Here is a 55,216-nt window from a genome sequence, read left to right on the forward strand (position 1 = left end):
GGGGGAGAGAGGAGCCGGTGCTATGCTGGCCCGGCACGAACAGGGCCAGCCGGGAAGCAGGACCAGCGGGGGGCCGCAAGCAGGGGAGGTGCGCGTTATCACGCAGGAAATCTGGGCGGACGTGCTGGGGTACGTCCGCAAAAACATCTCGGAAGTCGAGTACCACACCTGGTTCGCGCCGGTCAAGAATCTGGGGGTGCAGGACGGCGCGCTCGTGCTGGGCGTGCGCAATTCCTTCGCCCAGGAGTGGTTCCGCAAGCATTATCTCGAACTGCTCGAAGACGCACTGCGAAGTCTGGGAGCGCAGAATCCGCAGGTTAGTTTTCAGGTTTTGCCGGCGGTACAGGAGGCCATGATCCTGGCTCAGGACCCGCCGCCTCCACCCACGCCGCTGGGCCGCCCTTCCCCCTCCAACGCCAGCGCCCCGCCTGCCATGGCTCCTACCGAGAACCGCCAGACCCTCAACCCCAAGTACACCTTTGAGAACTTCGTGGTGGGGCCGAACAACAACCTCGCGCACGCGGCGGCGCTCGCGGTCGCCGAGTCCCCCGGCAAGGCGTACAACCCGCTCTTTATCTACGGAGACGTGGGCCTGGGCAAGACGCACCTGATGCACGCCGTGGGGCATTACATCGCCGAGCGGTTCCCCGGCAAGCGCATCGAGTACGTCTCCACCGAGTCCTTTACCAACGACCTGATCAACGCGATCCGCGACGACAAGATGACGCAATTCAGAAACCGCTACCGCTCGGTGGACCTGCTGCTTGTGGACGACATTCAGTTCCTCGCGGGCAAGGAGCGGACGCAAGAAGAGTTCTTCCATACCTTCAACGCCTTGTACGAGAACCACAAGCAGATCATCCTGAGTTCGGATCGTCCCCCCAAGGACATCCAGACGCTCGAAGGCCGCCTCCGCAGCCGCTTCGAGTGGGGGCTGATTACCGATATCCAGTCCCCCGAGTTCGAGACGCGGGTCGCAATCCTGAAGATGAACGCCGAGCACAACCGCATCGACATTCCTCAGGACGTACTGGAACTGATCGCCCGGCAGGTCACGAGCAACATCCGGGAGCTGGAGGGTGCGCTGATGCGGGTGGTGGCCTTCGCCAGCCTGAACAACGTGGCCTTCTCGCGCTCGGCAGCGTCCAAGGCGCTGAGCAACGTGTTCGCCTCGCAGGAAGTCAAGGTGGAAATGATCGACGTGCTGCGGGCCACGGCGGCGCAATACGGCATGTCCGCCGAGATGATTCGCGGATCAGGACGTGCCCGGGACGTGGTGGTGCCCCGGCAGGTGGCGATGTACCTGATCCGCGAATTGACCGCGCATTCACTGCCCGAGATCGGCCAGTTTTTCGGGCGAGACCACTCAACGGTGATGCACGCGGTGTCCAAAGTGACGGAAGCCTTGGGCAGAGATGCCGAGTTGGCAGCAGCCGTAGACGCCCTTCGTGATCAGCTCAAATATGTGGAAGGTGAGGAAAAAGATGCATAATCTCACTCTTTTTTCTCCCAACAGCAGAATAAGTTCCAAAAATCGTTCCAAATTGATGTGCAGAGTTTCACGATCTGTGGATAACCTTGTGGATAACCTCAAAAATCTGTGGATAACTCGTCATTTTCTGTGGATAACTTTGTGGATAACTCGGGGGGTTATCCACAGGCAAAATGCCCTGTGGATAAGTAGGGGAGTTATCCACAGGTTATCCACAGGTTTTGCCACTTATCCACAGGGGGATTGTGGATAACTTTTTGGCTCCTGGCGCAGCCTGAGGCCACTTATCCACAGTTTCCACAGGCCCTACTACTACTACTACTATCTTTTTTAAGTATTTAGATACAGGTAAAAGATAGGGACGAACCCGGAAAGTCCAGAAAGGGAAACATGAGAGCGCACGTCACCAAGAAAATTCTCAGCGAAGGGCTTGGTCTGCTCGAACGGGTTATTCCCAGCCGCAGCAGCAATCCCCTTCTCACCGCCCTGAAGGTGGAGGCCAGTGAGGCAGGACTGACCCTCAGCGGCACCAACCTCGAAATCGACCTGTCGTGCTTCGTACCTGCGGAGGTGCAGGAGCCCCAAAGCTTCGTCGTGCCGGCCCACCTGCTCGCGCAGATCGTCAAGAGCCTGGGCGGCGAACTCGTTGAGCTGGAACTGACTGGCAATGAATTGGCCGTTCGTGCCGGTGGGTCTGATTTCAAACTCCAGACCGGGGACCTGGAAGCTTATCCGCCGCTCTCGTTCCCGAGTCACGCCGACGTGAGCCTGGACGCCGCCGAACTTGCCCGTGCGCTGGGCAGCGTCCGTTACGCCGCGAGCAACGAAGCTTTTCAGGCCGTATTCCGGGGAATCAAGCTCGAACACCGCGCCGATTTCGCCCGCGTGGTGGCGTCCGACGGCTACCGGGTGGCGATCCGCGACTTTCCGGCGAGTGGCGACGGCAGGAACCTCATCGTGCCCGCCCGCAGCGCCGACGAACTGATCCGCGTGCTGCGCGAGGGCGAGGCCCGCTTCACCTACGGCGAGGGCACGCTGAGCGTGACCACCGAGCGCGTCCGCATGAACCTCAAGCTGCTGGAAGGCGATTTCCCCGATTACGAGCGCGTGATCCCCAAGGAGATCAAGCTCCAGGTCACGCTGCCCGCCACGGCGTTGAAGGAAGCCGTGAACCGCGTCGCCGTACTCGCCGACAAAAATGCCAACAACCGGGTGGAGTTCATGGTGTCGGGAGGCAAACTGCTGCTCGCCGCCGAGGGTGACTATGGGCGGGCGCAGGATACGTTGGACGTGGTGCAGGGAGGCAGCGAACCTGCCATCAGCCTCGCCTTCAACGCCCGGCACGTGCTTGACGCCCTCTCACCCATTGAGGGAGACGCCGAACTCCTTTTCTCGGGCTCCACCAGCCCCGCTATCTTCCGCGCGAGCGGGGGCGGGGGTTACATGGCCGTCATGGTCACGCTGCGGGTTTAAAGGGCCAGCCAGAGCCCGCACGGGGCATGCGTTGCTCATGGCAGATTCTGGCCTGGGCTTTCTCAGGCAGCAGGCCCTGAAATTGGGCATCTGGAGCTTGCGGCAGTGGCGGCCGGGCTGAACAGGTGGCACTGACCTGCCGGGGAGATGCTTATAGTGTCTGCGGTACACCTCAGCACCCGCCACCGCTGGAGGGCCGCCGAGGGTGAGTCAAGCCCACAAGATTGGTGAGGACGGCCGGTTCCCAGACGGGCCCGCCGAAAGCAGGGAGGCAAGCGCATGAACATCGAGAAAGTGATCGCCCGGGAAGTGCTGGACTCGCGTGGAAATCCTACGGTGGAGGCCGAGGTGCATCTCGACACCGGCTTCTCGGGCCGCGCCATCGTGCCCAGTGGGGCCAGCACCGGCACCCACGAGGCCCTGGAACTGCGCGACGGCGGAACCCGCTACCTCGGTAAGGGCGTGTTGAAGGCCGTTCAGAACGTGAACGAGGCCCTCGGTCCTGCCGTGGTGGGCCTGGACGCCTCCGAGCAGGCGAGCATCGACGCGGCGTTGATGGCCGTGGACGGCACCCCCAACAAGGGCAAGATGGGCGGCAACGCGATCCTGGCGGTCAGTTTGGCGACGGCCCGCGCGGCGGCCAGCGAACTGGGTCTGCCCCTGTACCGGTACCTCGGCGGCAGCAATGCCAAGACGCTGCCCGTACCCATGATGAACGTGATCAACGGTGGTGCCCACGCTGACAACTCCGTGGACTTTCAGGAATTCATGGTGATGCCCGTGGGTGCTCCCACCTTCCGCGAGGCGCTGCGTTACGGGGCCGAGACCTTTCACTCGCTGAAAAAGGTCCTCTCGGGCCGCGGCTACAACACCAACGTGGGCGACGAGGGCGGCTTCGCACCGGATCTCAAGAGCAACGAAGAAGCCCTCGAAGTGCTGCTCGAAGCCATTGAAAAGGCCGGCTACGAGGCGGGCAAGGACATCGTGATCGCCCTGGACCCCGCTGTCACCGAGCTTTACAAGGACGGCCAGTACCATCTGGAAAGCGAGGGCCGCACCCTGAGTACCGCCGAGATGGTGGACTTCTGGGCCGACTGGGCGAGCCGCTACCCGATCCTCAGCATTGAGGACGGCCTGGCCGAAGACGACTGGGACGGCTGGCGGATGCTGACCGAGCGTATCGGGGACAAGGTGCAGCTTGTGGGCGACGACCTGTTTGTGACCAATCCCGAGCGCCTCGCGCGCGGCATCGATACGGGCGTGGGCAACGCGATTCTGGTGAAGGTCAACCAGATCGGCAGCCTGACCGAATCGATGGACGCCATCGAACTCGCCAAGCGCAGCCGCTACGGCACGGTGATCAGCCACCGCTCAGGCGAGTCTGAGGACGCCTTTATCGCGGACCTCGCCGTTGCCACCAACGCCGGGCAGATTAAGACCGGCAGCGCCAGCCGCTCGGACCGCATCGCCAAGTACAACCAGCTGCTGCGAATCGAAGACCAGCTTGGCAGCCAGGCCGTGTACCTGGGGCGCAAGGCGCTGAGGTAAGGGGTCGCCAGCGGCCAGTCGCCAGTCACCAGATGAAAACCGGTTTGCTGGCGACTGGCCGCTGGCGACTTTTGGAAGGAGTTCCAAAAACATGAAACATTTTGACAGGTCAACCAAAATTGTCGCCACCATTGGCCCCGCGAGCCGTGATCCGCAGGTGTTGGAGAGGATGATCGACGCGGGGCTGAATGTGGTCCGCATGAACTTCAGTCACGGGGACCACGAGGACCACCGTCAGACCTACCAGATGGTGCGCGAAATCGCGGCCCGCAAGGGCGTGAGCATCGGTATCCTGCAAGACCTCCAGGGTCCCAAGATCCGGGTGGCCCGCTTTGTGGACGGCGCAGTCACGCTGGAGCGCGGACAGAAGTTCACCATCACCATGGACGACGTCGAGGGCACCGCCGAGCGTGTGGGCAGCACCTACAAGGGCCTCGCGCAGGACGTCCACCCCGGTATGATCCTGTTGCTGGACGACGGCAACATGAGCCTCAAGGTGGACCAGGTGCGCGGCAACGACGTGCACACCACCGTGGTGATCGGCGGCGTGCTGAAGAACAACAAGGGCATCAATGTGCCCGAGGCCGACCTCTCAGTGCCTGCGCTGTCCGAAAAGGACGTGCAAGACCTGCGTTTCGGAGCCGAGCTCGGCGTGGACTGGGTGGCCCTCTCGTTCGTGCGCTCGCGGGACGACCTGCTGCTCGCGCGGCATTACATGGCCCGCTTCGGCTCGCGCGCCAAGCTGATGGCGAAGATCGAGAAGCCGCAGGCCGTGGACCGCTTCGAAGACATCCTCAAGGAAGTGGACGGCATCATGGTGGCGCGAGGCGACCTGGGCGTCGAGATGCGCCCCGAGCAGGTGCCCACCATCCAGAAGCGTCTGATTCGCCTGTGCCGCGAGCAGGGCAAGCCCGTGATCACGGCCACCCAGATGCTCGAAAGCATGATCAACCTGCCTCGCCCCACCCGAGCCGAGGCGTCGGACGTGGCGAACGCCATCTACGACGGTACCGACGCCGTGATGCTCTCGGCCGAGTCGGCGGCGGGCCAGTACCCCGTCGAGTCCGTCGCCATGATGGACCGCATCGCCCGTGAGGCTGAGTCGAGCGAGCACTACGCCCTTGTGCAGCGCCAGGTGGTTGTGGACACCGAACTGGCGCAAGACGCCATCGCCTTCGCAGCGTGTTCCATCGGCGAGAAGCTCGAAGCCTCCGTCATCGTGACCTTCACGAGCACGGGGGGCGCTGCGGCGCGCATCGCCAAGAACCGTCCCGCGCTGGCCATTCTGGCCCTGACGCCCAACGAGCAGACGCGCAACCAGCTCGCCCTGTCTTGGGGCGTGGTACCCAAGCTCAGCGAGGACCCCTACGACACCGACGACATGGTGCGCATTGCCAACGATGAGCTGAAGAAGAGCGGCCTGGCAGACACCGGAGACCGTTACGTGATCACGGCGGGCGTCCCATTCGGCGTCCGCGGCACCACCAACATGCTCCGTGTCGAGCGGTTGCGTGAAGAGGACATGAGCGACAGGGTTTAAATCCTCACTCCCTCTTTATTCTAGCTTCGCCTCTCTACGTATAAAAGGAGGCGAAGCTTTTTTATCCACAGGGAGCGTGTTTTTCCACAGCCCAAATGTGGATAACTTTCTGCTCTCCGCGAAGCTCGGCCCTCCCACAACGACGCAGGAAGGGACCTCCCACAGCCGGGGTGCCTCAGACCTCCAGGATCAGCCGCACAAAGCGGTCCTTGCCCTTCTGGATGACCGTGCCACCCTCTTTGCCCAGGTCCTCGCGGCTCAGGCTGCCGTGCCCATCTGTGTAGGTCTCCCCATTGAGCTTCAGGCCCCGGTTCCCAATCAATTTCCGGGCCGCACCATTGCTGGGTTCCAAGCCAGTTAGCGCAACGAGGCGGGCGAGGCTCACGCGACCGTCCTCTCCGAGCTCGGAGACGGAAATGGTGGCGGTGGGGATGTTCTCCGGAATGCTGCCCTTCGCCACGGCCTTGAAGCGTTCCTCGGCGGCGTCCAGATCGGCCCCCGGGTGCAGCCAGCCCACCACCTCACGGGCGAGTTCCCGGTGGGCGGTTACGGGATGCCCGGCAAGAATCTCTGCGATGCGTTCCTGCGGCAGGTCCGTCAGCAGAGTAAAGTAGTTTTCCATCAGCGGATCAGGCACCTTCATCAGCTTGGCGAACATCAGGTGAGGCTCGTCGGTCAGGCCGATGTAGTTGTCCAGGCTCTTGGACATCTTTTCCACGCCGTCCAGGCCGACGAGGAGGGGCAGCGTCATGACCACCTGCGGCTCCTGATCGTAGTCGCGTTGCAGCGCGCGGCCCACCAGGTTGTTGAACAGCTGATCGGTGCCGCCGAGCTCCACGTCCGAGCGCAACGCCACGGAGTCGTAGCCCTGGGTCAGCGGGTAGAGCAGCTCGTGGACGCTGATGGGCGTGCCGCTTTCAAAGCGTTTCTTAAAGTCGTCGCGTTCCATGATGCGCGCCACGGTGTAGCGGCTGGCGAGGCGGATCACGTCGGCGTAGCCCATGGGCTCGAGCCACTCGCCGTTGAAGCGCAGTTCCAGGACCTCCGGATCGTCACGCAGGATCAACTTGCACTGGTCGAGGTAGCTCTGGGCATTGGCGCGGGTTTCTTCCAGCGTCAGTGGCGGGCGGGTCTTGCTCTTGCCGGTGGGGTCCCCGATGATGGCAGTGAAGTCCCCGATCAGCATGATGACCGTGTGGCCCAGGTCCTGAAACTGCCGCATCTTGCGTAGGATTACGGCATGCCCGAGGTGCAGGTCCGGGCGGGTCGGGTCCGCGCCGAGCTTCACGCGCAGGGGAGCGCCCCGCTCGATCTTGCGGCGCAGATCATCTTCGGAAACCAGATCGGCTACGCCACGTTTGAGGAGGGCGAGTTGTTCGTCGGTGGACAGGTTGCGGCGAATCTGATTCATGTCGTCTCCAAAAGGAAAGGCGGCGCACTCGCTCACTTGCAGGTGCGCCGCTTTTGGGGTTGGATTTCAGGCTGTGACTGACCCTCCCACCTCAGCGGCGGGGTTTATACGCACGTCGGGTCAGACGCCTCATGCCCGGCAGTGTAGCAAGTCGGCGGCAGATGAGAAGTGGTGGGGGCGTTGCGGAATATGCAACCCGGGGGAACAGGCAGGGGCGCGGGTCCGTTCAGGCAGGGAAAGTGCAGAGGGGCACACTGACCGTACCGCAGCTTTCCCACGAGAAACGCCGAATACAAGCCCCTTTCTCCCTCCAGGAGCCACCATGTTCAAAGTGACCTTGACTGCTTCCCTGCTCGCCCTCACGTTCGCCAGCGCCGCGCAGACGTATATCCAGCTGCTCAACCCGACCCAGAGCTACGTGACTGGTCGAGGGATGGTGAAGTTTCCCTTCTCGTATCAGCCTGTCGCGCCCGCGTCTGGCCCCGCCATGTACCGTGACCCCGTGGTGCAGGGCAATTTCGATCAGCTCAAGAGGCTGGCCGAGTCGAACGGATACAGCCGCTCATGCGTGAGCCGAGAACTGCACCTGATTTCGGGCGGAGGCCTCGGTGCCCTGAAGGCCTCCGAAATGCAGTGGGTGGGAACACTGCAAAAGGCGCAGGGCTACACCCTCCAGCGTCAGGTCAGCCTGCCCACCTACCGGGCCGAAGGGGAGACCATCAGCGGCACCGCGTACCTGCTGAAGGTGCCCGGGCTGAAAATGCTGGAAACCTACGCCTTTTACCGCTACCAGAAGGCGAACAAGAGCTGGGTGCTGGTTTGCGGCTCGGGAGAGTGAACGTGACCGGCGCAGAAGCTGCCCGGCACGCTAACTTGTCTCCGTGAGGACCCTGCACGAGCTCCGCGCCACCTTTCCCCGGGCCGGACGGCTGGACTGGATCGGGCTGCGGGAGGCGCGGCGCGCACCCGTGCAGCCCGTCCTTGAAGCTGAGGTGCATCCTCTCGTCGGGCTGATTGGGGACCACGGGCGGCGCGTGCTCCATCCGGCTTCCACCCGACTGCCGGGTTCGGGCAAGCGGCAGGTCACGCTGCTGCAGGCCGAACACCTGCCCGTGATCGCGGTGTTGACCGGGTTGGAGCGCGTGCGCCCGGAGGACCTTCGCCGCAACCTGCTGGTGAGCGGCGTACCCCTGCTGGCCCTCAAGGCAGCCCGCTTTCAGGTGGGTGAGGTGGTGCTGGAGGGCACGGGCGAATGCCACCCCTGCTCGCGGATGGAGGAGACGCTGGGCGAGGGGGGATACAACGCAGTGCGGGGTCACGGCGGTCTGACCGCGCGGGTACTGAGGGGCGGAGTGGTCCGGGTGGGTGACCCAGTGGTTTTCCTGGGAAACAGCTTCCTTGGAGAAGACCGTGGGGAGAACAGTGCCGACTCCAGCGCTTGACCCCCGCCTGGAAGCGGTGCTGAACCTGATTCGAGTCGAGACGCACGCCGACATCGGCTCAGACCACGCCCACCTCCCCATTCGCCTGATCCGGGAGGGGCGCGTCCGGCACTGCGTGGTGGTGGAACTTCACCCTGGTCCCCTCGCCCTGGCCCGGCACAACGTGAATCGCGCCCGACTGGAGGACCGAATTGATGTGCGGGAGGGCGACGGGCTCGGGCCTCTGCACCCAGGAGAGGTGGAGAGCGCCAGCGTGACCGGCATGGGCGCGGGGACCATCGCGGGTATCCTGCGCCGGGGTGGCGGGCGGGTGCCGCCGGCCCTGGTGCTGCAACCCAATGACTCGCCCCTGCCGCTGCGGAGCTGGGCGCGCGAGGCGGGTTACCATCTGCGGGCCGAGCGGCTGATTCCCGGGTACTGGCCCTATCCGGTGTTGCAGTTGGAGTCCTCACATGGCCCTGACCCGGCTTACGCAAACCTACCCCTCTCGGCGGCCCTGCGTTACGGGCCTCACCTGCTGAGGGAGGGCTCAGCCCTGCTTCGCCAGAAGATTTGGGCCGATGTGGTGCGCCTCACTCCCCTGGCTGCGCCGGGCCGCACGGCGCAGACTGAACTGGAGACGGCGCAGGAAGCCCTGACCCTGCTGGGCGCGCCATAAAACCAGAATAAAAAACCCGCCTTGTGCGGCGGTGGTAGAAAAAAGGTAACCCGGTATACAACGAAAGTCGACGAGACCCACTGGGATGCGGACGAAAGTCTGCATATTTGAGAGCGGACGAGAAGAGGTGGTGCAAGCTGGAGGAATGAAGCCATACGTGCCCCGCGGCGCGTTCATGCGCCACCTCGACGCCTTCCAACCCCTCTTTCGCGACCGACGCCTGTTCCAGGGTTTTTCAACCACGGTGCAGGGGATCCTTGCCTCAGGTGGTTTACGGCTGTCACAGATTGCCCGGTGTGCCCCTGGAACATAGAGCACGCCGAACGCCGGCTGCGTCGCCTGGTGCACAACCAGAATGCTCGATCGGACCTTCGTCCTGCTCGCCTGACGGAGGCGCTGACCGACATGGGTGCCCGCCGGATGGCGGGCAGCGACGAAGTCCTGGTGATTCTCGACGAGTCCGACCTCCGGAAGCCGCACAGCGAACACCTGGAGCATCTGGATCGGGTGCGCTCTTTACAGGGAACGCCCGTCCGCGGTTTTCATACCCTGTGTGCCTTGGGCATCGCCCCGAATGGAACGAGGGCCGTGCTGTATCAGACGAGCTTCAGCACCCTTGCACCAGGATTTCGCAGCAAGAACAGCGAGTACCGCGCCGCGGTACTCGCGGTCAAAGATGCGCTCGCACAGCAGGGGGTGACACGACTGGTCTGGGTCCTCGACCGAGGGTTTGACAGCATCGACCTGTTGCGGTTTCTCCACAAGCAAGGGCAGCTTTTTCTTGTTCGTGCCGCTCACCTGGACCGTAAGGTCCAAGCTGACATTGGACTTCCGGCCCTGCCCCTGGCGGAGCAACTTCACCGCGCTTCTCGCCTGACGACCCTCTCAACCGAGAGGGTCATGTTTGATCCAGCAAGCAAGCGCCGCGCCGCGTTGCTCAACGTCCACGTGCACGGCATGACCGTGCACGTTCCGGGTCCCTCACCTCTGATCTGTACCGCCCTCCGCCTGGAAGCCAAAGCCCTGCAGGGGCATGGCTGGGTCCTTCTCAGCAACCTGCCTCTTCCCGAGGATGACGTCGCTGCACGCGCACGTCTGGCGACGCGTCTGGTTCAGGCCTACCGTCAGCGTTGGGCTACCTTGGACGTCTTCGCTTGGACCAAAGGCGTGCTGAAGTGGGAAAGTGTTCGCCTGATGCACTTCGAAGGTCTGCGGGTGTTGGTGGGCTGTGCGTGGATCGTCGCTGCCTTCCTCTTCGAACTGGGGACCACCCTAAACGACCGACAACTCCGCCTGGTCGCTCATCTCGGAGGCTGGAGACAGCAAGAACAACACCGACCGGGGAAGCGGGTCCTCACCTGGGGCCTCGAACGCCTCGCCATCTTCGTGATGATGCGAGAACAACGTTCAGATCCAGCACGCAAAGATGAGGTTGACGCCCTCCTCGACAGCCTTTTCGCCCCTTGATCTTTTCGTCTGCATTTCAGTGCATAACGTTGACAGTGGCTGTATCCCGCGCTATTCTTTTTTCATCACCGCCTGAAGAGGCGGCTTTTTTATTTGTTACTTCAGCTCTAAACGCCCCTTTACCTGCGTCTCGTCTGTCTCGCCGCCACGGCAGGCAGGCTGAGCGCATGAGCGACGACACGCAAAAGACCGGCTACGATCCCGCCAACACCTCGCCCGCTGAGGGGCAGAGCCATCCTATTCCCGAGGCGGCGCGCGGCCAGGACCCGAACATTGATCCCGCCGATAAGGACCAGCCCGCCGAGGGGGGACGCGAGGAAGCCGAAGACGATACGGGCCGTGGCTGAAGAACAGCTCCTGAATGTGGCCCGCACCGACGAGGAGCGGGCCGAACTGCTGCGCTGGATGTACGCCACCCTGCGCCCAGAATACGGCGAGAAGCCCCTGGTGGCCCGGCGTGCGCCCATGCACGAGCTGATCAGCACCATCCTGTCGCAGCGCACCACCCATCAGGACGAGGAAGCCGCCTACCAAGAACTGCTGACCCTCGGAAGCTGGGACGAGATTATCGATGCTCCCACCGGGGCCGTGGCCCACGCCATCCGCCGCAGTAACTACCCGGAGAGCAAGGCCCCGCGCATTCAGGCCACGCTGAAGGCGGTCCGCGAGCAGCGGGGCGGGTACGATCTGGACTTTCTGGCCGGTCTTCCAGTGAAGGACGCGGTGAAGTGGCTGACAGACTTGCCCGGCGTGGGCATCAAGACCGCCTCGCTGGTGCTGCTGTTTAACTACGCCCGGCCCGTCTTTCCGGTGGACACCCACGTTCACCGCATCAACACCCGGGTAGGCACCATTCCCCGCATGGGCGAGCAGGCGGCTCACCGAGCGCTCCTCAAGCTGCTGCCGCCGGACCCGCCCTTTCTGTACGAGTTGCACGTCAATTTGCTGAGGCACGGCCAACGGGTTTGTATCTGGGGACGTCCGAAGTGCCCCGCCTGCGTGCTGCGCGAGCGCTGCGATGCCCACGTGATCTACGGGAACAACGTGCCCAGTTTTGGGGAAAAGCCCCCCAAGCCAGAGGGCAAAGTCCCCAAGGCTGGAGACCTGTTCAGCGCCGGGGGGGAGGGCTAGCCCTCCGCTCTTTGCCGCTGGGAGGCCTTCAGCCCCGCTCGCGTTCCCGCAGCACCACCTGCACCAGCCCAAGCGTGACCAGTTCGGTTTCTTCCGGGCGCACGGGACGCAGTTCCTCCACCGTGAAGCGGCGGGAAAAGACGCTGCGGCGCTTGCGAACGCGGAAGGCGGGCTGTCCGGCGGCGTCCGTTACGGTATAGGTGGGGTTGACGAGGTAATCAAAGCCCATGGCGACCACGTCGCCCACCAGCGGAACCGCGCCGATCACGCCCTCCAGCACACCCAGCCAGGGATGATCGTCGCGAATGGTGAACTCGGGGCGGCCATCCGGCCCCAGGAGCTCGTACCCCGCTGCCCAGAGGGTGCGCATCCCCTGCGCCTGGAGCGCGCCCACCTCGCTCTTATCAGCGCGCTGAATCAGGCGTCGGGCCTTCCAGTCGAGCGCCCCCGCCATCAGCCCCTGCGCGCGGATGCCGTGGGTCTGGTGCTTGCGGGCCTCGTCGGCAAACACGCGCACCTCGTCGCGGATGCTGAATTTCTTCTCCTTGACCACCGCAATAAGGTGGCCAGAGGCGTCAGTCACGCGCAGCTCGGTAAAGAGGCTGAACTTGAATTCGAGGCTAAGCGGAAAGGTGGCCTGCATAAAGGTGGGCTGCACACCTCCAGGTACGCCTTCAGGACGAGGGTGGTTCCCAGAGATCAAAGCGCGTACCCGCCGAGACGCCCGCACTCTGCGCCCAAAGTGCGGCGGACTGGGCCCTCCGCGCCTCCGGTTGCACGGTCTCCAAGCGCACAGCTCCCCGCCCGCACGCCACCCTCAGCCCCTCGCTGTCCACACCCAGCACCTCGCCGGGTTGACCCTGGCCCTCCGCTATACCCAGGCCGCCGAGCTTCAGGCGCGCACCGTTGAGGAAGGCCGTGGTCTGGGGCCAGGCCGCCACGCCCTGGAAACGGTTGACCACTGCCCCTGCGTCCTCCCCCCAGCGCACAAAGCCGTCCTCCTTGACGAGCATGGGCGCGTGGGTGGCTTTTGCCTCGTCCTGCGGCGTGGGGATTAGGTCCGGCAGGCGCGAGAGGGCCTCCACAATCAGCCGGGCAGCCTGGGTGCTCAGGGCGTCGGCGAGTTCTATGCTGGTCCATTCCGGGGCAATGGGCAGTTCCTCCTGAAGCAGAATTGGCCCCGTGTCCATGCCTTCGTCGGTCTGCATGATGGTCGTGCCCGTCACGGATTCGCCGCGAATGAGGGCCCACTGGATCGGTGCGGCTCCGCGGTACGCGGGCAGCAGGCTGGTGTGTGTATTCAGGAAGCCGAAGCGGGGTAGGGCGAGCAGCGGCGCGGGCAAGATTTTGCCGTAGGCGCAGGTAACGGCCACGTCCGCTCCGCTGTCACGCAGCTGCGCCTCGAACGTCCCGTTTCCCCGCAGCTTTTTCGGTTGGGCGAGCGGCAAACCCAGTTCGGCGGCGCGGGCAGCAACGGGCGGTGGCGTGAGCTTGAGGCCCCGGCCCACGGGCTTGTCGGGCTGCGCGACGACGAGCACCACTTCAAAGCGCTCCCGGATGGCCTCCAGCACGGGCAGGGCAAAAGTGGGCGAGCCGAAAAACGCGATGCGGGGAGCGCTCAACCCTGACGCTCCCGCCGCCGCTTCTCTGCCTGCGTGAGGTCATTCAGGTACTGCTTGGCCTTGCGCTGCATGCCCGCCAGCTCCTTGCGGTAGTCGTCGGTGACCTCAGCGGGCAAGCGGTCCAGGAAGAACACGCCGTCGAGGTGGTCCACCTCGTGTTGAAAGACGCGGGCGAGGTAGTCGTCGGCTTCCAGGGTACGCTCCTGGCCGTCGAGATCCATGTAGCGGACCTGCACCGCGCGGGACCGGGGCACGCCCTCCTCGTAGATGCCGGGGATGCTGAGGCAGCCTTCCTGATAGGTGCGGTCTTTTTTCTTGTCGATCACGGTGAGAGTAGGGTTGAGCATCGCGAAACTACGCAGCACGCGCGAGCGCAGCGGCTTCTCACCGCCCTCGTTCTCCTCCTCGTCGTCCTCGTATTCCACGGCCACGAACATGCGGACCGGTAGGCCCACCTGCGGCGCGGCCAGGCCAACACCGCGCGCCTCGAACATGGTTTCGAGCATGGTGTTCGCCACCTCGCGCAGCGGCTGTGGATCAAAGCCGGGCACGGCCAGGGTTTCGGTGGCTTGCACCGCCCGCGCCTTGCGGCGCAGCACGGGGTCGCCGTACAGGCGGATGGGATACACGCGTGGGGCCTCAGCCATATCCCTCCGTTTTACCAGAGGGACGCTTCCCCGGTGCAGACGTACGGCACCTTGGCGCGGGGGACAAGTCACGGTCAGGGCCTTCTCACACCTGGCCCACTGCCCTCATTTACGGTCAGATCATGCCCATACGCCTGACCCTGCTTCTGACCGCCGCCCTGCTGGGAACTGCCACTGCACAGACCAGCACCCAGGCCGACTCCAGCGCCCAGAACGCCGCTCCTGCCCAGACGGCCGAGGAAAACGCTGCCCAGACGCGCAGCCTCGCTGACAAGGCGCGCGCCACCTACCCGAAGGGCAGCGCCAGCATCGATCAGCCGCTGTGGAAGCAGGCCGCCGACGCTGCGGAGCGGGCCGTCAAGCAGGCCCCGAACAACCCGGAGTACCTGCGGCTGCGTGCCCAGATCTATACCGAAGTCGGCTTCTGGAAGCAGGCGGAACTGGGCTGGAACGCCTATTTCAAGGCCGGGCAGCCCAGCGAGGCCGAGCGGGGACAGGCGGCCTTCGTGCAGTACAACCTGGGGTACGCGGCCTACAAGCGCAACCTGATGGACCAGGCAGCGAAATTCTTCGCGGGCTGCACAGAGCTCGATCCAAGGAACGCGGACTGCGTGGGCTGGTCGGCCCGCACAGCACTGGAAGCTGGAAACTACGCCCAGGCGGACAAGCTCTACGGGCAGGCCCTGACCCTGAAGCCGAACGACAAGACGCTCGCGTACTTCCGGGACCTCTCAGGGCGGGCAGGGCGTTACGGTCCGGCCGCCACCCGCGCCTTCAGCCGCGCCTTCGAGGACCTGGACGCGGGACGCAAGGAAAAGGCGCTCGAAGGCTTTCAGGAAGCCGCCCACACCGCCGCCAACTTCGCCGAGGCGTGGCGGCAGGCCGGAAAGCTGGCGCTGGAACTGGGTAACGCCCAGGCTGCCGCCACCGCTTACCAGGGCGTGAGCACCCTGCCCGAGGCGAGCGCGGCGGACCGCTTCAACCTCGCCCTGGCGCAGGAGGGCGTGCAATACGGGCTCAACGCGGTGAAGACCTTCCGCGAGGCCTACGCCAAATACGCGGCGGGGCAGAAGGACGCCGCTGCTATCGGTTTTCAGGCGGCCGCCACCCAGAACCCCAAGTACGCCAAAGCCTGGGCGTGGCTGGGCCGCGTGCGCTACGAGGCGAAGGACTATCCGGGCGCAACCGAAGCCTACGGCCAGGCCGTGCAACTCGATCCAAACGACAAGTCGAGCGCGTACTACCTGAAGTTGGCGCAGCAGGGCAAGTAAAGGCTGAGGGCCGTCACAGCGCCTTCCACCGCCACGGGGCAGAGTGTACCCGCCCTGCTCCACCTCACGGTCGCGCGAGCAGCGCAGGCAGTGGCATCGGAAGGTCATGAACCAGTCGGGCGGGGTGGTGGAGAGAATCCGCACCTGCCCGGCTTCCTCCTTAAGCTGAAGACTGGAGAAGCAGGGAGGACGGGTAGAGGGTGCAGCGGCACTGTCCGCCGCGCCAGGCTGCCAGCGTTTGCAGGGCCTGCTCCAGATGCGTGCGGTTAGGTACCGCCGCGCCCGTGGCCTGCTCGCGTTCCAGGGGGTCCGCCCCCCTCCCCACCCTCGCGCTCAGGCAGGTGGTGCGCAAGGTCGCCGAGTTCTGCCGAATTGTGCAGGCGAATGACCTCGCCCGGCACGAAGCTGGCGCGTGAGGCGCCGCCGAAGAGCAGGCCTTCGAGGAGGCGTGATCTCCACGCCCTCTATCTTCGGCGTCGGCCATTCACTCCCGAGTCAGCCTGGGCCGCTAGGCTGACCGCATGTCCCGCTTCCTGCTGCTCGCCCTGCCCCTTGTCCTCGCTGCCTGCGGTTCGCGGCAGGTTCAGCCGCCCGAGAGTTATGACCTCAGCGGCACCGTCTCCGGAGACTGGGGGACGAATGCACGGCTGCGGCTGGCGCTGGTGGGCACAGGCCTACCGGGCGTGGTAACCAACGACGGCAACCAGAGCCAGAACCTCGTCGTTTCGGGCGCAAACGTCTGGAGCTTCGGTTTCGATCTGCCAAATGTTCCCGCAGCGGCTGGGGTGTATCAGGTGGTGGTCTTTGATGACGCCAACAACGACGCCAGTTTCAACGTGGGCGAACGCTTTGCGCGTAACCGCCAGTGGCTGATTTACAGCGCCCTGGGTGGCACCTTCCCCAGCGTCAAGGTGCCCGAGTTCCTGTCCGGTGCTGGCGAAGAACTGCTGCCCGAAATGCACGTGGAGCAAGGCTGGAACCTCTACGACCGCGCCCTGCCCCTGAGCGGCAGCAACCCCGGCCCAGCGGGCAGGGTGACGGGGTATGACCTGAGCCGGTAGGAGGCCTTGGCGCGTTGTCCTTGAGCCATCTGCTGCCAGAGGCTCAGGGACAACGGCCTACAGCTTCTCCTTAAAAAACGCCACCGAGCGTGCCAAGGCCGTATACAGGTTCCGACTGAGGTTGTGGTTGTCGCCGGGGTAGACGTAGCTCTGCGCAGGCTTGCCGGCTGCCTTCATACCCCGTACCAGAGATTCGTGAAAGGTCACGGGGACGTCCTCGTCCGCCGTGCCAATATGCAGCTGGAGGGGACCGCCCAGGTCTTTCAAGTAGCTGTTGGCGCTGAGGCGCTGCCAGAACTTGGGATTGCTGGCCGGGGTGCCGTATTTCTCCACCGCCTTCTTTCGCAGTTCGAGCACCCGCGCGGGAATGGAGGTGGGGGCCTTGTGCGGCCAGCGGTTCATCATGTCGTCGTAGTCGCCCACCACCCCCGCCCAGATGACGCCCGCCTTGATTTTCGGGTCGATCACCATCGCCCGCAGGGTCAGGAAGCCCCCCATGGAGTGGCCCCACATGCCGATGCGCGCCGGGTTGACGCGGGGATCAGCCCTTAGGCTCGCCAGCGCGTTCATCACGTCCGTCGTGTAGCCCGGCGCGTAGTAGCCTCCGAGCGCCTCACCTCCGCTGCTGCCGTGGCCCCGATAGTCGCTTTTCAGGGTCACGAAGGCTGCGCGGGCAAAGGCGTCTTGGTAGGCAACGTAGCGCTCGGTGGTGCGGTAGACCTCAGGCGGGATGTAGCCGTGGTTGAAGACGATGGCGGGCCAGCCCCCGTTGGGAGCCTTGCCATTCGGGACGGTCAGGAGGGCGTTGATCTTGAGGCCGTCGGAGAGGTAGTTCACGATATAGCGCTGGTAGTTGCTTCCCGCGCGGAGGGTCTGGAGGACGGTCAGGGAGCTGCCGGGATATGCCTTGGCCCGCGCTGCGGCGATGCTCATCTGGGCAGCGTCTACCTTTGCCAGTGCGGCGGCGGATTGGGCATGCGCCGGGCCCAGGAGCAGGGTGGAGAGGAGGAGGGCGAGGTGTTTCATGCCTCAGGCTAAGGAGGCTGGAGGTGGGGGACGGGGTGTTTGCCCACGATGGGGAGCAGCGCTGCAAAGGGCAGGGGCTTATTTCGCTGGAAGGCGGGTGTTTTTTACAGCGCGCAAAGCTTGATCCTGTTGTCTTTCTGCCTCGGCGACCGTCTCGCTGCGCGCGCCAACGTGACTGGGGGAGTCACCCGCTGAAGCCGTGGGATGGACGGGGCGGTGGCGTTCGGATGTTGGGAAGTTCGAGCCGGGTTTTTCCCCTCGTGGGACCCGCAGAGCTGCGGAGCAGAGGGGGCCTTGCGAACGCTCGGGGCGAGGGCACGTCCAAGCGACGCTCTTTGGCGCCGGTGTCCGAATGGCGCCGCGCGTGGAAGGGCACCCCTCACGGCTCCCTATTCTCCTCCATGCGCATTTCGGTTCGCCCGCGGGGTTCGGTCAAAAAGCAGTCCCCTTTTTGACACATGCTCTAAACCCAGTCGCCCGTACCCACCTCCCTGTCCCCTACAACCGCGCGTCTATCGGACCGCTCTCCAGCGCCAGTACGCCGAGCATGCATTCATGCACATGGGCCGTCGCCGCACCGTCCACGAAGCGGCTCAAGGCTTCCAGGCCCAGGTGGAATTCGCGGAGGGCCCGGGCACGTTTGGCGCTCAGGGCCCGGGCGCGCAAACGGGTGAGGTGCTCGGGGCGGGTGTACTCGGGGCCGTAGATGATCCGGAGGTACTCACGGCCCCGCACCTTCACAGCGGGCTGGAGGTTCCGGCGCTCGGCGTCAAGGAAGGCGAGCGGCTTGACCACCATGCCCTCCCCACCTCCGGCAGTGAGGGCTTCCCACCACGCCGCCGCTTCCGTCTCGCTCGTTTCGTCGCCCAGAGTCACGGAGCGGTGGGCGGTGCGGCCAAAAAGGGTCGGGTCTGCGTCCACGAGGGTTGTCAGCGTTTCCAAGTGCCACAGGTGGGTCTGGTCCGTATGCACCTTCCCTTCCGAAGCCAACAGGTGAAAGGGCAGAACCCGCACGTCTTTCGGCCCCTCCACCCGGCGCACGTAGGCGCGGTAGGCGTTGCGGTAGGCGGCGAGGTCTCCGGCGCGGTCGCGGGTGCGCGTGAGGAGTGCGGCCACGTCTACACCCCGTTCTGCAGCGGCAACCAGTGCGGCCACCTCGGCGGGCAGCACGGCATTGCCCGCTGCGCCCACCGCCGCGTACTGGTGCCGGATCAGCTCCTCGGCCTTCAGGCTCCAGGGCAGAATTTCCGCGTCCAGCACCAGCCAGCCGGTGTTCAGCCGGTCCCACAGTCCGGCTCCAGTGGCGGCGGCACGGGCCCGGGTCAGCACGTCTGCCTCCCACTCCGGCTTGAAGAAGGGGCGTCCGGTCCGGGTCATGATAGCCCCGGTTCCGCCCTCCACTCCAAAGCGGGTGCGGGCGGTGTCCTCATCCTTCGCCAGCACGAGCACCCCGCGGGAGCCCATGTGTTTTTCCTCGCAGACCACTTGCGTCACGCCCTGGCCCCGGAAATAGGTGAAGGCCTCGGCGGGATGTTCCAGCCGGTCCCCGCGCTCGCTCGTCTCCACGGGGCTCATGGTCGGGGGCAGATACACGGCCCAGCGGGGATCCACACCGAAGCGGGAGAAGGCTTCCACCGCCGCCGCGCGCTCGCGCTCCTTTACCAGAATTCCGCCGAAGGAGCGCGTCTCGATGCGGCCTTCCTTCAGGAAATCGGCCAGGTCCAGCGCCTTGCCGTCTACCTCCGGTTTGGCCGCCTGAAGGGGACGGGCAGGCACCGCGTATTGGGCGTGGGCGGGCACGCGCACGAGTTCCAGCTCCGGGTAGCGCAGGGCGGTCAGCGCGCCACCAAAGGCGCAGCCGGTGTCGATGTTGAGCGTCCGGTTGACCCAGCGGGGCTCGGCGACGGGTGTGTGACCGTAGATCACTGTGGCGGCACCCCGGTACTCGGCCGCCCAGTCCCGGCGCACGGGCAGGCCCAGCTCATCCTTGCTGCCGTCCACGTCGCCGTACAGGGCAAAGCTGCGCACCCGTCCTGACGAGCGGCCCTGGTAGCGCTCGGGCAGCCCCGCGTGCGCCACTACCACCTTTCCGCCGTCCAATACAAGGTGGCTGACCAGTCCCTCGATAAAGGCCCGGACCTCGCGCTTGAATTCCGGTCCGGCCTCCTCCAGCTGGGCCAGGGTGCCGTCCAGACCGTGCAGGGCCTTGACCGCCTTGCCGTCCAAGGCACGCTTGAGTTTTTCGTCGTGGTTGCCGGGCACGCACAGGGCTGCGCCCGCTCGGACCATATTCATCGCCAGCCGCAGCGCGCCCGCACTGTCGGGGCCCCGGTCCACCAGGTCTCCCACAAAGACGGCTGTGCGTCCCGGGGGAGGGGTGGCGGCGTCGCCCTCCACCGTGTACCCCAGCCGGGTCAGCAACGCGCGCAGTTCAGGCAGGCAGCCGTGAACGTCGCCGATGAAGTCAAATGGGCCGGTCAGTTCCTTGCGGTTGGTATAGAGGGGCACCCGCGTGACCTGCGCCCCGTCCACCTCCTCCTGCGAGCGCAGGACCCAGACGTGCCGGAAGCCCTCCTTCTGCATTCCCCGCAGGGTTCGGCGCAACTCGCCCATCTGCCGCCCAATCACCTCGGGCCGGAAGTCGCGGTCATCCCGGGCGGCATGACGGGCTTCCAGCACAGGCCGCGGCAGGTCCAGGACCACAGCCACGGGCAGCACGTCGTATTGACGGGCGAGGTCCACCAGCCGTCGCCGGTCATCGGGGCGCACGCTCGTCGCGTCAATCAGGGTCAGGCGTCCACGTGCCAGCCGCTTGCCCGCCACGTAAAAGAGGCTGTCGAAGGCGTCCCCGGTGGCGTCCAGGCTATTCTCGTCTTCGCTGACGAGGGCGCGGAAGAAGTCGCTGCTCAGCACCTCGGTGGGCAGGAAGTGCCGTGCGGCGAAGGTGCTCTTGCCCGCCGACGACGCGCCGACGAGGGCGACGAGGGCGAGTTCGGGAAGGCGGATACTGGTCGGGGGACTGGTCATGGATGGGGCCTCAGGAGCTGATGCTCGCACACAGGGGGTAGGGGCGACATGGGCAGATTGGCGGGGTGTTCCCCCCGCAGCCCTCCCCCACAACTGCCCTCTACACTGCCTGAATGAACCGCACAGACCGTCTGCTCGCGCTGGTGCTGGAACTGCGGGGGCGCGGGTGGGTGCGCGCTGAGGATCTGGCGCGGACCTTTGAAATCAGCGTGCGGACCGTATACCGCGACGTGCTGGCCCTGAGTGAGGCGGGCGTACCGGTGATCAGCGTGCCCGGGCAGGGCTACCGCCTGATGGAGGGCTACTTTCTGCCCCCTCTGCACTTCACTCCGCAGGAAGCGGTCATGTTGACCCTGGGGGCCGACGCGGTGGCCCGGGCCTTTGACGTTGAGTACGCGGGCGCGGCGGCCCAGGCGGCCAAGAAACTCCTCGCGGCTCTGCCAGACGAGCGCAGGGCAGATGTGGAGCGGGTGCGGGAGCATCTGCGCGTCGTGCCTCCGGGGAGCGGGCGGAAGGCCGAGACGCTGCGCCTCCTGCGCGGCGCGGTGCTGGACAACCGAATCGTCACTTTCGTGTACCGCAAGCCGGGGGGTGGACCGGATGCCCGGCAGGTGTATCCCCTGGGCCTCGTCCACCTGTACGGCGTGTGGCTGCTCGTGGCGTTCGATCCTGCGCAGGCCGCCCAGCGCCATTTCCGGCTGGACCGGATGGAGGACGCGCGCGCCTTGCCGCAGACTTTCACGCGGGACCCGGAGTGGCGCGTCGAGTACCGCCCGGAACGCGAGGAGCGGAACGTAACGGTCCGGCTCCGTTTCCCGGCCGAGCGGGCGCGAACGGTGCGGGAGCGGCCCCACCTCTTCCAGACGGAAGAAGCACACACCCCACACGGCTACGAGGTGACCCTGCGTGTGCGGGACACCCGGGCTGTGCTGTCCTGGGTCCTGTCCTGGGGTGGGGACGCAGAGGTGCTGGAACCTGAAGACCTCCGCGAGCAGGTGTGGGCCGAGGCGCGCCGGATGCTCAGTCGCGCCTGAGCCTGACGCTCCTGACCCCGGGTGGTCACGGGAAGGGCAAAGACGGGAGGCATGAAAACCATCCTGGCTTTCGTTCCGCTGCGTACGCCCGGTTCCGCTGCCGCCCGCGCCTCTTTCACTGAGGTGCCGGACGCCGGGATCACCGAGGAGCGCCCCGGTGCGAACGCCTTCGTGCAGGGCAGCGGGGCCGGGCTCGCCCTCCGCACAGACGGGGGCCTGACCCCACCTGTGGGGACCGGCGTCGCGGAACTCCCGGCGGAACTCCCGCACGATATGCCCTTCGGCCGTACCTTCACGGTTCGCACCCCCGGTGGGCACCGGCTCGGGATCTACGGGGCTCAGCCGGGAGGGCTCCTGACATAGGGGTGTCACTGGCGCCCTGCAGACTGATTTCAGGAGGCCCACCATGAACGCCCATCTTGGTGTCGTCGTGCTGCACACCCTTGACCTCAGCGGCCACCCGGAGTTGCGGCGCGCAGACCCTCGGCTTCACCGTCTCGCAGGAACACGCGGGCGACGCGCTGAAATTCCGGGAAAGGGGCTGAGCCGGACTTGCCCTGCTGCCAAAAGACGCCCGGCCGAGCCGCACCTTTTCGGCAGACCTGTCGTTCCTCGTGCCCGCCGTGGACGCTTACCACGCTCAGGTGACGGCTGCCGGGGCAGACGTGGTGGAGCCCGCCCAGGACAGCCCTTTGGGCCGCCTGTTCACCGTGGTGACTCCCACGGTCACGCCCTGACCTTCCACGAGGCCCAGATGACGGCTCCGAGCGCCTGACCTGAGTACGACGTCCTTTTTTCGCTTCTCGCTTCGCTCGGTTGATCGGAAGATCAACGGCGACGGCCGCAGGAGGCCAAGCATGAAAACAAACCCCCACTTTACCGCCCTGCACACCTGGCGCCTGAACGCCGCCCAGAACTGCTGCGTCCAGACCCTCGGTTTCGAGGTGGTGCAGGAACAGCCCGGTGCCACGGTCTTCGCCCGCTTGGATGGAGCGGCCCTGGCGGTGCGGGAGCCGCTGCCTGAGAGAGACCCCTCGCAGCCCTTCGGCGGGCGCGTCTGGGTGGGCATGCCGGAAACCGAGCGGTATCACGCGCAGGTGGCAGCGGCGGGTGCCCAGGTGGTGCAGCCCCCGCAAGACGCTCCCTTCGGCCGCATGTTTACGCCCGTTACGCCCGGCGGCCATGCCCTGACCTTCCACGAGGTGCAGGAGTGACGCGCCTGCCCGTCGTCCAGCCGTTTGCCTTCCGGCACACCCTCGCGTTCCTGGGCGGCTTCTCCCCCGCCCAGGGCGAGCAGGGCACCGCGGGGGAACTCCGCAAAGCCACCCGCCTCGGGGGGCAGACCGTGGGTTTCGTCGTTCGGGAGGACGCCGCGGGACTGACCTGTGCCGTCTATCCCGAACGCCCGCTCACGGCAGGGGAGGAAACGGCCCTGCTGGAGCGCCTCGCCTTTTTCCTGGGCACCCGCGAAGATCTGCGGCCCTTCTACGCCGCCGCGGAGGGGGACGCGGCCTTCCGTCCAGTGCTGGACGGGTTGTACGGCTTCCACCAGCCCAAGTTCCTGACGCCCTTTGAGGCGGCGTGCTGGGCCGTCATCGGGCAGCGGTTGCCTCTGACGCAGGCCCGCAAGATCAAACGGGCCCTGATGCTCCGTTGTGGCGGGGAATGGGAGGGGCGGCCCGCCTTTCCCGAGCCCGGAGACCTGCTGCACCTGACCGAGGAAGATGTTCTGGCCCTGCTTCCCAATCCCCGCAAGGCGCGCTCGCTCCGGGAACTGATTCGGGCTTTTGAGGACGTCACCACCGATGACCTCGTGCGCCGACCCTACGGCGAGGTGCGCGACTGGTTGCGGGGCATCTACGGCATAGGTCAGTGGAGCGCCCTGTTTATCCTCGTGCGGGGACTGGGACGGCTGGAACACCTGGGAGAGGACGCGGCGGGGACGCCGCTCCTGGCCGAGCTGCTCCGGGCCGCCGCACCGGTCTACGGCCCCCTTGACCCGCGTGAACTCGGATGGATCGCGGAGGGGTACGGCGAGGAGCAAAGGCACTGGGCCGCTTACCTGCGTAGCCGCAGCGTCTTGCCGCCTTCACGGGAGGTCGCCGCATGACGCTGGCCCTCAATTACGTCAGTTTCACCGTATCGAACATGGAACGGGCGCTGGCCTTCTACCGCACGCTGGGCCTGCCTCTGCCCGAGGGAGCGCATCTGGGCACAGACGGCAGGCTGCAGGACCACACCGAAGTCACGGTGAATGGTGTGCGCGTTGCCTGGCTGGACGAGAGTCTGGCCCGGCAACTGGACGAAGGTTGGCAGCCGCCAGCGCGAGCGGCCCGAATCGGGGTGGCCTTCGGGGCCCTGACGCCGGGCGAAGTGGACGCGGCCGTCCAGCGCCTAAGGGCAGGGGGCTACACGGTTGCCGCGGAGCCCTTCGACGCTTTCTGGGGCCAGAGGTACGCCACGGTTCTGGACCCAGACGGCACACCGGTGGATATTTTCGCGTGGCTCCCGCAGAAGTAGGCTTCAGCCTTCCTGCCTGAACACTGCCATCTGCGTCAACGGCCCGTACTCCGGGTGAACGTCGCCCAGGTCCTCGTAGCGCACCGCGTAGCCGTACTGCTTGGCTGCCCCTTCAGCCCACGCCCGAAACTCGGCCCGTGTCCACTCGAAGCGGTGGTCGGCGTGGCGCATTCTTGCTTCGTCGCCCCGTTCCGCAAAGACGGCGTTGTACTCGCGGTTGGGGGTGGTGACGACGAGGTGGCGGGGCCGGGCGTCGCCCAGCACGTTCTCCGTCAATGTTTCCAGATGGTGCGGTTCCAGGTGCTCAATGACTTCCACGAGCGCCGCCGCATCAAAGCCTCGCAAGCGGCTGTCCGGGTAGGTCAGGCTGCCGTGCAGCAGGCGTACCCGGGCAGCCAGCTCGGGCCGCGCCTTCAGGCGCAGCTTGTCCGCAGCGGTCTCCAGCGCGCGGGCACTCACGTCCAGCCCCACGATGTCGCGGAACTGGGGCACCTCCACCAGGCGGCGCAGCAGCTTGCCCTCGCCGCAGCCCAGATCCAGCACGCGGGCTGCCCGCGTCTCCTTCAGGACCTTCGCCACGCGGTCCAGCCGGGTGTCGTGAACATGGGGGCGGGGCTGCGCTGGGAGCCCGGTCTCCTCCGGCGTCCCTTCTTCCTCCGGGGAGAACGAGGCCGCCGCCTGCTGCACCAGCGCCCGGAAGCGCAGGAAGCGGCCCAGGATCAGTTCGCGCCCGGGGTGCGTCTCCAGCCAGCCAGCGCCGTGGCGCAGCAGCTTGTCCACCTCGTCGTCGCCGATGTAGTAGTGTTTCTTGCCGTCCAGTACGGGCAGCAGCACGTACAGGTGTGCCAGCAGGTCTTTGAGGCGAACGGTACCCGACACCCGCAAGCGCACGTAGGGTCGCTCGCCCCACTCGGGAAAGTGGGGATCGAGGGCAATGGGCTGGGTCTCCACCGCGTACCCCAACGGACCGAACAGCCGCTCCGGAAGGTCTGACGGGCCGCGCGCCGCCACGCAGGGGAGTTCGGCCACCAGGGGCAGGGGCGTGTCAGCCAGGTCCTGTCGGTCCTTGCTGCGCCCGGTCATTGCGGTGCCGTAGGCATCGCGCAGGGCCACCGCCAGAAAGCTACCCGCCGCATAGGGCCGGTCGTTCACGTAGGGTTCCAGCGGCGTGCTTTCGTTGCCCCGGGTATGCCGCGACAACGCCACCGGGTCCACCTCCAGCAGCAGGGCCGCCGTGCAGCGCGTTATGGTGGCCTCAGGGTAGAAGACCGTCGCGCGGCCAAAGGGCAGGGCACGCTCCAGCACGCGCTCCGGGTGTTTGTGCAGCAGATGGCCCAGGTCGGTGGCAGGCTGGTGGGTGGTGGTCAGCGTGAGCAGCATCTCAGGGGCAGGCTAGCGTTCCTGTTTGGCTCAGGCGTCCGCAAGGTGGCGGAGGGGCGTCTAGAGTGGCAGGCATGTCGTCCCTGTGGCCGCAACCTGCCTCTGACGTTCTCGAAGCCGTGGCAAGCCGCCGCCCCGCGCCCGGCGGAGGGGCCACCGCCGCTCTCACCGGCTCGTTCGGCACGGCGTTGCTGAGCATGGCCGGAGCCATCACCGTCAGGAAGAGGGGAGAGGACGAGGCCCTGGCCCGGACCCTCGCCCACCTCAGCGAATTGCGGGGTCGCCTGCAGACGCTGGCCGACGAGGACGTGGCCGTCTTCCGCGCTTACGTGGACGCGAGCCGACGGCCGAAGGGGACGGAGCAGGAACGCCACGGGCGTGAGGCCGCGTTGCGGGCGGCGGGACAGGCCGCCATGAACGTGCCCCTGACCCTCGCCCGCACGGTGGTGGAGGCGCTGTCCCTCGCGCCGGGGCTGGCCGGACAGAGCCACCCCGAGGTGGTCAGCGACGTGGGTGCAGGGGCGGCGATTCTGGAAGGAGCCCTGCATGCGGCCCTGCTGACGGTGGAGATCAACCTGCCCCACGTGTCGGTGGAAGAACGCGCGGTCATCGGGGCTGAACGGAACCGGCTGGAAGCCCGGGGGCACGAATTGGCCGCCGAAGCCCTGCATCTGACCCGCGAACGGCTGCCCAGGGGGCGCGCATGACGGTCACCGTGACCCACCTGCAAATGCTGGACCCCTCTGCCCTGCGCCCTTCCCCGCCCTGGCCCTGCGCGAGGTGCAGGACGCGGGAGTGAACGCCGCCCTCTACCGGGAAGTTGGAGACACCTACCGCTGGCATAACCGCCGAGTCTGGACCGAGGAGGAATGGGCCGCTTACGCCCTCTCGCCGGACACCCGGACCCTGCTGGGCATGCTGGACGGAGAGACCCTGGGGTACGCCGAACTCGTGCGCCTGCCGGAGAAGGTGGTGGAACTGCGTCTCTTTGGCCTGCGCCCAGTTTTCCTGGGACGAGGCCTGGGGGCCCCTTCCTGACCCTGGTAACGGAAACGGCCTGGACCTGGAACGCGCGGCGCGTCGTCCTCCACACCTGCACCCTGGATCACCCCTGCGCCCTCCCCGGTTGCCTTGCCCGGGGTTTTACGGTCGAGCGCACCGAGACCTGTCCCTGAGCTTCCGGCGGCTCCTCAGAGCCTCTCCGGCTCCACCAGCAGCGGGTCTTCCACCTCGAAAGCTTCGGCATACCGCACGCGCGCCAGCGTGCCCCAGTACATCAAGCGTGCGCGGCGGCGCTCCACGATCTCGGGCGTGACCGTTTCCGAGATATACACGCCCGTAAATTGGCTGGTATGGGCGCGAATGGCCGCTTCCCATTCGGGCTGTACGGCTTCTACGTCCACCAACAGGCTCGCGCGAATGTCGGCGTTGCCCTGATACAGCAGCACGCGGGAAACCCGGTGCGGCTCGCCGGGCACGTCCGCTTTCTTCAGGGCGGCGAGGTGCAGCGCCCGCTTGGCGAGGTGGTAGGTGCCGAAGTGGTCCGGGTGGCGGTCCAGGTGGTGCGGCACGACAAGGACGCGGGGGCGCACCGCGCGCAAGGCGGCAGCCAGCCGCGCGGCCCCTTCCGGGGTATCCGCCAGTTCGCCGTCCGGCAGGCCCAGCTGCCCCCGCCACGCGAGGCCCATGATCGCCGCCGCCGCCACGCACTCGGCTTCCCGCTCCTCGGGCGTGCCCTGGGTGCCCCGCTCGCCGCGCGACATCTCCAGAATGCCCGCTGCCTGCCCGGCCTTCGCCAGGCGGATAAGGGTGCCTCCCGCGCCAATTTCCGCGTCGTCGGGGTGGGGCGCGAGGCACAGCCAGTCCAGGGGCTGGGCGGTGCCGTGGGTGGTGGAAAAGGGCGCAATCATGCCCGGCAGGATAGAGCGCACCTGGAAGGGACAATAAAAAAGCCGCCTCTTGGGCGGTGATGTCCAAAAATATAGCGTAGGATACACAGAAAGTCAATTTATGCAGGCGGGTTCTCGCCCTCTGCCCGTTCCAGGGTTTTCAATGCCTGCCCGAACACCTTCAGCGCCCCGCTGCTATACAGCACCACGCGCACGGTCAGGGCAGGGTGCTCCCGCAGGAAATCGCGGATGGTCCGCAGCGCCACCTCCGCCGCCCGGTCCAGCGGGTAACCGTAGACGCCGGTGCTGATGGCGGGAAAAGACACCGACCTGCAGCCCTGTTCCGCGGCCAGCCGCAGGCTCTCGCGGTAGGCCCCAGCGAGCAGTTCGGCCTCGCCCCGGTCGCCGCCCCGCCAGACGGGACCGACGGCGTGGATAACGAAGCGCACGCCCTGGGCCTCCAATCCAAAGGCCGGGGTGAGGACCGCCGTTCCGGTGGGCGTCCCTCCAATCTGGCGAATGGCCCGCAGCAGTTGCGGCCCGGCGGCGCGGTGAACCACACCGTCCACGCCGCCCCCACCCGCGAGTTCCTTGTTGGCGGCCGTCACCACCGCGCACGTCCGCTCACGGCTGACGTCACCTTGCGCGAGTTCCAGGGGCATCAGCCCTCCACCACCCGCAGCAAGTCCTCACGGGTCAGGGCGGTGCTCCGGACCGTTTCGGCCAGGCGCAGGGCCTCGCGGTCTTCTTCGGTCCATTCGGACGCAGGGCGCAGGCGGGCGTGCTCGGCCCGCTGCACGGCGCGCAGCTCGTTCACGGCGCGCTCCAGATCATCGTTCACCACCACGTAGCGGAAGGCGTGGGCGTGCATGATCTCGTCGCGGGCACGGGTCAGGCGCTTTTCGATGCGCTCGGGCGTCTCGGTGGCGCGGCCTGTCAGGCGGCGGCGCAGCTCGGTCAGGCTGGGCGGCATGATGAAAATCAGTACGGCGTCCTCACCCACCCGGCCCTTGACCTGCATCGCGCCTTCCACCTCGATTTCCAGCACCACGTCCTGTCCGCGCGCGAGGGCCGCCTCGATCGGTTCGCGGGGGGTGCCGTAGTGGTTGCCGACAAATTGCGCGTGTTCCAGAAAGCCGTTCTCCCAGACCTTTTCCTGAAACACCTCGGGCGTCACGAACACGTAGTCCACGCCGTCCTGCTCGCTGGGCCGGGCCTCGCGGGTGGTCCAGGAGGTCGAGTAGAACACGTCCTGCCCGGCCAGCCAGCGCTCGCGCAGCGTGCCCTTGCCCACGCCGGACGCGCCGGTCATCACGATCAGTAGTCCCCGGTGGGGCGGTGCCTCTCCGGGCGCAGTGCGGGCAGGGGGGGCGGCGGAAGGGGTGGGGTCGGGAACCATCATGCCGGGCAGCATACGGGCGAAGCGGGGCAGAGGAATAGCTCTCTGCTCCCGCTTCACGCCCGCGCCAGTCTGCTGAGGGCCGGCCTGATTTCGCGCGCCGCCCTTCCTTGACGCCCCGACGTTCCTTGGCGGCCGTTTTGGTCTTCTGGCCGCGGCCTGCATCTTTTTGCGGGTCTCTTTGGCGAGGACCTTAAAATTCACCAGACCGGCCTCTACATTCTCCACCGTCGTTCTGGATCTTTCCGCGCCGCGCGTGGGAGCGCAGAGTCCATGCTTTGGTCTTCTCGAACCACTTCCCGAAGAGGGACGTCCATTCAAAAAGCATTTCTTTGGTGTCGCGCTGATACATACCTTCTGTGCCCCTGTGGTTGAATTCCTTGGGCACTGTGAAGTGTGGGCATATCGATGGCGTTGAACTCGCCCTCGTGCACCGCCTCGCGAAATAACTTGACGAGGGCGCCGCTTCTCTGGGTTGCCAAGCTCATGAATCTGTTCGCTGGGTTTCTGGTGGGCTGTAAAATAATCTACTGCCCGAGAGTATGAAACCCCAGGCACAGGTCTGTGAAGCTATTTACTTTTGACGTTTGCTTGTGAGATATACGGCGGCAGCACGGACTGCGCATTGTGGAGACAAGACGTCCTGTCCGCCTCAGGCGAGAAATGCTTTTTCCGGCGTATACCGCTTTCTCCGCGTTCGCCGAATTGTGTTCTTTGCAAAGGAGCGTTGTGGTGCAGCCCAGATCCCTTTGTCGGGTACCAGTAAATTTCTGGAAATGTCATACAGGAAAACAGGCGCCCTTTTCTATTAAAGTGATTCTCTTTTCTTCAAGAAAGGCGGCTCTCGTCCAGGCCCACTCCAAATCCCTGATCGAGCAGCGCCTCGCTGTAGGTCCGGAACGCGAGCATTGTCTGCGTCCGCACGATGCCGTCTACTTTTCGCAGATGTCCCGTCACCACATCGTCGAGATCGTCGTACCGGTCCAGCTTGAGTACAGCGACGATGTCCCACTCGCCCGTTACGCTGTATACCTCGCGCACCCCCGGCACCCCCGCCAGGGCCTCGGCGGTTTCCTGAATCCGTTGTCTCTCGGCCTGCACCATCACGATCGCGGTGACCATGCTGCCCATTGTCCTCTTTTGCGTGCGGCGCAGGCGAGAAGAAGGCCAAAGGCTAAAGGCAATCGGCCCAAAGCCCGCGCCTGACCGTTCGTTCGGGGACGTTCTGCTGCTTCCTCTGGACGTATCCTGACCCCATGACCGCCACTGCGCCCACGCCCACGCCTGCGACCGTGACGCCGCGCGAACAACTCTTGAACCGCATTCAGCGGAACATTCCCATTGTGCAGCGCCCCTACCGCCTCATCGCCGAGGAGGTAGGGCTGACCGAGCGAGAAGCCCTCGATATCCTGCGCGAGGTCAAGGCGGAAGGGGTGCTGCGCCAGGTCAGCGCCATCTTCGATACCCGCACCCTGGGCTACAAGTCCAGCCTTGTGGCCGCCGTCCACGACGAAGACCAGCTCGACGCTGGGGCTGAGATCGTGAACGGGCACCCGGGGGTGAGCCACAACTACAAGCGCAACCACGATTTCAACCTGTGGTACACGATTGCCGTGCCGCCCGAGAGTGATCTCGAAGCGCATGTGCAGAAGCTCCACGAACTGAGTGGCGCGCGCATGACCCGCCTGATGCCCACCCTGCACCTGTTCAAGATTGGGGTGGAGTTCGACATGACGGGCAAGGAGGACTGGAACGCCAAGGCCGCGCCCCAGTACACCAACGCGGACCGCAACGTCGGTTATGAAGTAACGGACCTCGACCGCGCCTTTGTCGTCGAGTTCCAGAAGGACCTGCCGGTGACCGAGGAGCCCTACGCGGACGCCTGCGCCGCTCTGGGTCTGCGCATCAACGAGGTGGCCGCCCATGCGGCGAAGATGAAGGCTGCCGGAGCCCTGCGCCGCGTGTCCGCCGTGTTCCGGCACCAGAAGGCGGGCTTTACCTTCAACGCCATGGGCGTCTGGGCGGTACCGCAAGGAGAGGTGGCCGAAACCGGCCGCAAGATGGCGGAGTTCAAAGCCGTCTCGCACTGCTACCTGCGCCCCACCTATCCCGAGTGGCCCTACACGATCTTCACGATGGTGCACGGCCGCAGTAAGGAAGAGGCGTTCGGCAAGATCAAGGCCATTGAGGAAGAGGTTGTGCCCGGCATGGACCACGCCATCCTGTATTCGACAAAGGAATATAAAAAGGTCCGGCTGGAGTTTTACAAGCCCGAGTTCTACGCGTGGGAGCGAGAGCATCTGGGCGAAGTCGTCCCCGCCTGATCTGTGACCAACCATCCAAGCAACCCCGCTGACCCTGAGCCATGCCGGGGTCATGCTCTTGCCGGGGGCCTGCGTGCCTCCACCAGAAAGGAATCCCTACCTTGAAACGACTGTTGACCCTCTCGCTTCTGTGCCTGGCTTCCGGGGCTGCGGCCCAGACGTGGGCCGGAGACCTCAAGCCCTACGAGGTGAAAAACACCCGAATTTGCGACGCCCTGCGCGTGTTCGCCCCCGAAAAGCCCACTTTCTTCCGCGCCTACCGTATTAACCTGCCCGCCTTTCTGGCGCGGGATATCGTGCAGATCGCCATCAACAAAAACGGCTTCAGGGCGGGTCTGGGCAGTGATCAGAACTATGTGGACTTCGGGGACGCGGGCGGAGGTCAGGGCTTCTTGAAAAAGACCTACACCTCCGAAAACCGCTTTATCACCGCATACCTGGACATGGTGGACCGTTACGCGACGGAGATTTGCCTGATTGGAAACTGAACCTGTTTGCGGCGTCAGCCGTTTACCACGTTGCCCCCGTTGGGGTGAATGACCTGGCCGCTGACGTAACTGCTGTCTTCCGAGGCCAGGAACACGTAAGCGGGAGCCACCTCGGCAGGCTGGCCCAGACGCCCCAGGGGCACGTCCTGACCGAAGCTCTCCACCTTTTCCTTCTCAAAGGTGCTGGGAATCAGCGGCGTCCAGATCGGACCGGGCGCGACGGCATTGACGCGGATGCCCTGTTCAGCCAATGCCTGGCTCAGGCTGCGGGTCAGGGCCACGATGGCCCCCTTGGTGGAGGAGTAGTCCAGCAGTTCGGGGCTGCCTTTGTAGGCCGTGACGCTGGTGGTGTTGATGATGGCCGCGCCCTTCTGGAGGTGCGGCAGGGCGGCCTGGGTAAGGTAGAAGATGCCGAAGATGTTGGTGCGGAAGGTGCGCTCCAGTTGCTCGGGCGTGATGTCGGTGATGGACTTCTGGGGATGCTGTTCGGCAGCGTTGTTGACCAGAACGTTGAGCCCGCCCAGTTCGCCAATCACGCGCGTGACCGCCTGAGCGGCGAAATCCGGCTGTCCGATATCCCCCGCGATGGCCAGGGCCCGGCGGCCCTCGGCCTCCACCATCTTCACGGTGGCCTGCGCGTCCTCGTGCTCGTCGAGATAGATGATCGCCACGTCTGCGCCCTCACGGGCGAAGTGGACGGCCACCGCGCGCCCGATACCGCTGTCGCCCCCGGTGATCAGGGCCACTTTGCCCTCAAGCTTGCCGCTGCCCCTGTAGCCCTCGCGGATCACGATGGGTCCCGGCGTCATCTCGGTCTCGCGCCCGGGCTGATCCTCCTGGGTCTGGCCCGGCACCTGCTGAGGCAGGTTTTCTGTGGAGGCGGTTTCAGGTTGCCCAGGGGCGTTGTGCGGGTGATCGTTGTGCGTCATGGCGCACACTTATTCACGCCGCCGCCCCGGTGGACCGTCACTGGCTTACAAGTTTGAGGAGGGGTAAAGGCCGGACCGGGGAGATGAGATTACGTTGACAACGGCCCCAAAAAGCCCCCACCTTCCCGTCCCTAAGCGCGCTTTCGCAGCCATCGCCGCCCGGAACCCCGCCGGGCAGTGGCCTCTGGTCTGGAATCTGGAACCCATCGCGGCCTCTACGGTTCAGATGAAGGCACGCTGGCCCAACCCATATGTTGGTCATGGGAGCGCTTTCTACGCTGAGAACGTTCCACAATTCAACCCGACCGGGTGAAGTCGGGCGGATAGGCTCCCGGGCCCGCTTCCGGGAGCTTTTTGCAGTGGGTGAGCGGAAGCGTCAGTCCCTGGCCTGAAAAGCCTTCGCCCCCTCGCTAAACAGCACGTTCCAGGTGATGCGGTTCACCCGGCCCGTGGCGGGCAAGCCGTTGGCTGTCTGAAAGTCCTGCACGGTCTTTGCGGTCACGGGGCCGTACCAGCCGTCGCCCTGGCCCTCGCGTCGGGGGCGCAGCAGGGAAATGAGGCGGTTTTGCACAGCCCGCACATCGGCCCCGTTGAGGCGGGGCGACTGGACCCCGAGTGTACGGGTGAAGGGCACCGGGGCCAGGGTGGGCTGCGGCGCGCTGGCCCCCTGGGGCGCTGGGGTCTGGGCGGCTGGGGAACCCGAGGGCGTGGCAGCCGGTTTGGGCGTGGGTTTTGGTGCTGGCTTCGGGGTGGATTTGGGCGCAGGGGTGGTCTGTGCTCCGCCGTTGCCCTGAGCTGTGCCCACCGGAGTGCCCGACGTATCGCTCTGCGCGGTGCTGCCCGGCGGTAGATCGAGGTAAGCCAGGGTTTGCGCGCGGCCTTCGGGGTCCGGCTGCAGGCGCAGGTACACGTAACCGCCGGGGGTCTTGACCCAGTTGTACACGCTGCGCTGCTCGTCGCGGCTGCGCCACACACCGTACAGCTCGCCGCCCAGCACCGAGCCGAGCCGCACCCGGGCCTGCTCCACGCTGCTGCTCACGCCCACGCATTTTTTCTGTGCTGTGCCCACTGCCGAGAAGCTGGCCGGGCAGTTGCGCAGTACGCCGTCGAGCACCTGCGCGGCGCGGGTGGCCGCCGTATCCACGTCCCGCCCGCCGGGTGCGGCGAGGGCGGGCGGCGTCAGCAGCAGGGTGATCAGGACAGGAAGGAACTTCATGGTGTAGTGCTACCACGCGCAAGCTGACGGGGGCTGAGCGGTGGGCGCCAGAACCTTAGGCCCTGAAAGTCGGTGCCGGGAGTTCATGCGCTAGGCTGCCCACGATGACGCCCGAACGGTATGCCAAGATTCGGCGCGTGCTCGCGCGGCGGCAGCCGACGCTGACCGTGCTGATGGACGAAGTGAACAAGCCCCACAATTTCAGCGCCATCCTGCGCACCTGCGACGCGGTGGGCGTGCTGACCGCCCACGCCGTGCCGCCCAAAAGCGGAGCCCTCCCCACCTTCGACGCCACGAGCGGGAGCGCCCACAAATGGGTGGGCGTGCAGAAACACGCGGACGCGGTCACGGCGGTGCGGTCGCTGCAGGAAGGGGGGGTGCAGGTCCTGGCCACACACCTCTCGCAGCGCAGCGTGGACTACCGCGAGCCCGACTACACCCGGCCTACCTGCGTGCTGCTGGGGGCCGAGAAATGGGGCGTGTCCGACGAAGCCGCGGAGATTGCCGATGCCAATATCGTCATTCCCATGTTTGGAATGGTGCAGAGCCTCAACGTCTCAGTGGCGGCTGCCACCATCTTGTTTGAGGCGCAGCGGCAGCGGTTAAGCGCGGGGATGTACGGTGTGCCGCAGATCTCACCGGAGGAGCTGGAGCGCCTGGCCTTCGAGTGGGCCTACCCGGACCTCGCGCCCAGTTACCGCGAGCGGGGCGAAGACTACCCGGCGCTGAGCGAACACGGCGACCTGTTGCGCTAATGCGGCCTCATGCGCCTAAGGGAACTCCGGTTACACTGGCCGCGTATTCCCCTTCGGCGCAGCTGTTCACATCAACGCCACCCCAACAAGGAGGAAGTCAAAATGCCCGTATCCCTCACCAAAGGCGGCAACGTCAGCCTCAGCAAGGAAGCCCCTGGCCTCAAGAAGATCAACGTCGGCCTGGGCTGGGACACCCGCCGTACCGACGGCGCGGACTTCGACCTGGACGCAATGGTTTTCCTCGTCAACGACGCGGGCAAGGTCCGCAGCGACTCGGACTTCGTGTTTTTCAACAACAAGCAGAGTGCCGACGGCACGGTCGTCCACCAGGGGGACAACCGCACCGGCGCGGGCGAGGGCGACGACGAAGTGATCTCCATGGACCTGGAGAAGATGGCCCCCGATGTGCAGAAGATCGTGGTGGCCGTGGTGATCTACGACGGCCAGAACCGCCGCCAGAACTTCGGTCAGGTGGAAAAGGCCTACGCCCGTGTGCTCAACGGCGATGGTGGAGCCGAGATTGCGCGCTTCGACCTGACCGAAGACGGCGGAACCGTGACTGCCATGATCTTCGGCGAGGTCTACCGCAACGGCAGTGACTGGAAGTTCAAGGCCATCGAGCAGGGTTACGACGCAGGCTTCGAGGCCCTGGTCCGCAGCTACGGCGTCAACGCCTGAGCGGTGATGGACTGAGCAGTGAAGGGAAGTCCAGCGCCAGCCTGCGGGTGGGGCGCTGGGCTTCTCTCGTCCTGATACGTCTTCCTCCTGAAAGAGCGGAAAATGATCCTTCAAGCCGGTGAAAAACGTAAATTCTCAGACGTCGGGTTACCCACCCAGCTCACCGTGACGGTGACGCACGGGCAGGACGGCCTGGACGTGAGTGCCTTTAGCCTCAGCGCCGAGCGCAAGATGCTGGGCGACGAGTACATCGCCTTTTACAACAACCCACGCACGCCTGACGGAGCTGTCTCAGCGCGACTCGGACCGCGTGAGGCCACCTTTACGCTCGACCTGACGCGCCTGGCATCAGGGGCTGAGCGGGTGATGTTTACCGCCACGCACGACACGCTGCCGCTGCGGAGCGCGCCGCAACTGCTTGTGCAGGTGGGGAGCGTGACCTTCGACGCCCGCCCTGCGCTGGGCGACGAGAAGGCCGCCATGCTGCTCGAGCTGTACCGGCACGGCGGCGAGTGGCGCGTCGGCGCGGTAGGCCAGGGCTTCGCCGGTGGCCTGGGCGATCTGGTGAAGTATTTCGGCGGTGAGGTGGAGGAGGCAACTGCCCCGCAGAGCCCACCTCCGGCCCCCGCCGTCAGCCTGAAAAAACAGGCCCAGGTGCGGCTGGACAAACAGATTGCCGAAAAGGCCCCGCAACTCGTCTCGCTCGTCAAGCAGGCGGAGGTCAGTCTCAAAAAGCGTGGACTGGACGAACACACCGCGCGGGTGGCCCTGGTGCTGGATATCAGCGCGAGCATGAGCAGCCTGTACCGCTCTGGCGTGGTGCAGCGGGTGGCCGAAAAGACGCTGGCCCTCGCCAGTCGCTTCGACGACGACGGGCGGATGGACGTCTTGCTGTTTGGGCTCAATGCCCACGACGTCGGTGAAATCGGGATCGAGGGCATCGGGGGCGCGGTGGACGGGCTGCTGCGCCGCCACGCACTGGAGGGAGGCACCATGTACGGCAAGGCGATGGACGCCGTGCGCCGCCACTACTTCGGCCCCACGCAGCAGCGCCGTCAGCCCCTCGCCCAGCCCACGCCGGTGTACGTCCTGTTTATCACCGATGGCGAGACCTTTGACAAGCCGGTGGCGGAAACGCAGCTGCGCGACGCGAGCTTCGAGCCCGTGTTCTGGAAGTTCGTGGGCGTGGGCAAGGAACGCTTCGAGTTTCTACAAAAGCTCGACGACCTGACCGGGCGCTATGTGGACAACGCCGACTTTATCCAGGTGGCCGACATCGACCGCACGCCCGACGCGCAGCTGTACGAGCTGTTGCTGCAGGAGTACGACACCTACCTGACGGCGGCGCGCGGGCGGGGTCTGCTGCGCTGAGGCGAGATGACCACCCCGGCGCACGAGCGAGGGCGCAAGCTGATTCAGCTGTACCGCCGGGGCGTGGGCGGCGAGCGCGAGAACGCGGGCCGACTGCTCGCCACCCACCTCCGGGCGCACGATCTGACCCTCTACGACCTCGACCCCAGCCTGCCCGTGAGCCAGGACGTGCGGGCGCTGGAGGCGTGGCGGGAAAGTGCGGCGCTGCTCGTCAAACTTGGCACCCCTGAGCAGGACGAGGTGTTGACGCAGCTGGTGGACGCGGAGGACCTGACGCAGGCGGAACTGGAGCGCGTTCTCGCCGCCACCGATCTGGAAAAACTGGTGCGCCTGCGGGCCGAGGGCTGGGCGTACAGTGACGCGCTGGAGGCCGCCGACTTTGAGCGGGCGGGGCAGGGCCTGACTCCAGCGGAAGTCCTGCCACACGCCGGCCCGCTGGCCGAGCGGGTCCGCGCCGCTCTACGCGAACGGCACGGCGCGCTGACCCGGCCCCAGCGCCTGCTGAGGGCGGCGAACCCGCTCACAGCGCACCTCTTCCTCGGCTTTGTCGAATCTGTGGGGGGACGTGGCGCGAGGCTCACGGAAGACGGCGTCTCGGTGCGCCTCAGCCCCGATCAACTCGCCCGCGTACGGACCTTGATGGCGACGTACGGCGAGGGACTGACGCAGCAGGCGCTGCGGCAGGCGGAGGCACTGGCCCTTGAGAAAGGCCGCGAGCATCCGTAACGGTGGGCGAATGTGCGGCGAAAGGGCCACGGATGACGCGGTAGTGTATAGGGACGTCAAATAGCGCGCGAAAGGGGGAATATGCAGACATTCCAGGCGGGACAGCGGGCGGCCCTCGCCAACCTCACGCCGCACACCACCCTGACCCTGCGTGCCCGGATCAGCGGCCCGGCACCCGAGTACGACCTGATGCTGTTTGGACTGGACGCCGGGGGGCAACTGAGCGATGACCGCTACATGGTCTTTTTCAATCAGCCCCACAGCCCCGAGGGGGCCCTGAGCATGCAGAGCGGCGGGCGCGGCGAGAAGGTCTTCACGCTCGATCTCGCCCGCCTGCCCGCTACGGTGCGTCGCCTGACGCTGGCCGCCACCGTGGACGAGGGGGCTTTTAGCGCCATTGACCACGCGGAAGTCACGCTGGGTGGCCGCGACGGTCCCCTCCTGACCTTCCGCGTGACGGGCCGCGACTTCCAGGCGCAAAAGGCCGTGATGCTGCTGGACGTGTATTTCAAGGACGTGTGGCGCGTTGGGGCGGTGGGGCAGGGCTTTAACGGCGGGCTGGAAGCGTTGGTCAAACATTTCGGCGGTGAGGTGAAACAGACGCCACTGGGCCGCGCGCCTGCTCCACCGCCCCTTCCGGAGACCCCTCCACCCCCAGCTCCACCCAGCCTGAGCCTGCAGAAGATCACGTTGGACAAGCCAGGCCAGAGCACCCGCCTCTCGCTGCGCAAGTCGGGTCAGCAGGAGCCCATTCACGTGAACCTCAACTGGGACCGGGGCCGGAGCTTGATGCGCGCCGGGGCAGACTTGGACCTGGGCTGCATGTACCTGATGAATGACGGCGAGCGCGGCGTGATTCAGGCGCTGGGCAACCATTTCGGCAGTGACCGCTTCGGGCCGTACATCCTGCTCGACAAAGACGACCGCACGGGAGCCGCCAGCGACGGCGAGAACCTGGTGATCTACCGCCCTGACCTGATCCACACCGTGCTGGTCTTCGCCTTTATCTACGAGGGCACCAGCGACTTTACCCGCGTGAATGGCCGCCTGACCCTGAAGGACCCCGGCGGCAACGAGATCACCGTCAAGCTCAGCAACCCCGACATGCGCCGCGTGTTTTGCGCCATCGCCAGCGTCGAGAACATTGGCGGGGAAATCAAGGTCACCAAGGAGGAGCGCTACTTTCACGGCCACTCCGAGTGCGACGAACACTACGGCTTCGGCTTTCAGTGGCGGGCCGGCAACAAGTAACCCTCCCCCTTTCCCCCTTTCAAGGAGACCCTATGGCCCTCAGTCTGCAAAAAGGACAGCAGATCAGCCTCATCAAGGAAGCCGGACCCTCGCTTAGCACGGTGCGGATGGGGCTGGGCTGGGACGCGATCAAGAAAAAAGGACTCTTCGGCTTCGGCAGCAAGTCGGTGGACGTGGACCTCGACGCCAACGCGCTGATGTTCGGCCAGGACGGCCAGCTTATGGACGTGGTGTGGTTCCGGCAACTCCAGAGCAAGGACGGCTCGGTGCGCCACAGCGGCGACAACCGCACTGGCCAGGGCGAGGGCGACGACGAGACCATCACCGTGGACCTCGCCCGCCTCACTCCTGGCGTCACCACCATCATCTTCTCGGTCAACAACTACACCGGCCAGGACTTCGGCCAGATCGAGAACGCCTACTGCCGCCTCGTGAACGTGCAGGGTGAAAAGGAAATCGCCCGCTACAACCTCTCCGCGCAGGGCAGCCACAGCGCGATGATCCTGGCAAGCCTCAAGCGGCAGGGGAGCGACTGGGCCATGACGGCCATCGGCACCCCCTCGCGTGGCCGGACCTATCAGGACAACCTGCCCGACATGCGCCCATACCTTTGATCCCTCCCCTTCCCGCCGCCTGGAAGCTGGCGGCTCTCCCTCCTCCCCGCTCTCCCGAAAGGACGTGACCCCATGGCCCTCTCCCTCCAAAAAGGCGGCAACATCTCCCTTACCAAGCAGGACGCCAACCTGACCCGCATCGTCGTGGGGCTGGGCTGGGACCCGCGTTCCACCGACGGGCAGCCCTTTGATCTGGACGCCTGCGCCTTTCTGCTCACGCCCGCCGGGCGCGTGCGCGGGGACCACGACTTCATCTTCTACAACCAGCTGCGCAGCGCGGACGGTAGCGTCGAGCACACCGGCGACAACCGCACCGGCCAGGGCGAGGGCGACGACGAGAGCATCAAGATCAACCTCACGGGCGTGCCAAGTGACGTCGAGAAGGTGGTGATCAGCGTGACCATCGATCAGGCCGAGCAGCGCCGCCAGAGCTTCGGTCAGGTGGGCGGGGCCTTTATCCGCATCGTGAACGAGGACACCGGGCAGGAGATGACCCGCTTCGACCTGGGCGAGGACTTTTCCACGGAGACCGCGGTGATCTTCGGCGAGGTCTACCGCTACAGCGGCGAGTGGAAGTTCCGCGCCGTGGGGCAGGGCTATGCGGGCGGCCTGGGGCCACTCGCACGCGGCTACGGCGTGAACGTCTAGAGTTGAGCGGTGAACCGTCACCCGGCCCTCTCTGTGCGGGAGCCGGGTGACGGGTGTGCTTTTGGCGGGGAACTTCTTCCCCGCCCGGCGCGTAGGGAGACTGATGATTGCAAAAGAATTTGGCTTCGCCTTCGGCGTGACGGTCGTTGCGCTGATTCTGGCGTTCTGGTTTGGCCTGAGCCACGGTGGCCTCGCGGTGGCCCTCAACTTCCTCGTGATTGCCGTGGTGCTGGGCGTGATGGAGGTCTCGCTCTCCTTCGACAACGCCGTAGTCAACGCCTCGGTGCTCAAAAACATGTCCGAAAAGTGGCAGCGCCGCTTTCTGGTGTGGGGTATTCTGATCGCCGTCGTCGGAATGCGGCTGATCTTTCCCATCGCCATCGTGTCGTTGACGGCGGGGCTGGGTTTCGGTGAGGTGGCGAACCTCGCGCTCAACAATGCCGAGCAGTACGCGGAATACCTGGAACATTCGGAGGTCGCCATCAGTGCCTTCGGTGGCGTCTTCCTGCTGATGGTGGCGCTGAACTACCTGATGGACCCGGAAAAAGACGAGCACTGGCTGGCGGGTTTTGAGCGGCGGCTGGCGGGCATCGGCAAGCTCGACACCATTCAGGCGATGATCGCGGGCCTGACGCTGCTGCTCGCCACGCATTTTCTGGTGGCGCCTGCCGAGCAGTTGACCGCGCTGACGGCGGGCATGATCGGCCTGTTGCTGTACCTCGGCATGAACGCCATCGGCAACCTCTTTGACGCCGATAACGTGGCTGCGAAGGCGGGCGCGGCAGGCTTCTCGGCCTTTATGTACCTGGAGGTGCTGGACGCCTCGTTCTCACTGGACGGCGTGATCGGGGCCTTCGCGGTGACCAAGGAAGTGGTCATCATCGCCGCTGGGCTCGCCATCGGCGCGGTGTTCGTACGCTCGCTGACGCTCTTTCTGGTGCACCAGGGCACGCTGGCGCAGTACCGCTACCTGGAGCACGGCGCGCACTACGGCATTCTGGCGCTGGCGATCATCATGCTGCTGTCCACCAACCGGCATATCCACATCCCCGAACTGGTCACCGGCCTGATTGGCGTGGCCTTTATCGTGCTCTCCGTCTGGTCCAGCATCCGGGCCAACCGCCGTGAGGCGCTGGGCAACTAGCGCCTCACGGCGGTTGGGGGGCCGGAGGCGAGAGCTGTCCGGCCCTTCACCTTTGGCCTCGCAGCGTCGTGGGACGGCCGGTACAACCCGCAGAGCGGAGGATCTTCCCAGACGCTCGAATAAGGATTCCGGTGGATTGGCTATTTCATCACTGATGGACCCGAGTGGAGCGAGCAGGAACAACGGTGTCGGAGAGGCGTGGAACCACCGAAGCGAAGCGGAGGGGATGTAGCGAATTATCCGGAAAACCTATAATACCTTCACATGCCCGCTTCCCCCACCGTCTGGTTTACCAAGAACATCAGCCCCACCCTGCACCGCGTGCGCGAGGCGGCCTCCCGTTACCCCACCCTCGCCAGCCACACCTCCGCCGACGCGGGGTATCTGGGGGCGGCGCAGGAGGCCTTTTTGGAACCGGTGGGCATCGGGCCGGAAGCCTACCCGGACTACGCGCTGGAGGTGGTGCGGCGGCGGGGCGTCGGGGCCGTGGTGGGCGGGCGGCATGTGGCCCACCTCGCCGCCCACCGCGCGGACTTCGAGGCGCTGGGTTGCCGCCTGATCGTGGCAAGTCGGGAGCCGGGCACCTTCGAGCGCTGTGAGGACAAGGCGCGCTTCTACGCCGATTTCTCGGGGCGGCTGCCCATGCCCGAGACCCGGGTGGCCCACACATGGGAAGAGCTGCTTGCCCACGCTGGGGAACTGGAGGCGCGGCACGGCTCGGCCTGCTTCAAGCCCGCGCGGGGCATCTATGGCCACGGCTTCCGCATCCTGACCCGGGAGGACAGTCTGGAACGCTTCTTTTCCGGGGACCGTCTGCAGCTGAGCCACGCGGCGGCGGAGTTGCTGCTGAAGGACCAGGCCCTCCCGCCCCTGCTGGTAATGGAGACGCTGCCCGGTCAGGAATATTCGGTGGATGCAGTGGCCCACAGTGGCGCGCTTCTCGCTGTGGTGGTGCGGCGCAAGGTGGGCGGGTTGGGCAATGTGCAACAGAGTGTGTCGTTGCCCGAGCTTGAGAGCTACGCGGCGCTGCTCGCCCGCGAACTGCAGATGGACGGCCTCTTCAATGTGCAGTTCAAGGAAGACCGGGACGGCCAACCGAGGTTGCTCGAGGTGAACGCCCGTGCAAGCGGGGGGCTGGCGATCAGCGCGGCGCTAAGCGGCCTGAAGTTGGGTCTGATTGAGCTGGAAGCCCACCTGGAAGGCCGGACTGGGCGGCAGGCCTTCGTCCCCGGCCGCCGCGTGACCGATGCCCGCGAGGTGCTGGAAGTCGGCAGGGTAACGGAGGTGGCCGGGTGACGGTGGGAGGAATGCAGGCGCTGACCGCTGATCTTCCCGCTGGTCGCCTGACACTCCGGGCCCAGGGTTGGCCGCTGGAGGAACTGCTGGACATCGGCCTGCGGGAAAATCCGCGCCGTCCCTTTCTGCTCGTGTCCCGGGTACTGGGCAAGCACCTCCCCACTGACCCACGCGTCATGCGGACGACCCATCAAGAGCTGGCCCGGCAGGTGATCCCAGCGCTCGGCGGTCCCTGGGCCCTGGTGGGGATGGCCGAAACGGCAACGGCGCTCGCCGAGGGCGTGGGTGAGGAGCTCTCGGCGCTGACCTCCTGGCCCGGCCTGATCGGCATGACCACACGCTATGGGTTGGAAGGGCGCGAGGCGCTGAGCCTGGAAGAAACGCACTCGCACGCCTCGCAACTGCGGCTGTACCGCCCCGGCCCAGAATTGGCGCCCAAGCTGGCACGCGTGACGGACCTGGTGTTTGTGGACGACGAGGTGACGACGGGGCGGACCCTCGCTCGGCTGGCTGCCTCGCTGCGGGCTTGGCTACCCCAGCTGGCGCGGGTCCATCTCGTAACGCTGGGCGACTTCTCGGGAGGGCAGGCGGCTCCTCTGCTGGCTGAAGGCGCGCAGGTGTCCGTTCAGGTTCACGCCCTTGCGACCGGAGAGCTGACTTTCACACCCCACGGGGACTGGACCGCCACCCTGCCCGACGTGGAGGCCCGCTTTGCTCCGGCCCCCCTCTCAAACCATGCCCGGGGCTGGCGGCGGGCGTCGGTCACTCCCTCGCCTGCGCCGCCCTTCTCTTCCCGGCCCGGTGAGCGCCTGCTCGTGCTGGGAACGGGCGAGGCCATGTACCGGCCCTACCGCGTGGCCCTCGCGCTGGCCGAGAAGGGAGCGGAGGTGCGGTTCATGGCGACCACGCGTTCACCCGCTCTGCCTTTTGGTTGCCTGGGTGAGCGGCTGGAGTTCCCCGACAACTACAGCGAGGGCACGCCCAACTACCTTTACGCTCCCCATCCCGAGCGCTACAGCCGACTTCTCCTCCTGCACGAGACGCCCGCGCCTCCCGTCCTGCCCGGCGAATGGCCCAACCTCACGGCCGCGAGACTGCCGTGACCCTAGGAACCCTGCTGCTGCTGGACCTCGACGACACGGTGATGCTCAGTCGCCGCAAACTGAATCCGGCGGAGCATACGGTGTCGGCAGTGGACGCGGCTGGGGAGGCGCTGTGCCACTCCACGGCGCAACATCTGGCGCTGCTGGAGCGCTTTCGCGACGCCCTCGTGGTGCCCGTGACTGGGCGTTCGGAAGCGGCGATGGGGCGGGTGCGCCTGCCCTTCTCCTCCTACCGCGTCCTCGACCACGGCGCAACAGTGCTGTATCCGGACGGATCCCGGGATAAGGTCTGGGACGCGCGGGTGGGAGCGGGGGAGGACCTAACGGAACTGACTGCCGAGCTTGAGGCCAGATTCTCGCCCATGGCGGGCTACCGCGTGTTGCCCCTCGAAACCCGTGCCGGACCGTATGGCCTTTGCATCAAGCACGCTGAGCGCGGGCCCGAAGCGACGGCGCAGGCAGCAGTGGCCCTGCGCGAACGCGCTTCCACTCTGGGCTGGAGTTTTCTCAACGCTCCCGGTGCGCCCAGCCTCGTGCGGCCCGGCGTGGGCAAGCGTGAGGCGTGCGTGTACCTGCTGGAACATCTGTGTCCGGACCGGACCAGGTGGGTGGTGTTCGGCGCGGGGGACGCCCTCTCGGACGTGCCCTTTCTGTCTCTGTGCGACTTTGTGGTTATGCCGGGACAGAGCGCCCTCATGCAGGCCCTTGGGGGGGTGGAGTGAATACGGCCACTCCGCCCCCCGGTCATACGTGGCGCGCCAAGGACGTCACCCTGCATCTTGTCCACGCCTCACCCCGGTTGGTGACACGCGCAGAAAAGGAAGCGCTGATCGGGGGTGGCGTGAGCTACGGCGAACTGCTTGAACGCGAGGAAGCGCCGAGCGACATCCAGCAGCAGGCCTACGGGGACGCCCTGACCCGAACCGGGGCGCGGTTGGGGGCACAACTCGCCTCCCTGGCCGCCCACCTCGCGCGGGACGGCGGCCCCGTCACCCTCGTCAGCCTGCCGCGCGCCGGGCTGCCCGTTGGGGCGGTGCTGGTGCGGGTGCTGCGCGCGTGGAGCGTAGATGCCGAGCACCACAGCGTTTCTATCGTGCGTGGCGTCGGGGTGGACCGCGTGGCGCTGGACGCAGTGGTGGCGCGGCGGGGTATGCCCGGCCTGGCGTTTGTGGACGGCTGGACTGGAAAGGGCAGCATCCGGGACACGTTGCGGCAGACGCTGCTAGGCCACCCGGCCGCGCAGGCTCCCCTCGCCGTGGTCAGTGATCCCGCGCACGCCGCAGACCTGGCCGCCACCTTTGACGACGCGCTGCTGCCCCACGCGGCCCTCAACTCCACCGTGAGCGGCCTGCTCTCTCGGACCTTTCTGGTGGATGGAGGCAGACACGGGGCCGTGACGTGGGGCCACCTCGCCGCACAGGACGTGACGAACGCCTACCTGGACACGCTCACCCGCCTGACCCTGGCCGCCATGCCCACGCCGCTTCCCACGCACCCCACCGGACCGGACCCGGCCGCCCTGGCGCTGGAACTCGCCCGCGTGCCCGGCCAGCCTTTCGATGCCAACAAGGTCAAGCCCTCGGTGGGCGAGGCCACCCGCGTCTTTCTGCGCCGTCACCCGGCCCGGCTGCTGGTGCGGCGTGGGGAGGACCCGGAAGTGGCGCATCTGCTCGCGCTGGCGGCAGTGGGGGACGTGCCTGTGGAGGTGGTGCCCACCTTGCCTTACCGGGCGGTGGCGGTGGCGCGGTAGGGCTTCCCATCCGCCGGGAACGCCAGCCTGCCGGAACACGTAAGGGGGAAGAAGCAAGCCTGCGAGAAGCCCTGACTTTCATCCCTCATGATGGACGGGGACGCCTTCGGGCTGCGTCCCACCTCTCCAGGAGTGACCCATGGAAAAACGACGCGAGAACATCAAGCAGCTCGACACCGCCACCGGACGGGGCGTGACCTTCACCACCTTCGAGAGCCGGGTGCAACCCCACGACCTGTACGAGGCGGACATGTACTACGCTGCCGACAGGCTGGGCATGCGGCCCCAGACCTTGCGGATTGACCTGCAAAATGGTGGAGCGCTGCTGCAGCCGGGGGCCTTTCAGTACAGCCGCGGCAACGTACGGATGCAGAGCATCAGCGGCTTCCAGGGCGCGTCTGGCGGTCACGGAGGCATGGGCAGCGGCGGAGGGCTGGGCGGGCTCCTCGGCGGCGTGGCGCGCATGGCGATGAGCCGCATGTCGGGTGAGAGCAGCGCCCGCAACCTGTTTCAGGGCAACGGGTACGTCTGGACCGAGCCGACGTACAAGCACCTGATCATTGGGGAAAAGGACACACCCCACGACAGCTATCTGCTCGACGATGGGGCCTTCTACGCCTGCGAGTCGGGCCTGGACGTGTCGCCGCGCATGATGCTGGACGCCCGCGCCTTCGGCGGCAACGGCCTGGTGCAGCCCGAGCTCAAGGGAACGGGGTACTTTGTGCTGGAAAGCCCCGTGCCCTTCGAGGAAATCGAGATCCACTCCCTGCAAAACGACGAGATGCGGGTAGACGGCGACCTGATCCTGCTGTTTTCCAGCGGCCTGCACTTCAACATCGAGCGCTTCGACCGCGGCTGGATGTCCACCGCCCGTTCGGGTGAGGGCATGATCTACACCCTGACGGGCAGCGGCGTGGTGTGGCTCACCCCTACCGCCCAGGCCGCCCGAAAGCAGGTCAACGCGGTGCCCGGCGCAACCCCCGATTCACTCCAGGGCCAGCATTGAGCTTGCCCTCCTCCTTCGACCCGCTGCGCCTGGGGGCCAGCCTCTACGTGCCCGCCACCCATCCCGACCTGCGCGAAATTGGTACAGGGAAGCGGTATCCAGCCCTGCGCAGCGTGATTGCCTGCACCGAGGACGCCATTCACCCGCGGGACCTTCCCCTCGCGCTGGAACGTTTGGCTGAAGTGCTCCCCAGTTGGAACCTGCTGGGGGGGCCGCTGCGCTTTTTGCGGGTGCGCAACCCGGCCATCCTGGAGGCGGTGCTGGGCCTGGAGCAGCTGGCTGGCCTCACCGGCTTCGTCATCCCCAAAGCCACCGCTGCCAACGCCCGCGATTATCTGGGCCTCCTCGGCGCCGCCTCGCCCCACGTCGCCATGCTGACCGTCGAGACGCGAGAGGTCTTTGGGTCTGCTGATCTGGAACGTCTGCGCGATCTGGTGCTGGAGGGCGGATACAACGTGCCGGTGATTCGCTTTGGTGGAAACGATCTGCTCAGCGCCCTGGGTTTGCGCCGCACCCCCGGCCTCACCGCCTACGACACGCCGCTGGGGACCTGGATCGACCGGGTGGTGGGCGCGTTCGTGCCCTGGGGCTTTACCGTTACCGCGCCCGTCTACGAGTGGATGGACGATCCCACCACCCTTGCCCTTGAGGCCGGAATGGATGTATCGCGCGGCCTGATGGGCAAAACAGCCATCCACCCCGCCCAGATTGGGGTGATCGAGGCCGCCTACTGCGTCGAACCCGGTGCCCTGGAGCAGGCCCGCGCCATCCTCGCCGAGGACGCCCCCGCCGTCTTCAAACTGGACGGCGGAATGTGCGAACCCGCCACCCATATGCGGTGGGCCCTGAATACGGTGCGCCGCGCCGAGGTATACGGCGTGCGGAAGGCAGGATCCCTCCATATGGCCGAAAACAGATGGCAACTGGCGGAAGGCTAATGGCCAGAGGCCAAGAACCAAGGGCTCAGGGCTGCCCACTCCCCCTGCCTGCTCAAAGCTGACCGCCGGCAAAAGTGCAGGCGCTACAGTACCTGCATGGACCTGATCGACACCATTCGGCCCCTCGCCAAGAAGACCCCAAGCAAGATCCTGATGGTGGTCCTCGACGGCGTGGGCGGTCTGCCCCTCACCGTAAACGGCGAGACCGAACTGGCGGCGGCCAAGACGCCCAACCTCGACGCCCTCGCTGCCGAGTCGCAACTGGGCCTTGCAGAACTCGTCGGCGCGGGCATCACGCCGGGCAGCGGCCCCGGTCACCTCAGCCTCTTCGGCTACGATCCGCTGAAGTACGTCGTGGGGCGCGGGGCGCTCTCGGCGGTGGGCATCGGCGTCAAGCTCAACGCGGGCGACGTGGCTGTGCGCGGCAACTTTGCCACTCTGGGCGCTGACCGCATCGTGGTTGACCGCCGCGCTGGGCGACCCAGCGACGAGAAGAACGTGGAGGTCGTGGCAAAGCTGCGCGCCGCCATTCCCGAAATCGACGGCACGCCCGTCGAAATCTACACCGAATCCGAGCACCGCTTCGTCGTGGTCTTTCGGGCGGGTGAACTGAACGAGGCCGGGCAGGGACTGGGCGCGAACATCAGCGACGTGGACCCCCAGGCCACCGGCGTGCAGCCCATGCGGGCCGTGGCCCACGATGCCGTCAGCGAGCGCACCGCCTTCTTGGTCAACACCTTTGTGGACCGTGCCGAGGTCGCCCTGCAGGGCGAGCCCGAGGTCAGCGGCGTGCTGTTTCGCGGCTACAGCGACGTGCCGCACTTCCCCTCCTTCGACGACATCTATCAGCTTCGCGCGGCGTGCATCGCCTCCTACCCTATGTACAAGGGGCTCGCCAGCCTGGTGGGTATGGACGTGCTGAACGTGGAGGGCGAGGAAGACGCGCTCAACGGCAAGGTGGCGGCGCTGGAGCAGGGCTGGGCCGAGTACGACTTTTTCTACTGGCACGTGAAAAAGACCGACTCGACGGGCGAGGACGGGAACTTTGAGGCCAAGGTCAAGAAGGTGGAACTCTTCGACGCCCTGCTGCCCCGGTTGCTGGCCCTGAAGCCGGACGTGCTGTGCATCGTGGGCGACCACTCCACACCCAGCAAGCTCGCCAGCCACTCCTGGCACCCGGTGCCCCTCCTCATCCGCAGCGATTATGGCCGCAAGGACCTGGCGAGCCGCTACACCGAGGAGGAAGCCCAGCGGGGCAGCCTGGGCCTGCGCCGGGGCACTGAGATCATGCCGCTGCTGATGGCGAACGCGCTGAAACTGAACAAGTACGGGGCGTAAGGCGGCAGGGGGCGAAGGGCAGGGGCAGAGCGCCAGTAAAGCCCTCTGCCCTCTGCGCGTAAACTCCCGTATGCCCCTCGCCCCCACCCTCCACACCGAACGCCTCATCCTGCGTGGTCATCAGGAGGGCGATCTGGACGACTGTGTTGCCCTTTGGAGTGATCCGGACGTGACCCAGTACACGACGGGCGCGCCACTGCCCCGGCAGGATGTATGGCTGCGGCTGCTCCGCCACCCCGGTCACTGGGCGGTGCTGGGCTTCGGCTACTGGCTGGCCTTCGAGCGGTTGACGGGGCGCTTTGTGGGTGAGGTGGGAGTGGCCCGTTTCAAACGCGACCTGCTGGCCGATCTGCCGGAACTCGACCCCCTGCCCGAGGCAGGCTGGGTCTTCATGCCCTGGTCCCACGGGCAGGGCTTCGCCACCGAAGCGGTGCGGGCCGTGCTGGCGTGGCGGGACACCTCGGTCACGCCGCCCGGCACCTTCTGCATCATTCAGCCGGAAAACGCGGCGTCCCTCCGCCTGGCCGCGAAAGTCGGCTTCCAACCCTATCAGACGGCGGGCCATTCGGGGCGGGACTGGCTGGTGCTCATGCGGCCTTGAGCGGGTGCTGGAAGGAACCCTGTGCACCCCACCTACGCCAGCCGCTCGCCCGGTCCCCGCTCCCGGAACGTCTCCCACGCCGCCCTTAGCCGGGCCACCGCTTCGGGCAGTTGCTCTGGCGGCAGGGTAAAGGGCAGGCGCAGGGACGTGTCCGGCAGTTCGCCGGTGCCCATCGAAGCTCCGGGAAAGAGCCGCACGCCGAAGCGGTATGCGAAGTGGGTAAAGGCGGTGGCGTTGCGGGTGGGAAGCTGGACCCATAGGAACTGTCCGCCAGGTGGTGGTGTGAACGTCCACTCGGGCAAATGCTTGCGTAGGAGGTCCACCAGTGTGTCGCGGGCGGTGATGACGGTTTCGCGGCGCTCCTCACGCAGGGTGTCCAGATCGCGCAGCAGGTTCAGGGCGATCACCTGGCTGGGGAGCGCCGAGCCGAAGTCCGCAAGTGTCTTGGCTTGCACCAGTGCGGGCAGCAGGGATGTCGGGGCGCGCAGCCACCCCAGACGCAGTCCGGCCCAGAACAACTTGCTCAGCGAGCCGACATTGATGACCGTGCCCTGCGGTGCAAAGGTGGACAGGCGGGGCGCAGTCGTGCCCCCGAAGCCGAGGTCAATGAGGGTGTCGTCCTCGATGGTGGGCAGGCCTGCGTCCGTAACGAGTGCGGCGAGACGTTCGCGCATCCGGGGGGGAATGACGGTCCCCGTCGGGTTCTGGAAGGTGGGCGTGAGGAAAACGAGGCGGGGACCAAGCGGCAAGGCGGCGTGCAGACTGTCGGGCGAGACGCCTTCCGGCCCCAGCCGCAGGCCGCGCAGCTCGGCTCCTGCGGCCCGAAAGGCGTCAATGGCCCCGAAATAGGTGGGGGTTTCCAGCAGCGCGAGGTCCCCCCGACCCAGAAAGGTCTGCGCGATCAGGGTGATGGCCTGCTGGGCACCGCTCGTCACGATGACCTGCTCGGGGGTGGTGGGCAGCCCCTCACGGGTGTAGAGCCCGGCGAGAAACACCCGCAATTCCGGCAGGCCCAGCGGGTAATACGCGGAGTCGGCAAACGCCCCCGCACTCGCCTGCTCCAGGCGGACACGGTGGGCCGGGGTCAAGGTGGGCACGGCGATGGTGAGGTCCAGCAGATCGGCCTGCCCCTCGCCTGAAAGGGTGCTGGCAGGCACCGGGCTCCGCAGCGCGAGCAGCGCGGCCTGACGGGGCGCAGTGGGTGAGACGTGGGTGCCGCTGCCCTGTCGCCGCGTAACCCAGCCCTCACCTGCCAAAGTGTCGTAGGCCGTGACCACCGTGCTGCGGCTGAGGTGCAGCAGTTCGGCCAGTCGCCGCTCGGCGGGCAGGGCGTCGCCTGCCCGCAACTGGCCGTCCCGAATGCAGTCGCGGAGCGCCCCCGCAAGCTGGGCATAGCGCGGCCCGGGCTCTTTGCCCCAGCCCATCAGGAGTGCCGACCAGCGCACGCGGTCCATGTGGCACAGATTAGCAAGCCAATGCGGGAACAGGTGGACAAGACAAGCAGTCCAATTCCCTCCCAATTGCCTCTTTTGGACTGACGCAGCTTAATCCAGACTGCGCACAGCCTTGGAGGTGCCCATGACTACACCCGCTTCCCTCACCCCTCGCCCCGCCCTGCATACGCTGTTGAGGGACGCTACACCCAGCGCGTTTCTCAGCGGCCTGATCGCCATCCTGATTGGCTGGGCCGGGCCGAATGTGCTGATCTACGCGGTGGCGCAAAACGCACACCTCTCCCAGGGCACCGCGATGTCTTGGCTCTGGGCCCACGCGGTGCTGTGCGGGGCCGGCAGCGTGTATCTCAGCCTGCGCACCCGGACGCCCATCTTGCTCACATGGTCCACGCCGGGGATCGCCTTTCTCCTCACGGCGCTGCCGGGGACGCCCTTTCCGCAGGCGGTGGGGGCCTTCCTGATCTCGGGGGTTCTGGTGCTGCTGCTGGGCACCTTCCGGGCCCTCACCGGACTGATCGCGCGTATTCCCCCCCACCTCGCTGCCGCGCTGAACGCCGCCATCCTGCTGCCCTTCGCCTTCAAGGCCGTGACAGCCCTGGGCGCGCAGCCCGTGCTGGTGGGCGGCATGATGCTGGCCTTTTTCGCCTTGCGCCGCCTCGCGCCGCGCTGGGCCGTGGCGGGAGTGCTGCTCGTCGGCATGATCCTCAGCGCCGCGCTGGGCCTGCTGCATCCCGCGCCCGTCTCCTTTGCCCTCACCCGCCCCGAGGTGGTCGTGCCGCAGTTTACCTGGCAGGCCGCCGTGAACCTGGCGTTGCCGTTGACGCTGCTCGCCTTTACTGGGCAGTTCGTGCCGGGCTTCGCGGTGTTGAAGACTGCGGGGTACATGCCCGAACCTGCCCCGATCATCCGCACCTGTGGCGGCCTGAGCCTGGGCGCCGCGCTACTGGGCTGTCACAACCTGACGCTCGGCGCGATGATCACGAACGTGGTAATTGGCCCGGATGCCCACCCCGACGCGGACAAGAGGTATACGGCGGGCGTGTTCGGGGGGCTGATCAACGTCCTTTTCGGCTTGTTCGCCGGGACATTCCTGCACCTGATGGGTCTGCTCCCCGCAGAGGCCATCGCCGCCCTGGCCGGGTTGGCCCTGCTGAACGCGATGGGCAGCGCGCTTCAGGCCGCCCTGCGGGAAGCGCCCGGTTCACTGGCCGCACCCGTGGTCCTGGCCGTGACCCTTTCTGGCCTGAGCCTGCTGGGCATCGGGGCAGCGTTCTGGGGCATCATGGCAGGGCTGGGCGTCCACTTGGCTGAGCGGCAGCGCTCCCGTGAGGCCCGAGCGTGAAGGTTGTGCCGGGGGCCCTTTCAGGCGGGCGTCAGCTCCGAGAGGCACGGTAAGAACAAAGACGCGTCCACCGGGACGTGCAGGAGGTTTTTTCCGTGCGTAGCCCCTTTTTTGCCCTGGCGCTCGGACTGGGCGCGGCCGGTGCGCAGACGGTCAGCGTCAATATCAGCGCTGGCGTGCAGTTTCCCCCCGCCGTCCAGACCGCCGCCAATCTCGTAAATCTGCTGAGTCAGGGCGTGCAGGTCACGTTCCTGAACGAGGCGGCGCAGCCCGTCGCTACACTCAATTCGGGTGGCGGCATCGTGGTCAAGTCCACTGTACCCACCGCCGGCCACCTCACCAACGTGCAGGTCATGACGCCCATTCCGGGAACTACCCAGGCGATTCGTGAGGTCTACCCGCTTGCCCAGCCCATCGCGCTGGCCCAAGTGACGTCTCCCCGGACCGTTCAGCCCCTCTCCACGTCCACCACTCCGGCCCGCCCTGTGGCCCCCGTCACTGCCCAGAGCATTCAGGTCAAAGCCGCCGACGGCCAGACCCGGCCACTGACGGGCGTTATGGGACGTCAGGCCGCGTGGGCGCGTGAGGGGCATCCCCACGGTGGCCCTCCCGGCCTGCAGAAAAAGCCGGGCAAGATGCCGCCTGGACAGAAGAAAAAGGGGTAGTCGGCAGAGGGCGGAGCGCTTCACGTCATAGGGACGGGGGCGCTCTTCATCGTATTCGCCTGTACCCACGCCCGGGCTGTTTCTTCCGGGTCTGGGCACGTCGTATCCAGGCGCAGGAGTGGCCCGTTGAGTTCCAGTGGGGTCCAGCAGGCGCTGGGAGGCAACTCGGCGTGATCGAAGGGCAGGTCAATATGGGGCCGGGCCCCAGAGGTCACGCGCTCCGTGTGTCGCCGCCGAAGTTCGTCCAGCGGAGCCTCGCAAAAGACCTGGAGGAGCCGCGCCTCACCTGCCAGCGCGTGAATTTTCGCTTCGCTCACCCCCCGGTGAAAGTGCGTCTCCAGCACGGCGCTTCCTCCCGCCGCCAGTACCACCGCCGCTACGCGATACAGCAGCTCAAAACTGAGCGGTCCAGCCTGGGTGTGGCTTAGGTCCGGCAGGTGACGGTGCAAGATTGCCTTGTAGTCGTCTTTCGTAACCAGTGGCCAACCCAGCCAGGGGGCGAGTTGTGAGGCGAGGTGCGTCTTGCCGGAAGCGGGCAGGCCGGAAATGACGAGCAGGGTGGGGGACACGTCCGCGAGCATAGAGGGCGGACTTGGAGCGGCCATCCTCCCAAAGCTGGAGGACTGCAGCGCGGAGGGAGAAACACCCGCCCGGCCAAGACGGCCGGACGTCCCTTCAACAGAGAAAAATACCCGAATCTGCGCGTTACCGGGTGGTGTTTGGGCTGTTCCGCTGCATCCAAAAGCTGGACGAAAGCCATCTAAACACAGAAATGCCATCTGGGTGCGTGTTTTCCGGTTGCATACCCGTTCCTCCAGTAGATGGGCCATGCCCACCTGCCCGGCTGACCCTGGAAAATTTCACCGTCCCTGACGCGAACTGCCCGGGGCGGTCCTGCCTGGAGGTCACATCGGGGCTGAGAAACACCGATCTGGCCCTGCAGACGCAGACTTTTGTTCTGTGTTCCAACGGGGAGAGGTTTCAGGGTCGTGACGCACCCTGGCGGTGGATGAAGGGTCAGAGGACGGTTTCGAGGTTGTCCTGATTCCGGGTAAAGGACAGACTTGTGCGTACCAAGTGGGGCAGTTTCAAGCGGAGCGTGGCGTGGAAGCCCCCGATATGCTGCGTTCCTTCAATGCGGTGGAGTGCTCCAAAGACGACCTCCTTGTCGGCAGCCAAGCGGTCTGTGTGCCAGACCGCAGCCAGGTAGGGCGAAGGCTTTGCCACAGCCCAAACGTGCCCAGGGCGTTTCTTTGTCCACAACAGCAGCCGACAATGCGTCACGTGGCCTGGTCCATCGCCAGCCAGATCCAGAGGCGTCGGTCCTGACAGTCAACGAACGTGCATAACTCATCGCATTCCAGCACCAGCTTCGCTGGTGCTGGAATGCTCAAGCTTTTTTTAATGCAGGTTTCTCCTGATGAATGCCGTGAGGAACAGTCTTCTTCAGTTTTTGGAGGTGCAGGCGAAACCACGAGCGACTGGCCCCAGTGACCCGGCAGACTCCGCGGTGGGAGAGGCGCCCGGTCAACAACTGGTCAACTTCGGCTTCTTTTTCTGGCGAGATCCGTTGCCAGTTGGGGTTGAGCGTGAATTGGTGAGGGATCTCGCCGCAGAGGGAGCGCCGCCTGCCGGTGTGGGCATGCCCATTTTTACGGTGTGGACGCCACTGCACTGCGGGCAGATGGGGTCGTTCACGCTCCGTGAAACACCTGTCATACGCCGGAAGCCACGATATTCAAACTGCATTTGAAAGGCGGACAAAATTCATTGAGGGCCGAGAAGCCTGTCTATGACGGTTTTTTCGGATGGATGTTGCATCGATTGGCGGGTGGTGTGCCGGGTGAGGTACGCAGCGCACAAGCGCTGTCGTCCCAGCAAGATGGTCTTCTTGCCCGGTGGTCGATTCTTGTGGGGGACAGCGCCACCAAGATGAGCGAGCAGCTTCACTTCCGGTGTCTCTACCGTCTCGCCGAGGGTGAAGACAAAGGCAGCGGCGAGCCAGGCCATGGCGACCAGGGTGCGCAGCGCTTCGAACTGCAGGACACGAACCTGTTCCCATCCCAGCGCGGTTTTGGTCCAGGAAAAGACGTCTTTGGTGCTCCAGCGTCTCAGGTACAGTCGCACGACCTGCCCGGCGTGAACGCCGGGCGAGACGGGCAAGCTGGTGAGCAGGGTCCAGCCCTGTTGTTCGCCTTTGGGCCGTGTGGGGAAGTGCAGATGGAGCGCGTGCACTTGGAGTTTGCCCTCGTCCACCCAGATCTCCTGCGCCCGGCGCTCCGCTCGGGTCGGCCGCCAGCTGGGCTTCCCCTCCCGCAGGACGGGGCGGGACATCGCGAAGGTGTGTGATACGGGAGCAAGCTGCAGCGCAGCTTGCAGGGCCCGGTTTTCCCCCGTGGGCTGCAGACGAACGCGCCGCTCAACATGCTGTGCACGAATGACGAAATCGACCTTGAGCCGCCTCCGTCGCTTCAAGACCTTCAGGTCATCGAAGCCCCGGTCCAGGACAAAGATGATGCGCACCACACCCACTTCGCGCAG

At 66.0% G+C, this 55,216-nt stretch carries 58 protein-coding genes (1 of these 58 cut by a window edge); 41 read left to right on the plus strand and 17 right to left on the minus strand.

Annotation, left to right across the window (positions count from 1 at the left end; genetic code table 11):
* Positions 1–121: 121 nt before the first annotated feature.
* From dnaA to pyk, 4 genes are all read left to right on the plus strand, one after another.
* Complete coding sequence (gene dnaA / locus B9A95_RS13225) at positions 122–1,492, plus strand: chromosomal replication initiator protein DnaA (protein WP_425429973.1); 1,371 nt, start codon at positions 122–124, stop codon at positions 1,490–1,492.
* A gap of 390 nt (positions 1,493–1,882) precedes the next feature.
* Positions 1,883–2,965 (plus strand): DNA polymerase III subunit beta, encoded by a 1,083-nt coding sequence (gene dnaN / locus B9A95_RS13230; RefSeq protein ID WP_084047754.1) that lies wholly within the window; start codon positions 1,883–1,885, stop codon positions 2,963–2,965.
* 279 nt (positions 2,966–3,244) lie between these two features.
* Complete coding sequence (gene eno / locus B9A95_RS13235) at positions 3,245–4,513, plus strand: phosphopyruvate hydratase (protein ID WP_084047755.1); 1,269 nt, start codon at positions 3,245–3,247, stop codon at positions 4,511–4,513.
* A 91-nt stretch (positions 4,514–4,604) separates the two neighbouring features.
* On the plus strand, positions 4,605–6,053 hold the full coding sequence (pyk, locus tag B9A95_RS13240) for a pyruvate kinase (RefSeq protein WP_084047756.1): 1,449 nt from the start codon (positions 4,605–4,607) through the stop codon (positions 6,051–6,053).
* Positions 6,054–6,228: 175 nt separating this feature from the next.
* Here pyk and tyrS read toward each other — a convergent pair whose 3' ends face one another.
* A complete protein-coding gene (gene tyrS, locus B9A95_RS13245) occupies positions 6,229–7,464 on the minus strand; it encodes a tyrosine--tRNA ligase (protein WP_084047757.1) in 1,236 nt (411 codons plus the stop codon).
* A gap of 322 nt (positions 7,465–7,786) precedes the next feature.
* Between tyrS and B9A95_RS13250 the strand changes: the two genes are divergently transcribed.
* From B9A95_RS13250 to B9A95_RS13275, 6 genes are all read left to right on the plus strand, one after another.
* Entirely contained in the window at positions 7,787–8,302 is a 516-nt protein-coding gene (locus tag B9A95_RS13250; RefSeq protein WP_084047758.1) for a hypothetical protein, read from the plus strand.
* A 43-nt stretch (positions 8,303–8,345) separates the two neighbouring features.
* Entirely contained in the window at positions 8,346–8,906 is a 561-nt protein-coding gene (locus tag B9A95_RS13255; protein ID WP_084047759.1) for an MOSC domain-containing protein, read from the plus strand.
* The gene (locus tag B9A95_RS13260) at positions 8,887–9,564 is read left to right on the plus strand and encodes a tRNA (adenine(22)-N(1))-methyltransferase TrmK (RefSeq protein ID WP_084047760.1); all 678 of its coding nucleotides are present in this window, start codon (positions 8,887–8,889) and stop codon (positions 9,562–9,564) included. The genes B9A95_RS13255 and B9A95_RS13260 overlap by 20 nt, the downstream gene beginning before the upstream one ends.
* A gap of 294 nt (positions 9,565–9,858) precedes the next feature.
* Positions 9,859–11,031 carry a hypothetical protein gene (locus B9A95_RS13265; RefSeq protein WP_139806779.1) on the plus strand — a complete coding sequence of 391 codons (1,173 nt, stop codon included), beginning with the start codon at positions 9,859–9,861 and terminating at the stop codon, positions 11,029–11,031.
* A 167-nt stretch (positions 11,032–11,198) separates the two neighbouring features.
* Positions 11,199–11,378: a hypothetical protein gene (locus B9A95_RS13270; protein WP_084047762.1), complete on the plus strand. Its 180-nt coding sequence runs from the start codon at positions 11,199–11,201 to the stop codon at positions 11,376–11,378.
* Positions 11,371–12,162 carry a monofunctional DNA glycosylase gene (locus B9A95_RS13275; protein WP_245808303.1) on the plus strand — a complete coding sequence of 264 codons (792 nt, stop codon included), beginning with the start codon at positions 11,371–11,373 and terminating at the stop codon, positions 12,160–12,162. Before B9A95_RS13270 ends, B9A95_RS13275 begins: the two co-directional genes overlap by 8 nt.
* A gap of 28 nt (positions 12,163–12,190) precedes the next feature.
* On the opposite strand, the gene B9A95_RS13280 is transcribed toward B9A95_RS13275, so the two are convergent.
* From B9A95_RS13280 to def, 3 genes are read right to left on the minus strand one after another with little or no spacing between them, the layout of a single operon-like run.
* A complete protein-coding gene (locus B9A95_RS13280) occupies positions 12,191–12,805 on the minus strand; it encodes a hypothetical protein (protein WP_084050722.1) in 615 nt (204 codons plus the stop codon).
* A gap of 31 nt (positions 12,806–12,836) precedes the next feature.
* The gene (gene fmt, locus B9A95_RS13285; RefSeq protein WP_084047763.1) at positions 12,837–13,784 is read right to left on the minus strand and encodes a methionyl-tRNA formyltransferase; all 948 of its coding nucleotides are present in this window, start codon (positions 13,782–13,784) and stop codon (positions 12,837–12,839) included.
* Positions 13,781–14,431 carry a peptide deformylase gene (def, locus tag B9A95_RS13290; protein ID WP_084047764.1) on the minus strand — a complete coding sequence of 217 codons (651 nt, stop codon included), beginning with the start codon at positions 14,429–14,431 and terminating at the stop codon, positions 13,781–13,783. The genes fmt and def overlap by 4 nt, the downstream gene beginning before the upstream one ends.
* 122 nt (positions 14,432–14,553) lie before the next feature.
* Between def and B9A95_RS13295 the strand changes: the two genes are divergently transcribed.
* The 3 genes from B9A95_RS13295 to B9A95_RS13300 all read left to right on the plus strand — a co-directional run bounded on the left by B9A95_RS13295 (position 14,554) and on the right by B9A95_RS13300 (position 16,763).
* Positions 14,554–15,702, plus strand: a complete 1,149-nt coding sequence (locus B9A95_RS13295) for a tetratricopeptide repeat protein (RefSeq protein WP_084047765.1) — start codon at positions 14,554–14,556, stop codon at positions 15,700–15,702.
* A 260-nt stretch (positions 15,703–15,962) separates the two neighbouring features.
* Positions 15,963–16,118, plus strand: coding sequence for a hypothetical protein (locus B9A95_RS33740; protein ID WP_170928645.1), 156 nt, complete (start codon positions 15,963–15,965; stop codon positions 16,116–16,118).
* Positions 16,119–16,223: 105 nt separating this feature from the next.
* Positions 16,224–16,763, plus strand: coding sequence for a hypothetical protein (locus tag B9A95_RS13300; RefSeq protein ID WP_084047766.1), 540 nt, complete (start codon positions 16,224–16,226; stop codon positions 16,761–16,763).
* Positions 16,764–16,820: 57 nt separating this feature from the next.
* On the opposite strand, the gene B9A95_RS13305 is transcribed toward B9A95_RS13300, so the two are convergent.
* Complete coding sequence (locus B9A95_RS13305; RefSeq protein ID WP_084047767.1) at positions 16,821–17,789, minus strand: alpha/beta hydrolase family protein; 969 nt, start codon at positions 17,787–17,789, stop codon at positions 16,821–16,823.
* 498 nt (positions 17,790–18,287) lie between these two features.
* Positions 18,288–20,816: a polynucleotide kinase-phosphatase gene (locus tag B9A95_RS13310; protein WP_084047768.1), complete on the minus strand. Its 2,529-nt coding sequence runs from the start codon at positions 20,814–20,816 to the stop codon at positions 18,288–18,290.
* A gap of 113 nt (positions 20,817–20,929) precedes the next feature.
* Here B9A95_RS13310 and B9A95_RS13315 point away from each other — a divergent pair, with 113 nt between their 5' ends.
* The 6 genes from B9A95_RS13315 to B9A95_RS13335 all read left to right on the plus strand — a co-directional run bounded on the left by B9A95_RS13315 (position 20,930) and on the right by B9A95_RS13335 (position 24,370).
* Positions 20,930–21,850, plus strand: coding sequence for a helix-turn-helix transcriptional regulator (locus B9A95_RS13315; RefSeq protein ID WP_084047769.1), 921 nt, complete (start codon positions 20,930–20,932; stop codon positions 21,848–21,850).
* Positions 21,851–21,901: 51 nt separating this feature from the next.
* Positions 21,902–22,213 (plus strand): VOC family protein, encoded by a 312-nt coding sequence (locus B9A95_RS13320; RefSeq protein ID WP_084047770.1) that lies wholly within the window; start codon positions 21,902–21,904, stop codon positions 22,211–22,213.
* 251 nt (positions 22,214–22,464) lie between these two features.
* The gene (locus B9A95_RS36300) at positions 22,465–22,587 is read left to right on the plus strand and encodes a hypothetical protein (protein ID WP_281255869.1); all 123 of its coding nucleotides are present in this window, start codon (positions 22,465–22,467) and stop codon (positions 22,585–22,587) included.
* Positions 22,588–22,707: 120 nt separating this feature from the next.
* On the plus strand, positions 22,708–23,064 hold the full coding sequence (locus B9A95_RS13325; protein ID WP_084047771.1) for a VOC family protein: 357 nt from the start codon (positions 22,708–22,710) through the stop codon (positions 23,062–23,064).
* Positions 23,061–23,960 (plus strand): DNA-3-methyladenine glycosylase family protein, encoded by a 900-nt coding sequence (locus B9A95_RS13330; protein WP_084047772.1) that lies wholly within the window; start codon positions 23,061–23,063, stop codon positions 23,958–23,960. The genes B9A95_RS13325 and B9A95_RS13330 overlap by 4 nt, the downstream gene beginning before the upstream one ends.
* Positions 23,957–24,370, plus strand: coding sequence for a VOC family protein (locus tag B9A95_RS13335; RefSeq protein ID WP_084047773.1), 414 nt, complete (start codon positions 23,957–23,959; stop codon positions 24,368–24,370). Before B9A95_RS13330 ends, B9A95_RS13335 begins: the two co-directional genes overlap by 4 nt.
* A 3-nt stretch (positions 24,371–24,373) precedes the next feature.
* Here B9A95_RS13335 and B9A95_RS13340 read toward each other — a convergent pair whose 3' ends face one another.
* Positions 24,374–25,750 (minus strand): 3' terminal RNA ribose 2'-O-methyltransferase Hen1, encoded by a 1,377-nt coding sequence (locus B9A95_RS13340; protein WP_084047774.1) that lies wholly within the window; start codon positions 25,748–25,750, stop codon positions 24,374–24,376.
* 74 nt (positions 25,751–25,824) lie between these two features.
* Between B9A95_RS13340 and B9A95_RS13345 the strand changes: the two genes are divergently transcribed.
* Positions 25,825–26,457 carry a cyclodeaminase/cyclohydrolase family protein gene (locus B9A95_RS13345; protein WP_084047775.1) on the plus strand — a complete coding sequence of 211 codons (633 nt, stop codon included), beginning with the start codon at positions 25,825–25,827 and terminating at the stop codon, positions 26,455–26,457.
* Positions 26,458–26,545: 88 nt separating this feature from the next.
* Positions 26,546–26,788, plus strand: a complete 243-nt coding sequence (locus B9A95_RS13350) for a GNAT family N-acetyltransferase (RefSeq protein ID WP_084047776.1) — start codon at positions 26,546–26,548, stop codon at positions 26,786–26,788.
* A 152-nt stretch (positions 26,789–26,940) separates the two neighbouring features.
* Here B9A95_RS13350 and B9A95_RS13355 read toward each other — a convergent pair whose 3' ends face one another.
* The 4 genes from B9A95_RS13355 to B9A95_RS13375 form a co-directional block, all read right to left on the minus strand.
* Positions 26,941–27,660 carry a PIG-L family deacetylase gene (locus B9A95_RS13355; protein WP_084050723.1) on the minus strand — a complete coding sequence of 240 codons (720 nt, stop codon included), beginning with the start codon at positions 27,658–27,660 and terminating at the stop codon, positions 26,941–26,943.
* A 98-nt stretch (positions 27,661–27,758) separates the two neighbouring features.
* Positions 27,759–28,301 (minus strand): macro domain-containing protein, encoded by a 543-nt coding sequence (locus B9A95_RS13360; RefSeq protein ID WP_084047777.1) that lies wholly within the window; start codon positions 28,299–28,301, stop codon positions 27,759–27,761.
* A complete protein-coding gene (gene gmk, locus B9A95_RS13365; protein WP_084050724.1) occupies positions 28,301–29,053 on the minus strand; it encodes a guanylate kinase in 753 nt (250 codons plus the stop codon). The genes B9A95_RS13360 and gmk overlap by 1 nt, the downstream gene beginning before the upstream one ends.
* Positions 29,054–29,866: 813 nt before the next feature.
* The gene (locus B9A95_RS13375; protein ID WP_084050725.1) at positions 29,867–30,160 is read right to left on the minus strand and encodes an Lrp/AsnC family transcriptional regulator; all 294 of its coding nucleotides are present in this window, start codon (positions 30,158–30,160) and stop codon (positions 29,867–29,869) included.
* Between the two features lie 134 nt (positions 30,161–30,294).
* Between B9A95_RS13375 and ahbA the strand changes: the two genes are divergently transcribed.
* Together ahbA and B9A95_RS13385 are read left to right on the plus strand one after the other, a co-directional pair.
* The gene (gene ahbA / locus B9A95_RS13380; protein WP_084047778.1) at positions 30,295–31,362 is read left to right on the plus strand and encodes a siroheme decarboxylase subunit alpha; all 1,068 of its coding nucleotides are present in this window, start codon (positions 30,295–30,297) and stop codon (positions 31,360–31,362) included.
* 101 nt (positions 31,363–31,463) lie between these two features.
* Positions 31,464–31,850: a hypothetical protein gene (locus B9A95_RS13385; protein WP_139806781.1), complete on the plus strand. Its 387-nt coding sequence runs from the start codon at positions 31,464–31,466 to the stop codon at positions 31,848–31,850.
* A 14-nt stretch (positions 31,851–31,864) separates the two neighbouring features.
* On the opposite strand, the gene B9A95_RS13390 is transcribed toward B9A95_RS13385, so the two are convergent.
* Together B9A95_RS13390 and B9A95_RS13395 are read right to left on the minus strand one after the other, a co-directional pair.
* Positions 31,865–32,779, minus strand: coding sequence for an SDR family oxidoreductase (locus tag B9A95_RS13390; RefSeq protein ID WP_084047780.1), 915 nt, complete (start codon positions 32,777–32,779; stop codon positions 31,865–31,867).
* 376 nt (positions 32,780–33,155) lie between these two features.
* Positions 33,156–33,995 carry a peptidoglycan-binding domain-containing protein gene (locus B9A95_RS13395; protein ID WP_084047781.1) on the minus strand — a complete coding sequence of 280 codons (840 nt, stop codon included), beginning with the start codon at positions 33,993–33,995 and terminating at the stop codon, positions 33,156–33,158.
* A gap of 104 nt (positions 33,996–34,099) precedes the next feature.
* Between B9A95_RS13395 and trmH the strand changes: the two genes are divergently transcribed.
* From trmH to B9A95_RS13475, 16 genes are all read left to right on the plus strand, one after another.
* A complete protein-coding gene (gene trmH / locus B9A95_RS13400) occupies positions 34,100–34,750 on the plus strand; it encodes a tRNA (guanosine(18)-2'-O)-methyltransferase TrmH (protein WP_084047782.1) in 651 nt (216 codons plus the stop codon).
* 102 nt (positions 34,751–34,852) lie between these two features.
* Complete coding sequence (locus B9A95_RS13405) at positions 34,853–35,428, plus strand: TerD family protein (RefSeq protein ID WP_084047783.1); 576 nt, start codon at positions 34,853–34,855, stop codon at positions 35,426–35,428.
* 102 nt (positions 35,429–35,530) lie between these two features.
* The gene (locus B9A95_RS13410) at positions 35,531–36,799 is read left to right on the plus strand and encodes a VWA domain-containing protein (RefSeq protein ID WP_084047784.1); all 1,269 of its coding nucleotides are present in this window, start codon (positions 35,531–35,533) and stop codon (positions 36,797–36,799) included.
* A 6-nt stretch (positions 36,800–36,805) separates the two neighbouring features.
* Positions 36,806–37,525, plus strand: a complete 720-nt coding sequence (locus B9A95_RS13415) for a hypothetical protein (protein WP_084047785.1) — start codon at positions 36,806–36,808, stop codon at positions 37,523–37,525.
* Positions 37,526–37,606: 81 nt separating this feature from the next.
* Entirely contained in the window at positions 37,607–38,776 is a 1,170-nt protein-coding gene (locus B9A95_RS13420; protein WP_084047786.1) for a TerD family protein, read from the plus strand.
* Positions 38,777–38,808: 32 nt separating this feature from the next.
* Entirely contained in the window at positions 38,809–39,390 is a 582-nt protein-coding gene (locus B9A95_RS13425; RefSeq protein WP_084047787.1) for a TerD family protein, read from the plus strand.
* 72 nt (positions 39,391–39,462) lie between these two features.
* Entirely contained in the window at positions 39,463–40,038 is a 576-nt protein-coding gene (locus B9A95_RS13430) for a TerD family protein (RefSeq protein ID WP_084047788.1), read from the plus strand.
* Positions 40,039–40,141: 103 nt separating this feature from the next.
* Positions 40,142–41,182, plus strand: a complete 1,041-nt coding sequence (locus B9A95_RS13435) for a DUF475 domain-containing protein (protein WP_084047789.1) — start codon at positions 40,142–40,144, stop codon at positions 41,180–41,182.
* A gap of 264 nt (positions 41,183–41,446) precedes the next feature.
* Complete coding sequence (locus tag B9A95_RS13440) at positions 41,447–42,478, plus strand: ATP-grasp domain-containing protein (RefSeq protein WP_084047790.1); 1,032 nt, start codon at positions 41,447–41,449, stop codon at positions 42,476–42,478.
* Positions 42,475–43,581 carry a phosphoribosyltransferase domain-containing protein gene (locus B9A95_RS13445; protein ID WP_084047791.1) on the plus strand — a complete coding sequence of 369 codons (1,107 nt, stop codon included), beginning with the start codon at positions 42,475–42,477 and terminating at the stop codon, positions 43,579–43,581. The genes B9A95_RS13440 and B9A95_RS13445 overlap by 4 nt, the downstream gene beginning before the upstream one ends.
* Entirely contained in the window at positions 43,578–44,303 is a 726-nt protein-coding gene (locus B9A95_RS13450) for an HAD family hydrolase (protein WP_139806782.1), read from the plus strand. The genes B9A95_RS13445 and B9A95_RS13450 overlap by 4 nt, the downstream gene beginning before the upstream one ends.
* Positions 44,300–45,331 carry a cysteine protease StiP domain-containing protein gene (locus tag B9A95_RS13455; protein WP_084047793.1) on the plus strand — a complete coding sequence of 344 codons (1,032 nt, stop codon included), beginning with the start codon at positions 44,300–44,302 and terminating at the stop codon, positions 45,329–45,331. Before B9A95_RS13450 ends, B9A95_RS13455 begins: the two co-directional genes overlap by 4 nt.
* A 139-nt stretch (positions 45,332–45,470) precedes the next feature.
* Entirely contained in the window at positions 45,471–46,337 is an 867-nt protein-coding gene (locus B9A95_RS13460) for an AIM24 family protein (RefSeq protein WP_084047794.1), read from the plus strand.
* Between the two features lie 2 nt (positions 46,338–46,339).
* Positions 46,340–47,275 carry an HpcH/HpaI aldolase/citrate lyase family protein gene (locus tag B9A95_RS13465; RefSeq protein WP_084047795.1) on the plus strand — a complete coding sequence of 312 codons (936 nt, stop codon included), beginning with the start codon at positions 46,340–46,342 and terminating at the stop codon, positions 47,273–47,275.
* A gap of 96 nt (positions 47,276–47,371) precedes the next feature.
* Positions 47,372–48,613, plus strand: coding sequence for a 2,3-bisphosphoglycerate-independent phosphoglycerate mutase (locus B9A95_RS13470; RefSeq protein WP_084047796.1), 1,242 nt, complete (start codon positions 47,372–47,374; stop codon positions 48,611–48,613).
* A 70-nt stretch (positions 48,614–48,683) separates the two neighbouring features.
* Positions 48,684–49,214, plus strand: a complete 531-nt coding sequence (locus tag B9A95_RS13475) for a GNAT family N-acetyltransferase (protein WP_084047797.1) — start codon at positions 48,684–48,686, stop codon at positions 49,212–49,214.
* Between the two features lie 32 nt (positions 49,215–49,246).
* On the opposite strand, the gene B9A95_RS13480 is transcribed toward B9A95_RS13475, so the two are convergent.
* On the minus strand, positions 49,247–50,668 hold the full coding sequence (locus tag B9A95_RS13480) for an aminotransferase-like domain-containing protein (RefSeq protein ID WP_084047798.1): 1,422 nt from the start codon (positions 50,666–50,668) through the stop codon (positions 49,247–49,249).
* Between the two features lie 124 nt (positions 50,669–50,792).
* Between B9A95_RS13480 and B9A95_RS13485 the strand changes: the two genes are divergently transcribed.
* Both B9A95_RS13485 and B9A95_RS13490 read left to right on the plus strand, forming a co-directional pair.
* Positions 50,793–52,010 carry a benzoate/H(+) symporter BenE family transporter gene (locus tag B9A95_RS13485; RefSeq protein ID WP_084047799.1) on the plus strand — a complete coding sequence of 406 codons (1,218 nt, stop codon included), beginning with the start codon at positions 50,793–50,795 and terminating at the stop codon, positions 52,008–52,010.
* Between the two features lie 95 nt (positions 52,011–52,105).
* Positions 52,106–52,675, plus strand: a complete 570-nt coding sequence (locus B9A95_RS13490; RefSeq protein WP_084047800.1) for a hypothetical protein — start codon at positions 52,106–52,108, stop codon at positions 52,673–52,675.
* Positions 52,676–52,695: 20 nt separating this feature from the next.
* Here the strand turns inward: B9A95_RS13490 and B9A95_RS13495 are convergent, their stop codons facing one another.
* From B9A95_RS13495 to B9A95_RS13505, 3 genes are all read right to left on the minus strand, one after another.
* Positions 52,696–53,244: a P-loop nucleotide/nucleoside kinase family protein gene (locus B9A95_RS13495; RefSeq protein ID WP_084050726.1), complete on the minus strand. Its 549-nt coding sequence runs from the start codon at positions 53,242–53,244 to the stop codon at positions 52,696–52,698.
* Between the two features lie 448 nt (positions 53,245–53,692).
* The gene (locus B9A95_RS13500; RefSeq protein ID WP_084047801.1) at positions 53,693–53,902 is read right to left on the minus strand and encodes a hypothetical protein; all 210 of its coding nucleotides are present in this window, start codon (positions 53,900–53,902) and stop codon (positions 53,693–53,695) included.
* Positions 53,903–54,442: 540 nt separating this feature from the next.
* A protein-coding gene (locus tag B9A95_RS13505; RefSeq protein WP_139806784.1) for a transposase crosses the window boundary here: on the minus strand, positions 54,443–55,216 show its 3' portion. It continues 549 nt past the right edge of the window; the window shows 774 of its 1,323 coding nt (coding positions 550–1,323); its start codon lies beyond the right edge, outside the window; it ends in the stop codon at positions 54,443–54,445.

The organism is Deinococcus hopiensis KR-140 (assembly GCF_900176165.1).
In the GTDB taxonomy this organism is placed as follows: domain Bacteria; phylum Deinococcota; class Deinococci; order Deinococcales; family Deinococcaceae; genus Deinococcus; species Deinococcus hopiensis.

Bases quoted from the DNA above. Each gene is read 5' to 3' on its own strand.
- dnaN (WP_084047754.1), top strand. From the start codon at position 1,883: ATGAGAGCGCACGTCACCAAGAAAATTCTCAGCGAAGGGCTTGGTCTG.
- eno (WP_084047755.1), top strand. From the start codon at position 3,245: ATGAACATCGAGAAAGTGATCGCCCGGGAAGTGCTGGACTCGCGTGGA.
- pyk (WP_084047756.1), top strand. From the start codon at position 4,605: ATGAAACATTTTGACAGGTCAACCAAAATTGTCGCCACCATTGGCCCC.
- tyrS (WP_084047757.1), bottom strand. From the start codon at position 7,464: ATGAATCAGATTCGCCGCAACCTGTCCACCGACGAACAACTCGCCCTC.
- B9A95_RS13250 (WP_084047758.1), top strand. From the start codon at position 7,787: ATGTTCAAAGTGACCTTGACTGCTTCCCTGCTCGCCCTCACGTTCGCC.
- B9A95_RS13270 (WP_084047762.1), top strand. From the start codon at position 11,199: ATGAGCGACGACACGCAAAAGACCGGCTACGATCCCGCCAACACCTCG.
- B9A95_RS13280 (WP_084050722.1), bottom strand. From the start codon at position 12,805: ATGCAGGCCACCTTTCCGCTTAGCCTCGAATTCAAGTTCAGCCTCTTT.
- def (WP_084047764.1), bottom strand. From the start codon at position 14,431: ATGGCTGAGGCCCCACGCGTGTATCCCATCCGCCTGTACGGCGACCCC.
- B9A95_RS13295 (WP_084047765.1), top strand. From the start codon at position 14,554: ATGCCCATACGCCTGACCCTGCTTCTGACCGCCGCCCTGCTGGGAACT.
- B9A95_RS13300 (WP_084047766.1), top strand. From the start codon at position 16,224: ATGTCCCGCTTCCTGCTGCTCGCCCTGCCCCTTGTCCTCGCTGCCTGC.
- B9A95_RS13305 (WP_084047767.1), bottom strand. From the start codon at position 17,789: ATGAAACACCTCGCCCTCCTCCTCTCCACCCTGCTCCTGGGCCCGGCG.
- B9A95_RS13310 (WP_084047768.1), bottom strand. From the start codon at position 20,816: ATGACCAGTCCCCCGACCAGTATCCGCCTTCCCGAACTCGCCCTCGTC.
- B9A95_RS13315 (WP_084047769.1), top strand. From the start codon at position 20,930: ATGAACCGCACAGACCGTCTGCTCGCGCTGGTGCTGGAACTGCGGGGG.
- B9A95_RS13320 (WP_084047770.1), top strand. From the start codon at position 21,902: ATGAAAACCATCCTGGCTTTCGTTCCGCTGCGTACGCCCGGTTCCGCT.
- B9A95_RS13325 (WP_084047771.1), top strand. From the start codon at position 22,708: ATGAAAACAAACCCCCACTTTACCGCCCTGCACACCTGGCGCCTGAAC.
- B9A95_RS13335 (WP_084047773.1), top strand. From the start codon at position 23,957: ATGACGCTGGCCCTCAATTACGTCAGTTTCACCGTATCGAACATGGAA.
- B9A95_RS13340 (WP_084047774.1), bottom strand. From the start codon at position 25,750: ATGCTGCTCACGCTGACCACCACCCACCAGCCTGCCACCGACCTGGGC.
- B9A95_RS13345 (WP_084047775.1), top strand. From the start codon at position 25,825: ATGTCGTCCCTGTGGCCGCAACCTGCCTCTGACGTTCTCGAAGCCGTG.
- B9A95_RS13355 (WP_084050723.1), bottom strand. From the start codon at position 27,660: ATGATTGCGCCCTTTTCCACCACCCACGGCACCGCCCAGCCCCTGGAC.
- B9A95_RS13360 (WP_084047777.1), bottom strand. From the start codon at position 28,301: ATGCCCCTGGAACTCGCGCAAGGTGACGTCAGCCGTGAGCGGACGTGC.
- gmk (WP_084050724.1), bottom strand. From the start codon at position 29,053: ATGCTGCCCGGCATGATGGTTCCCGACCCCACCCCTTCCGCCGCCCCC.
- B9A95_RS13375 (WP_084050725.1), bottom strand. From the start codon at position 30,160: ATGGTCACCGCGATCGTGATGGTGCAGGCCGAGAGACAACGGATTCAG.
- ahbA (WP_084047778.1), top strand. From the start codon at position 30,295: ATGACCGCCACTGCGCCCACGCCCACGCCTGCGACCGTGACGCCGCGC.
- B9A95_RS13390 (WP_084047780.1), bottom strand. From the start codon at position 32,779: ATGACGCACAACGATCACCCGCACAACGCCCCTGGGCAACCTGAAACC.
- B9A95_RS13395 (WP_084047781.1), bottom strand. From the start codon at position 33,995: ATGAAGTTCCTTCCTGTCCTGATCACCCTGCTGCTGACGCCGCCCGCC.
- trmH (WP_084047782.1), top strand. From the start codon at position 34,100: ATGACGCCCGAACGGTATGCCAAGATTCGGCGCGTGCTCGCGCGGCGG.
- B9A95_RS13405 (WP_084047783.1), top strand. From the start codon at position 34,853: ATGCCCGTATCCCTCACCAAAGGCGGCAACGTCAGCCTCAGCAAGGAA.
- B9A95_RS13410 (WP_084047784.1), top strand. From the start codon at position 35,531: ATGATCCTTCAAGCCGGTGAAAAACGTAAATTCTCAGACGTCGGGTTA.
- B9A95_RS13415 (WP_084047785.1), top strand. From the start codon at position 36,806: ATGACCACCCCGGCGCACGAGCGAGGGCGCAAGCTGATTCAGCTGTAC.
- B9A95_RS13420 (WP_084047786.1), top strand. From the start codon at position 37,607: ATGCAGACATTCCAGGCGGGACAGCGGGCGGCCCTCGCCAACCTCACG.
- B9A95_RS13425 (WP_084047787.1), top strand. From the start codon at position 38,809: ATGGCCCTCAGTCTGCAAAAAGGACAGCAGATCAGCCTCATCAAGGAA.
- B9A95_RS13430 (WP_084047788.1), top strand. From the start codon at position 39,463: ATGGCCCTCTCCCTCCAAAAAGGCGGCAACATCTCCCTTACCAAGCAG.
- B9A95_RS13435 (WP_084047789.1), top strand. From the start codon at position 40,142: ATGATTGCAAAAGAATTTGGCTTCGCCTTCGGCGTGACGGTCGTTGCG.
- B9A95_RS13440 (WP_084047790.1), top strand. From the start codon at position 41,447: ATGCCCGCTTCCCCCACCGTCTGGTTTACCAAGAACATCAGCCCCACC.
- B9A95_RS13460 (WP_084047794.1), top strand. From the start codon at position 45,471: ATGGAAAAACGACGCGAGAACATCAAGCAGCTCGACACCGCCACCGGA.
- B9A95_RS13470 (WP_084047796.1), top strand. From the start codon at position 47,372: ATGGACCTGATCGACACCATTCGGCCCCTCGCCAAGAAGACCCCAAGC.
- B9A95_RS13475 (WP_084047797.1), top strand. From the start codon at position 48,684: ATGCCCCTCGCCCCCACCCTCCACACCGAACGCCTCATCCTGCGTGGT.
- B9A95_RS13480 (WP_084047798.1), bottom strand. From the start codon at position 50,668: ATGGACCGCGTGCGCTGGTCGGCACTCCTGATGGGCTGGGGCAAAGAG.
- B9A95_RS13485 (WP_084047799.1), top strand. From the start codon at position 50,793: ATGACTACACCCGCTTCCCTCACCCCTCGCCCCGCCCTGCATACGCTG.